The organism is Parahaliea mediterranea (assembly GCF_003402235.1).
GTDB lineage: Bacteria > Pseudomonadota > Gammaproteobacteria > Pseudomonadales > Halieaceae > Parahaliea > Parahaliea mediterranea.
The window spans coordinates 1-57,671 of record NZ_QEWO01000005.1 but is presented as its reverse complement, the minus strand read 5'-3'; the positions used below and the strand labels follow the sequence as shown (position 1 = coordinate 57,671).

Here is a 57,671-nt window from a genome sequence, read left to right as displayed (position 1 = left end):
CCTGGCCGGCACCAATCGCCACACCATCACCCCCACCGGCTGGGTGCAGGAGGAGGACAACCTCAAGCTGGTGCTAGCCAGCCCCGGCGAGCCGGCCGCCCAGCCCTACCTGGCCCGGGAAGCTGGCTTTAACCGCTACGAGCGCATTGCTGATCACGACTTCAGCGCCGGCGATGCCTACTGGCAGCGCACCGGCCCCTTCTGGGCCGATGTGCGCCAGGCCTGGGACAGGCTGCTTGCTGACAACGCCCGCCTCACACTGCGCAAGGACGTGGACGGCGAGCCACTGTTCAGCGTGATGTTTGCCTATGCCGACGGCATTACTGCCGAGGCGCCCTACGACAGCACCGCCGGGCGCGCCTTTATAGCCTCTACACTGGCGCGCTTTACGGGCGGCTAACTCACTTCGGGGCTGGGGCCGGGGCTGAAGGTCATTGCTTTGAACCCGCCCCCCGGCCGGCAGCGGTAACAACACACACTCGCCGGCCTTTCACCCTGCCCCGGGCTGTGGTATTGAATACCGACAACTGGGCCCCATATCGGCTCCTTATCAATCCCCTGCCGGGCCCATCGCCGCCCCGTTACCGCAACAGGCACACCCCTTGCCAGCGCCCGCCCTGTCACTACTGAACCTGAACCGCCAGCTCGCACTGGCGGTGCTGCTGTTGCAGTGCGTGGTGGTGTGGTCATCCCCCGCGGCCTGGCAGGCCGAGGGCGGCAACTCGGTGGCTGTGGCGGATCACAGCCCGCCCTTCCTTCTGGGTGGCCAGGACGGCCAACCCGCCACGGCGCCCCCGCCGCGGCCGGCAACCGATGGCCGGGCCATGTATGCCCCGGCGCTCGTTCAGCCTGGCTACGCAGGGCCCAGCCTTACGCGCCAAAGCGTCACCCGCTACCCCGCCTGCCCCCAGGCGCCCCCCGTCCCGGTCTAACGCAACCACCGGCGCCCTTTGGTCCAGAACGCCCCTGCCCCGCCTGTGCGGAGCAGGGTTGTACCTGTCGATCTGGGCAAAGCCGGTCGACCTGTCATTGACCAGAACGGGACAAACCGTCTATGAAAACCTTCGATTTTATGGGCCACCGCAAGGTGGCCCTGGCAATCTCCTGCGTGATGCTGGTGGTCGCCATAACCAGCCTGACGCTGAAGCAACTCAACTGGGGGCTGGATTTTACCGGCGGCACGCTGCTGGAACTGCATTTCAGCGAACCAGTGGATATCGGCGGACTGCGCCAGAGCATTGCGGACGCCGGCCAGCCCGGTGCGGTGGTGGTGTCCTATGGCACCGACCGCGACGCCCTGATACGCCTGCCCCAGAGTGTGCCGGAGGCCGCCAGCAGCGCCCTGATAAGCGCGATCAAACAGCAGGTCGACCCGGCGCTGGAGCTCAAGCGCCAGGAATTTGTGGGCCCCCAGGTGGGCGAGGAGCTGCGCGAACAGGGGGGCCTTGCCATGTTGCTGGCCTGTGGCTGCATCATGCTCTACATCTCCTTTCGCTTTCAGGCGCGTTTTGCAGTGGCCGCCGTCGCCGCGCTGACCCACGATGTCATCATTACGCTCGGCTTTTTCTCGCTGACGGGCATGGAGTTCAACCTGACCGTGCTGGCCGCCATCCTCGCGGTGATCGGCTATTCCATCAACGACACCATCGTGGTCTTCGATCGCATCCGCGAGAACTTCCGCAAACTGCGCAACACCAGCGTGCCGGACACCATCAACACCTCCCTCAGCGAAACCATGGACAGGACCCTGGCGACCTCCTTCACCACCATCCTGGTGCTGCTGGCGCTGGCCCTGCTGGGGGGCGACATGATTCTGGGCTTTGCCACCGCCCTGCTGGTCGGCATTGGCGTCGGCACGTATTCATCCATCTTCGTCGCCTCCAGCCTGCTGCAAACCCTGGGCGTCAGCCGCCAGGACCTGCTACCCCCGCAGCCAGAGGAAAATGACGCCCAGCCGTAAGTGGCGACGCAAGCGAGCGATACTTGGCCGATGAGGGAACAGGTGGGTCAGATGTTTATTCGGTGAGCTGGCCGTAAAACCGTTGATGCAGTTCAAGACAGCGCTGCAGGTGGGTGCGGTCGGTTTGCGCGGCTGGCTCTTGCATCGTCGACATGGGTGGCAGTTCCCTGATTTGGTCCCGGCCTATTCCACCGTCACCGACTTGGCCAGGTTGCGCGGCTTGTCCACATCGGTGCCCTTCTGCACCGCCACGTGGTAGGCCAGCAGCTGCAGGGCCACGGTATACACCACCGGCTGGATGACTGCCGGGCAGCGCGGCATTCTGAGTACGTGCACGCGGCTGTCATCTTTTAGCCCCGCCCGCTCGTCGGCAAACACAAACAGCTCGCCGCCGCGCGAGCGTACTTCCTCGAGGTTGGATTTCAGCTTCTCCAGTAGCTCATCTCCCGGGGCCACGGCCACCACAGGCATGTCGGCATCCACCAGGGCCAGCGGGCCATGCTTGAGCTCGCCGGCGGGGTAGGCCTCGGCGTGGATGTAGGAGATCTCCTTCAGCTTCAGCGCCCCCTCCAGGGCCACCGGGTACTGGATGCCACGGCCCAGGAACAGGGCGTGGTTTTTGAGGATGAAGGCCTCGGACAGGCGCTTGATATCGGCGTCCAGTTGCAGGGTGCGGGAGACGCAGTCCGGCAGCTGTTGCAGGGCGTCGATCAGGTCCCGCGAGGCCGCCTCGCTCAGCTGGTGGCGGCGCCCCAGGGCCACGGCCAGCATCAGGAAGGCCAGCAGCTGGGTGGTAAATGCCTTGGTGGAGGCCACCCCGATTTCCGCCCCCGCCCGGGTGAGGAACACCAGGTTGGATTCGCGCACCAGGGCGCTGTGGTCGACATTGGCAATCACCAGGGAGGCGATGAACTCCCCCGCGCCCTGGTCGCGCAGTGCGGCCAGGGTGTCGGCGGTTTCCCCGGACTGCGACACGGTCACCAGCAGGCAGCCCTCACGGCGGGCGCGGGCGCGATAGCGAAACTCCGACGCCACCTCCACGTTACAGGGAATGCCGCACAGTTCCTCCAGCCAGTAGCGCGCCACTAGGCCGGCGTGATAACTGGTGCCGCAGGCGACAATCTGCACCGCCTTGACTTGGTCGAAGATGGCGCCAGCACCGGCGCCAAAGCGGGCGTCTTCCACCTGGTGACTGGCGGCCAGGCCCAGGGTTTCTGCCAGGGCGCGGGGCTGCTCGTGGATTTCCTTAAGCATGTAGTGCTCGTAACCGCCGAGGTCATTCGATTCCACCGCCGCCGACACCCGCTGCATGGCACGCTCCACCACCTGGCCGCTGGCGTCTTCCACCTGCAGGCGGGTGGCGCTCATGTCCACCCTGTCGCCCTCTTCCAGGAAGATGAAACGGTCGGTGACCTGGCGCAGGGCCAGCTGGTCCGAGGCCAGGAAGTTCTCGCCGATTCCCACGCCAATAACCAGCGGGCTGCCCGCCCTGGCCGCCACAACCCGCCCGGGGTTCTCGGCATCGATGGCGGCAATGGCGTAGGCGCCCTCAAGGCGGGCGACGGTGTTTTTCAGGGCCTGGAAAAGATCCACCTGCTGCGCCAATTGCTGGTGCAGCAGGTGCACAATCACTTCGGTGTCGGTCTGGGACTGGAAGTCATAGCCCTGGCTTTGCAGCTCTTCACGCAGGCTCTCGTGATTCTCGATGATGCCGTTGTGAACCAGCGCCACCCGGTTGCCGGACAGGTGCGGGTGCGCATTGGCCGCCGACGGCTCGCCGTGGGTCGCCCAGCGGGTGTGGGCAATTCCGCTACAGCCGTGGTGCGGCGTCATGGCCTGGGCCTGTTCCAGTTCCGCCACCTTGCCCAGGCGCTTGTGCAACAGCAGGTTGCCCTCGGCGTCCACCAGGGCCATGCCCGCTGAGTCGTAGCCGCGGTATTCCAGGCGGCGCAGGCCTTCCAGCAGGATTTCAGACACTTCACGCCGCGCCGCGGCGGCAACGATTCCACACATAATCAACCCTCTCCCTGGGTGCTGGCGCCGGGGCGCTGCCAATTGCCAATGTTCCGCTGGCGCCCGCGGCCCACCGCCAGTTCATTCGCCTCCACCGGCTTGGTAATGGTGGAGCCGGCGGCCACAAAACCACCGTCTGCGATGGCCACCGGCGCAACCAGGGTACTGTTGGAGCCGACAAAGGCGCCTTCGCCAATCGCGGTGCGGTGTTTGTTCACGCCATCGTAATTGCAGGTAATGGTGCCGGCGCCGATGTTCACCTCGCCGCCCATGTCACAATCACCAATGTAGGACAGGTGATTCACCTTGCTGCCGGGGCCAATAGCGGCTTTTTTGGTTTCCACAAAATTGCCGATGCGGGCGCCGCCTGCCATTTCCGTGCCGGTGCGCAGGCGCGCGTAGGGCCCCACATTGCATTTGGCCGCCACCGTGCTGCCCACAATGTGACTCATGGCGTAGACCGTGGTGCCATTGCCAATGCGGCTGTTTTTCACCAGGCAATTGGGGCCGATGGTGACCCCGTCTTCCAGCACTACGTCGCCCTCGAATACAGCGTTCACATCGATAAACACATCGCGCCCGCACCGCAGGGAGCCGCGAATATCGATACGCGCCGGGTCCGCCAGCTGCACGCCATCCAGCAACAACTGCCGGGCCAGCCCCTGCTGGTAGGCGCGCTCCACCGCCGCCAGTTGCAGGCGGTCGTTAACCCCGAGAATCTCCAGCTCGGAGGCCGCCTGGTGGGTGGCCACACGATGGCCGGCAGCCACATGCAGGGCCAGCGCCTCGGGCAGGTAGTATTCGCCCTGGCTGTTGTCATTGCCGACCCGGGGCAGGTAGTCGTTCAGCAGTGCTGCCGGCGCCGCCAGCACGCCGCTGTTGATTTCGCCGATGGCGCGCTGGGCGCTGTCGCAGTCCCGATCCTCAACCACCGCGCAAAACTCGCCGGTTGCATCGCGCGCGATGCGGCCATAGCCCGCCGGGTCGTCCACCCGGGCGGTGAGCAGGGCCATGTCGCTGGTGGCGGCGGCCACCAGCGGTTTGAGTGTGTCCACGCCCAACAGGGGCACATCGCCATAGAGCACCAGTACCGTCGCTGCCGGGTCCACCTGGGGCAGGGCCTGCAGCACCGCGTGGCCCGTGCCCAGCTGCTGTTGCTGGGTCACCCAATTGACGGTGCGCGCGCTGAGCGCGTCGCGTACCTGTTCGGCGCCATGGCCCACCACCACGTGCAGGCGATCGGCGCCCAGCTGTTCGGCGGTTGCCAGCACATGGTCCAGCAGGGGGCGGCCCGCCAAACGGTGCAGGACCTTCGGTTTGTCGGAACGCATCCGCGTTCCCTTGCCGGCGGCAAGGACGATGACTTCTAGCTTCATAATGTTCCCCGGTGTTCTGTCCATTTGCCCTGCTGAACCTCCATGTCATTATTTTTTTGACACATTGCGCGCAGAAGGCACATAGTAATATTGCATTTTTTCAATACAACGCTATTTGTCAAAAAATCTATGACAACGATAAAGCTCGACGCGCTGCACCATCTGGACCTCGACGAACGGCAGGTGAAGATTTATCGCGCCCTGCTCAAGCTGGGCCCAGCCTCCATCCGCGACGTGGCCGCCGAGGCCGGCATCAATCGCGGCACAGCCTACGAAACCCTGAAGCAGCTCGCCACCAAGGGCGTGGTGAGCTACTTCCCCAAGGGCCGGCGCCGGGTGTTCCAGGCGGAAGACCCGGAACGCCTGATGAACCTGGCCGAAAGCAAGCAGCAGGCACTCAACCAGGCGGTGGAGCAGCTGCGCAATGACATTATTCCCGCCCTGAAGCAGACCCAGACCCCCTTCAGCCCCGGCAATGTCCGCTTTTATGAAGGGGATGACGGTGTGGAGCTGGTGTTGCGCGATCTGCTGGAGTGCGCCGGGCGCGACCCCAAGCGCGGCTATTCGGTGATCTCCACCCGCTCCCTGCGCGAACACCTGTACCGCCCCTTCCCCAATTTCACCCGCCAGCGGGTTGAGCGCGGCATCCGGGTGCGGGTGCTGGCGGTGGGCGCCGGTGGCGACGACGCTGAACTCGCCGAGCGCAAGTGGCTGCCGGCAGGGGAAGGCACCGACGCCTCGTACATCGCGATCTACCCACCGAAAGTGGCAATGATCACCCTAGCGGCCCAGAACTACCCGGTGGTGGTGATCATCGACTCACCGGCCATCGCCCATACGCAGCAACTGCTGTTCGATACCCTGTGGGGGCTGGTCTGAAGCGCGCTTTGCACAGGGCAAAAAAAACCCCGGACAATGCCGGGGTTGCTTGAAGACCTGTCGCTGCGATCAGCCGCGACCGGCGCGGTTTTTCATCTTGCGCAGTGTGGCAAGCTGGGCGGCGGCCTCGGCCAGCTGGGCGGAGGCGCGGCCGTAGTCGAACTCGCCGGTCTGGTTGGCCAGGGCGTGCTCGGCTTCCTTGCGGGCTTCCTCGGCGGCGGCTTCGTCCACGTCGTCGGCGCGCAGGGCGGTGTCGGCAAGGATGGTAACCACGCCGGGCTGCACTTCCAGGAAGCCGCCGGACACGTAGTACACCTCTTCGTCACCACCCTGGGTCACGATGCGCACCGGACCGGGCTTGAGGCCGGTCAGCAGGGGGGCGTGCCCGTAGTTGACGCCGAGCTCACCCATTTCACCGGTGGCTACCAGCAGCTCCACCAGGCCGGAGAAGATTTCCTCCTCCGCACTGACGATGTCGCAGTGAATTGTCATAGCCATAGGGGGCCCTCTACTACCCGTGCCTTAGAGCTTGTTGGCTTTCTCGACGGCTTCGTCGATGCTGCCGACCATGTAGAACGCCTGCTCCGGCAGGTGGTCGTATTCGCCAGCCAGGATGCCCTTGAAGCCGGCAATGGTGTCCTTCAGGGACACGTACTTGCCCGGCGAGCCGGTGAACACTTCCGCCACGTGGAAAGGCTGGGACAGGAAACGCTCGATCTTACGGGCGCGGTCCACAGTCTGCTTGTCTTCCTCGGACAGCTCGTCCATACCCAGGATGGCGATGATGTCCTTCAGCTCTTTGTAGCGCTGCAGTACGGACTGCACGCCGCGGGCCACGTCGTAGTGCTCGCTGCCGATGATCAGCGGGTCGAGCTGACGAGAGGTGGAATCCAGCGGGTCAACCGCCGGGTAGATACCCTTGGCGGCGATGTCACGGGACAGTACCACGGTGGAGTCCAGGTGAGCGAAGGTGGTCGCCGGTGACGGGTCGGTCAAATCGTCCGCCGGTACGTATACCGCCTGGATGGAAGTAATGGAGCCCACCTTGGTGGAGGTAATACGCTCCTGCAGTACGCCCATTTCCTCGGCCAGGGTCGGCTGGTAGCCCACCGCGGAGGGCATGCGGCCCAGCAGTGCGGACACCTCGGTACCGGCCAGGGTGTAACGGTAGATGTTGTCGACGAACAGCAGTACGTCGCGGCCTTCGTCACGGAACTTCTCGGCCATGGTCAGGCCGGTGAGGGCCACGCGCAGGCGGTTGCCGGGCGGCTCGTTCATCTGGCCGTAGACCATCGCCACTTTCGAGTTGCTCAGGGTCTCCACGTCAACCACCTTGGATTCCTGCATCTCGTAGTAGAAGTCGTTACCTTCACGAGTCCGCTCACCCACACCGGCAAACACGGACAGGCCGCTGTGCTCGGTGGCGATGTTGTTGATCAGCTCCATCATGTTCACGGTCTTGCCCACGCCGGCACCGCCGAACAGGCCGACCTTGCCGCCCTTGGCGAAGGGGCACACCAGGTCGATCACCTTGATGCCGGTTTCCAGCAGCTCTTCGGAAGCGGCCAGTTCTTCGTAGGTGGGTGCCTTGCGATGGATGGAGGCGCGCTCTTTCTCGCCGATCGGGCCGCGCTCGTCGATGGGGTTACCCAGCACATCCATGATCCGGCCCAGGGTTTCGACACCCACGGGAACGGAAATCGGCGCGCCGGTGTTTTCCACCGCCAGGCCGCGGGACAGGCCTTCGGATGAGCCCATGGCAATTGCGCGGACAACACCGTCGCCCAGCTGCTGCTGCACTTCCAGGGTCAGGCCCTTTTCGGTTACGGTCAGTGCATCGTATACCTGCGGCACGCTATCGCGCGGGAATTCCACGTCGATGACCGCGCCGATAATTTGTACGACTCGTCCGCTGCTCATGTTCGGATCCTCACTTTCAAATCAAATTCCGGATGGCCCGGGCACCTGCCCGTTGCCCAAATTCTTTCCAGGCCCTAGCTGATGGCCGCCGCGCCGCTCACGATCTCGGACAGCTCCTGGGTAATCGCCGCCTGGCGCGCCTTGTTGTAGATCAGCTGCAGGTCGTCGATCAGCTCGCCGGCGTTGTCGGTGGCGTTCTTCATCGCCAGCATCCGCGCAGCCTGCTCGCAGGCACCGTTCTCTACCACGGCCTGGTACACCTGGGACTCAATGTAGCGGGTCAGCAGGCCTTCCAGTAGTTCCTTGGCATCCGGCTCGTAGATGTAATCCCAGTGGTGGGCCATCTCGTCCGACTCCTCGGCCACCAGGGGCAGCAACTGCTCCACGCTGGGGCTCTGGGTCATGGTGTTGACGAACTCGTTGCTGACCAAAAACAGGCGATCAATCTTGCCGTCGGCGTAGGCGTCCAGCATGGTCTTGACCGAGCCGATCAGGTCGGACAGGGACGGCTCTTCGCCAATGTCGCGCACCGCCGCAGTGACGTTGCCACCGTAGCTGTTGAAGAACGCGGCCGCCTTGGCGCCGATCAGGCCGAGGTCGATCTCAACGCCCTGGTCCGCCCACTGCTTCATGGCCCTGACGGTGGCCTTGAACAGGTTGATGTTCAGGCCGCCACACAGGCCGCGATCGGTGGACACCACGATAAAGCCCACACGCTTGACCTCGCGTTCCACCATGTACATGTGGCGGTACTCGGGGGCGGCGTTGGCGATGTGGCCCACCACGGCGCGCATGCGCCGCGCGTAAGGCTTGCCGAGCTCCATGCGATCCTGGGCCTTGCGCATTTTGCTCGCCGCCACCATTTCCATGGCGGAGGTGATCTTCTGCGTGCTCTGGATGCTGGAGATCTTGGTCCGTATTTCTTTTCCGACTGCCATTTAAGCTGCCTCGGCCTTACCAGGTCTGGGTGGCTTTGAACTTCTCAAGCGCCGCCTTGAAGGTAGCTTCGACGCTGTCGTCGTACTTGCCGGTGGCCACGATGTCCTTCATCAGCTCGCCGTGCTCGGCGTGCATGTAGGACAGCAGGGCACCTTCGAAGTCGCCGATCTTGGCCACTTCCACATCGTTCATGTAGCCCTCATTGGCGGCGTACAGGAGCAAGCCCATTTCCGCCACGCTCTGGGGCGAGTACTGCTTCTGCTTCATCAGCTCGGTCACGCGCTCACCATGATCCAGCTGGGCCTTGGTGGCATCGTCAAGGTCAGAAGCAAACTGGGAGAAGGCCGCCAGTTCGCGGTACTGGGCCAGCGCAGTACGAATACCGCCGGACAGCTTCTTCATGATCTTGGTCTGGGCCGCACCACCCACGCGGGATACGGAGATACCGGCGTTCATTGCCGGGCGGATGCCCGCGTTGAACATGTCCGCTTCCAGGAAGATCTGGCCGTCGGTGATGGAGATCACGTTGGTCGGTACGAAGGCGGATACGTCGCCGGCCTGGGTCTCGATCACCGGCAGGGCGGTGAGGGAGCCGGTCTGGCCTTTCACTTCGCCGTTGGTGAACTTCTCAACGTAGTCGGCGTTGACCCGCGCGGCGCGCTCAAGCAGACGGGAGTGCAGGTAGAACACGTCACCGGGGTAGGCTTCACGACCCGGGGGGCGTTTCAGCAGCAGGGAGATCTGGCGGTAGGCCCAGGCCTGCTTGGTCAGGTCATCGTAGATGATCAGGGCGTCTTCGCCGCGGTCGCGGTAGTACTCGCCCATGGAGCAGCCGGCGAAGGGCGCCAGGTACTGCATGGCCGCCGGGTCGGACGCGGTGGCGGCAACCACGATGGTGTGCTCCATCGCGCCGTGCTCTTCCAGCTTGCGTACCACGGAGGCAACCGAGGAGGCTTTCTGGCCAACGGCAACGTACACACACTTAATGCCGGTGCCTTTCTGGTTGATGATGGCATCCACCGCGATGGCGGTCTTGCCCACCTGGCGGTCGCCGATGATCAGCTCGCGCTGGCCGCGGCCGATCGGCACCATGGCGTCGATGGCCTTGAGGCCGATCTGCACCGGCTGGTCAACCGACTGGCGCTCAATCACCCCCGGGGCGACTTTTTCCAGTGCGTCGGTTTGCTTGGCGTTGATGGGGCCCTTGCCGTCGATCGGGTTGCCCAGGGCGTCTACCACGCGGCCCTGCAGTTCGGGGCCCACCGGCACTTCCAGGATGCGGCCGGTGCAACGGCAGCTCTGGCCTTCGGCCAGACCTTTGTAGTCGCCCAGAATCACGGCGCCCACGGAGTCGCGCTCGAGGTTCAGCGCCATGCCGTAGATACCGCCGTCGAATTCGATCATCTCGCCGTACATCACGTCGTTCAGACCGTGGATGCGGATAATACCGTCGGTAACGGAAACCACCGTACCTTCGTTGCGAGCCTCCGAGGACACGTCGAGCTGGTCGATGCGCTGCTTGATGATCTCGCTAATTTCTGATGGATTCAGTTGCTGCATGCTCTGTTCCTCAATCCTACAAATTCATTGCTTCGGCGAGCTTGTTCAGCCTGCCGCGCACAGACCCGTCGATCACCAGATCACCGGCCCGGATTAATACGCCGCCGAGAAGGCTCTCGTCGGTGGAGGTGCTGACTTTCACCTCGCGCTCCAGTTTTTTGCCCAGCGCAGCCGCGATTTTGTCGCGGGCGGCGTCGTCCAGGTCGAAGGCGGAAATCACTTCCACATCCACCGACTTTTCCTGGTTGGCCTTGTACAGGGCGAACTGGGAATAGATTTCCGGCAACAGAGCCAGGCGCTTGTTGTCCGCCAGAATGCTGACAAAGTTGCGCGCCGGCGCAGCCAGCGCATCGCCGCACACATCGGTCAGGGTACGCGCCTGCTGCTCGTTGGTCAGCGCCGGGTTGCCCAGCACCGCCGCCATCGCAGGGTCGGCAACAACCGCTGCCGCGGTGGCCAGTTGCCCCTCCCACGCGGCCAGTTCACCCGCATCGCGGGCGTACTCGAAAGCCGCCTTGGCGTAGGGTCGCGCCAGTGTGCTCAGTTCAGCCATCGGTTCCTCGCTTTAAAGCTCTGAAGCCAGCTGGTCTACCAACTCGGCATGGACGCTTTTGTCGATGGACTTGCCCAGCACCTTCTCGGCACCGGCCAGTGACAGCGCCGCCACCTGCGCGCGCAATTGCTCGCGGGCGCGGTTGGTTTCCTGCTCGATCTCGGCCTGTGCGGACGCCTTGACCCGATCCGCTTCCACGGTGGCGGCCTGTTTGGCCTCCTCGACAATCTGGCTGGCGCGCTTGTTGGCGGAATCAATGATGCCCGCCGCTTCGCCCTTGGCTTCCTTCAGGCGTTCTACCGCCTTCTCTTTGGCCAGTTCCAGATCGTGGTTGGCGCGATCGGCAGCAGCCAGACCGTCAGCAATTTTCTTTTCGCGTTCCTGCATGGCGGCCAACAGCGGGGGCCACACGTACTTCATGCAGAACACCACAAAACAGACAAACGCGACCATCTGCCCGATAAGCGTAAGATTAATATTCACGCCGTGCTCCTCACAGATTACTCAAGGGCCGCAAAAAGCGGCCCCGTTCTCAGCCGTTGCTCGTACAGCCGTGGCTTAGCCGGCAACTACGAAGATCAGGTACATCGCGATACCCACACCGATAATCGGGATCGCGTCTACCAGGCCAGCGCCCAGGAAGAAGGTCACCTGCAGTTTGGGTGCCAGTTCGGGCTGACGGGCAGAGCCCTCGATCAGCTTACCGCCCAGCAGGCCAACACCGATGGCGGCGCCCAGACCGCCCAGACCCATCATGATCGCGGCAGCAACGTAGATTAATTCCATGGTTTTCTCCTAACGTTAATAACCAAGAGGTTGAGTTGATGTGTGAATCAGTGATCTTCGTGGGCCATGCTGAGATACACGATCGTCAGCACCATGAAGATAAATGCCTGCAGGGTGATCACCAGAATGTGGAAGATCGCCCAGCCGATTTGCAGCAGGCCAGCGGGAACCGCCCAGGCCAGGCCGGCGCTGAACAGAGCTGCAATCAGGATAAAAATCATCTCGCCCGCGTACATGTTGCCGAACAGTCGCAGGCCGAGGGAGAAGGGCTTGGCCAGCAGGCCAACCACTTCCATGAACAGGTTCACCGGAATAAACACCCAGTGATTGAAGGGGTTCAGGGTCAGCTCCTTCACAAAGCCGAAGCCCTTGACCTTGATGGAGTAGTAAAGCATCAGGATGAACACACCCACCGCCATACCCATGGTGATGTTCGGGTCGGTGGAAGGCACGATTTTGTGGTAATCGACACCCAGCAACATCATGGTGTGGGGAATCAGGTCGACCGGAATCAGGTCCATCAGGTTCATCAAAAACACCCAGACGAAGATGGTCAGGGCGAGGGGAGCAACCAGTTTGTTGCGCCCGTGGAAGGTGTCGCGCACGGTGCCATCGACAAAGTCGACAATCATCTCCACCGCGTTCAGCATGCCGCTGGGCACGCCGCTGGTAGCCTTCACCGCCATGCGGCGGAACAGCCAGCAGAACAAGATGCCAAGGCCGATGGACCAGGCCATGGAGTCAACGTGGATGGCATTGAAGCCCATGGCCGCGGCTTCTTCGCCGCCGTGGGCCATGACCCAGGCACCGCCTTCACCGACCACGGAACCGTCGTAGCGCTCGTAACCGGCAGGCAATTTGCCATAGGTGAGATTCGTCAGGTGGTGAACGATGTACTCGGATACGGTCTGGGTTTCGCCTGCCATCTAATCCAACTCTTGCGTCTGTACTCTTGTGCCGCCTACTGCCGCAGCAGCATCCAGCTTCCAGTAATCTGTATGACCAGCATTGCGATGTAGGTGCCAAACACCACCACCGGAAACACTGGCCGCAACAGGATGAATACCGCTGCGAATCCCGTCGCGCCAAGGAGAAACTTCACCACCTCTCCGGCATAGCCGGCGTTGGCTATCTCCCTGGCGGCACGCGCGCCGCGGTGGGCAAAGGCCTTCGCGGCAAACCACGCCTGCGGCACGATCGCCACCAGGCCGCCGCACACGGCGGACAGCACCCATTCCCGTTCCACAAACGCCAGCAACAAACACACCACGACCAGCACCATCAGTTGTGCCAGGCTGATGCGGTAAACAGGTGGTTTCGCGATTCGAGCGCCACCAACCGGTGGCATGGGTCTGCTATCGCGCCTGCTGCGCTGCTCCACGGGAAAACTTCATCCTTTTGGGCGCGCGCATTATAGGTGCAATGAGGGGTGGGTTCAACCGAGCCGAAGGGGAGTGGACAGCGAAAGTTCGCCGCAAGTTCCCCACAGATAGGAACAAATTTCTTGATGTTAACTTTTTGTTATCAGCAACCACACTATCTGGTGGCTGCCCTATTTTGATACACCACATGCTGTGGCATGACCGCGGCCGTGGCTATTTTATGTGGCTAAGAATACCGTCCAGCTCATCCAGGCTGCTGTAGGAAAGCACCAGCTTTCCACGGCCTTTGGCGCTGTGCTGGATCAGCACTTTGGCGCCCAGGCGCTGGGACAGGTCGTCCTGCAGCTGGCGGATGTTGGGGTCGATACGCTGGTCGGCCGTGGCACTGGCGGGCCGGTTTTTGGCGGCCAGCACACTGCGCACCAGCGCTTCGGTCTGGCGTACCGACATACCCTTGCCCACCACGGTGCGCGCCGCCTGGCTTTGGTCAGCGCCCGCCAGGCCCAGCAGTGCCCGGGCGTGGCCCATTTCCAAATCGCCGCGCTCCAGCAGCACCCGCACATCGTCCTCCAGGCTCATCAGGCGCAGCAGGTTGGTGATGGTGGTGCGGGATTTGCCCACCGCCGTCGCCACTTCCTGTTGGGTCAGCTCAAATTCCTGCTGCAGGCGCTGCAGGGCAATGGCTTCTTCCATCGGATTCAGGTCTTCACGCTGGATGTTCTCGATCAGCGCCATGGCAATGGCGGCCTCATCGGGCACATCGCGAATCACCGCCGGGATACTGTCCAGCCCGGCCAGCTGCGTGGCGCGCCAGCGCCTCTCGCCGGCGATGATCTCGTATTTTTTGTCGGAGATTTTGCGCACCACAATGGGCTGCATCACGCCCTGGGCCTTGATGCTGTCCGCCAGCTCCTGCAGTGACTCCGGGTCGATATCCCGGCGCGGCTGGTATTTGCCGCGCTGGATCAAATCCACCGGCAGGGTGCGCAGGCTTTTGTCGGCATCGGCCCCGCCCTGGTCAACGGCGGCTTCCGCCGAGGCCACGGCCTGCTGGGCGGTAGCAGAGGCACCGAGCAGGGCATCCAGCCCACGCCCGAGGCCGCGTTTTCTCGCTGTCATTGGCTGTCTCCGTCGGTTGCCATGATCAGGGTCGGGGTGACGATGGCGGCGCTGTCCTGGCTGTCATCAACCGCCGGCGCGGCGCCCTCATTGCGGCGAATAATCTCGCCGGCCAGCGCCATGTAGGCCTTGGAACCGCGCGAGTAGCGATCGTAGTACATCACCGGCACGCCATGGCTGGGGGCTTCCGCCAGGCGCACATTACGCGGTATCACCGTGCGGTAAACCTTGCCGGCGAAATGGCTGTGCAACTGGGCGGAGACATCGTTGGTCAGGCTGTTGCGCGGGTCGTACATGGTGCGCAGGATACCCTCCACGGTGAGTTGGGGGTTCACCGCCGCGGCCACCTGGGTGATGGTATCCATCAGGGCCGACAAACCTTCCAGGGCGTAGTATTCGCACTGCATGGCGATGATGACCCCCTCGGCCGCCACCAGGGCGTTGAGGGTCAGAAGGTTCAGGGAGGGCGGGCAGTCGATGAGGATATAGTCGAACAGCACGTCGACTTCTTCCAGGGCGTCCCGCAGGCGGCGTTCACGCCCGGCCACCCCCACCAGCTCCACCTCGGCGGCGGTAAGGTCGCCATTGGCCGGCAGCACCGAATAGCCGCCGCCTGAGTCCGTCACCACGATATTCAGCACCGGCACGGCGTGCACCAGCAGGTCGTAGATGCTGTGCTCCACCGCGTGTTTGTCGACACCGCTGCCCATGGTGGCGTTGCCCTGGGGATCCAGGTCCACCAGCAGAACCCGCTTTTTGGCGGCGGCGAGGGAAGCCGCCAGGTTGACACAGGTGGTGGTCTTGCCGACCCCGCCTTTCTGGTTCGCTACTGCGAGTATTCTGGCCACGCTGAATTTATGTTCCTATGTCCCTGTATCGATGGACCGATGGCCAACCGCCCGGCGCTCGCGGCCGGTCGCTGGGTCGACACCAAGCGGCAGGCTCAGCCACGCAGGGTCATGGCCACCAGATGTCGCTGCTGCGCAAGGCCCGGTACCGACACCTGCGTTACCGCCCGGATGTCGCACACGCTGGCCACGGCCTCCAGTTCCGCCCCGGGATACTGGCCTTTCATGGCCAGGAACTGGCCGCCCGGGGCCAGCAGGTGCCGGCAGCCGGCCACCATGTCCTGTAGCGAGGCAAAGGCCCGGGATAGCACGGCTTCAAAGGGCGCCGCGGGCTGGTGTGATTCGACCCGCGCATGATGCACGGCCATGTTATCCAAGCCCAATGCAGTTTTCACCTGAAAAAGAAAGCGGGTCTTTTTGGAGTTGCTGTCCAGCAGGTGAATCTCGCGCTCGGGATACACAATGGACAGGGGCACACCCGGCAGGCCGCCGCCGGTGCCGACATCGATCAGGCGCTGCCCGTCAACCAGCGGCGCAATGGCCAGACTGTCCAGCAGGTGCTTGCGCACCATGTCCGCCGGATCGCGCACGGCGGTGAGGTTATAGGCCCGGTTCCATTTGGCCAGCAGGGTGAGGTAATCCCACAGCTGCTGCTGCTGGCGATCGGCAAGGGCCAGGCCCAGTTGCCGACAGCCGTCTTCCAGCGCGCTGCGCAGGGCAGGGTCGATTCCCGCTTTGCCGTCTCCGGCCACAGCTTCTGCCACGCCAACCCCCTCAGGCGGACTGGCGCTGGCCGGCGCGCTCCAGCGCACCGCGTTTTTTCAGGTAGATCAGCAGCAGGGACACTGCCGCCGGCGTCACGCCGGGAATGCGGCTGGCCCGGGCCAGGGTTTGCGGTCGGGCATCGCCCAGCTTCTGCTTGACCTCGTTGGACAAGCCGTCCACCAAGCTGTAGTCAAAATCCTCGGGCAGCAGGGTGTGCTCGTAGCGGCGCAGGCGGTCAATCTCCTCCTGCTGGCGGTCGATGTAACCGGCGTACTTGGCCTGGATCTGCACCTGTTCCGCCGCCTGGGTATCGGCCAGGGGCTGTCCCTTGAGGCCGGCGATATCGGCGTAGGTCAGCTCCGGGCGTTTCAGCAGGTCGGCCAGGGAGTACTCGCGGGTCAGAGGCTTGTCCAGTTTGCCCGCCAGCTGCGCCGCCTCGTCCGTGGACGGGTGCACGAAAGTGGCCGCCAGGCGGGCGGTCTCGGCGGCGATGGCTTCGCGCTTGGCCTCGAAACGGGCCCAGCGGGCATCGTCCACCAGGCCGAGTTGGCGGCCCTTTTCGGTAAGGCGCAGGTCGGCGTTGTCCTCGCGCAGCAACAGGCGGTACTCGGCGCGGGAGGTGAACATGCGGTAGGGCTCGTGGGTGCCCATGGTGATCAAATCGTCCACCAGCACACCGATGTAGGCCTCGTCCCGGCGCGGGCACCAGGGGCTTTCGCCCTTCACCGCCAGGCCGGCGTTCAGGCCCGCCAGCAGCCCCTGGGCCGCGGCCTCTTCGTAGCCGGTGGTGCCGTTGATCTGGCCGGCAAAGTACAGGCCGGGCACGGCGCGGGTCTCCAGCGAGTAGTGCAAGTCCCGCGGGTCGAAAAAGTCGTATTCGATGGCGTAGCCGGGGCGGGTGATGTGGGCGTTTTCGAAGCCGGCGATGGAGCGCACCATGGCGTACTGCACATCAAAGGGCAGGCTGGTGGAGATGCCGTTGGGGTAGAGCTCGGTGGAGGTGAGCCCCTCGGGCTCGATGAAAACCTGGTGCGAGGTCTTGTCGGCAAAACGGTGGATTTTGTCCTCTACGCTCGGGCAGTAGCGCGGCCCCACGCCCTCGATCACGCCGGAGTACATGGGCGAGCGATCGAGACCGCCGCGGATGATGTCGTGGGTGTGCTCGTTGGTGTAGGTAATCCAGCAGCAGCGCTGCTCGGGGTGCTCTTGCACACTGCCCAGGTAGGACATGACCGGCAGGGGCGTGTCGCCCCACTGCTGTTCGAGATGGGTGAAATCCACCGAGCGCGCGTCAATGCGCGGCGGTGTGCCGGTTTTCAGGCGCTCCACTCGAAACGGCAGTTCCCGCAGGCGCTGGGCCAGGGCGATGGCCGGCGCGTCGCCGGCGCGCCCGCCGGCACTGTTTTGCAGGCCGATATGAATCTTGCCGCCGAGGAAGGTACCGGTGGTCAGCACCACCGCCGGCGCCCGGAAGGTCAGGCCCATCTGGGTCACCGCCCCGGCCACCCGGCCGTTTTCGATCAGCAGGTCGTCCACCGCCTGCTGGAAAATGCTGAGGTTTTCCTGTTGCTCCAGCATCTCGCGAATGGCGTTGCGATACAGCACCCGGTCGGCCTGGGCGCGGGTAGCGCGCACCGCTGGGCCCTTGCGGGCGTTGAGGATGCGAAACTGGATGCCGGCACGGTCGGTGGCCCGGGCCATGGCGCCGCCCAGGGCATCCACCTCTTTCACCAGGTGGCTCTTGCCAATGCCGCCGATGGCGGGGTTGCAGGACATCTGCCCGAGGGTATCCACACTGTGGGTCAGCAGCAGGGTGCGACAGCCCATGCGCGCGGCGGCTAGGCAGGCCTCGGTGCCGGCATGGCCGCCACCGATCACGATCACGTCAAACGATTGTGGGTAGTCCACGTTTGCTGTCCTCGCCCGCAGGCATTGGGATTTTGGGGCGGGCGATTATACGGCGCGGGCCGCCCTTGTACAAAAAATGTTCTGTTGTGCTTTGCGCTACCGTGTCCCCCCTCCGCTGCCCTGGCCGCTGTCATTACCCACCGGTGTTAGCGCTGGCGGTAGGGAATCTGGCAGTAGCTGATGCCCCGGGCCGGGCTTTGCCCGCGCTGGGCGAGGAACAGTTTCAGGGAGTTCATCGACAGGTCGATGTTGTTGGTGGGGCCGAGGTAGACATGATCGAGCCCCATGTCATTGCCGCCGGACGCTGCGCGCAGCTCAAAAGCGTACCAGGGCACCAGCATGGACGCCCCCTCGCGAAAGTGAATGGGGGCGGCGCTGCCATCCTCGATCACCGGCGACACAATGCGCCACTCCTGCTCTTCCTCGAAGGTAGGATGCTTGAGCAGGGCCGCCAGGCGCAACAGGCGGCCCTCGATGCGCTCGAAGATCTTCTGATTGGCACTCTCGTCACCGTCGGCGTAGTCCCCGGCGGCAGCGTAGGCCTCCACTCCGTCCACCACTTCCTCAATCAGGCTGCCCTGGCGCTGCGGGTCGTAAATGCAACGCCCCACCTGAAACTGCTGATGCCGGGCACAGGACAGGATGTGCTGCGGCGCAAAGCCGAGGCTGACGCCCTTGCCGTGCACGCTGTAGCCCCGCCACTGGCTGAGCAGGTTGCCGTTGGCGCGAAAGGACGCCCCGAACAGCATGGGGCCATCGACAATGCGATGACTCAGCCAGTCCGACAGCTGGTTGAGCAGGATGGGCCGGTCGGTGCCGGCCAGCACCCGCCGGTGAATGTGCTCGCCCATCAGCTCCAGGGTGTGGCGGATCTCGGTGGAGTCATTCATGTAGCGCACATCCGAGGCCCTGAGATGGCCCGAGTGAATGATGCCGAGCAGGCCGCTCAGGGAGGTGTAGTGATACAGGGTGTCACTGGGCGTTTCGGCGTAGAGCCGCTGGATGATGTTGTCGATCATGCTGATGCTTTTTTAGTCACTTCGCTCTGTTAAGTAGTATTGAATAAATACACTGTTATCTAGGTATATAGAGTTTAGTTTGTTGTTGTTGTTTTTATATGACCCGTCCTGTTCTGTGGATAGGCGCGATTTCCTATTAAAAATCAGTATCTTGCCCTTCGCATAACTGCCGCCGGAACACCTGCTTGCACAGGGTCAAAAGCCCTGCCCCGGCTGGGGAGGGATTGGGCACAGTTTGGCGCCCCTGCGCTCACTGGCGATTTATCCAGATTTCACCCCGCGCCGGTTCAGGGGCTGTCCCGTTATTACCCACATTTTCTGCGGATGGCCGCTGGGCGCGGTAACAGCTGCTGGAGCAACCCTGGAATTACCTGTGCATAGTGTGTGTAAATAATTCGGCCTGTGGGTAAATTGTGGGTGCCTTGTGCATGACCTGCGGTTAAGCTGTGCCCCGCCTGTGCATGGCTGGCGCCGCGAGGTTGCCGCGCGTTACGGGCTGTCTTGATTCGATACAGATACCCGTTCGGGTGCTGGGTTTTCCTCATGCAACATTCTTCAATCAGCCCCGCCTGGCTGGCAGTGCTGGGTGCCGTCGGCATGGCCACCATGGGCGTGATGGCGCGCTATTCCGGCGTCGATGCGGCGGTCATTACCTTTTACCGCCTGGGGCTTGGCGCCCTGTTCGTGGCCGGCCTGCTGCTGGCCTTGCCCGCCACCCGCTGGCAGCGGCCCCGGCTTGCCACCCTGCTGGCCGGTGCCTTGCTGGCCGGGTTTATCGTGTTCTATGTGCGGGCGATGGATTACACCACCATGGCCAATGCGGTGCTGACGGTGTATCTGGCGCCGCCGCTGGCGGCCCTGGCGGGGCACTTTATCTGGCATGAGCGGCTCAACCGCTGGCAGGCGCTGTGCATTGGCCTGGCTTTGCTGGGTTTTGCCATGATGATGGAGTTTCGCCTGACCCTGTCGGCGGGGGATCTTTTGGGGCTCGGCTTTGCCGGCCTCGCCCTGCTCTGCTACGCCGTCTTCATGCTGCTGAACCGCCACAGTCCGGCGCGAATTCCGCCGCTGCAGGCAGTGTTCTGGCAATTGCTGGTGGGAGCGCTGGTGATGCTGTGCGTGGCAGGGCCTCATGCCCTGCAGGTGCCGGCCCAGGCCCTGCCCTGGATGCTGGCGACCGGCCTGCTGCCGGGCTTTGCGGCACTGACGCTGACAGTGCTCGCCATGCAGCGCCTGCCCACCGCCCAGTTCGGGACACTGGCCTATAGCGAGCCGGTGGCGGTGATTGTGTTTGGCTGGCTGCTGTTTGCCGAGACCCTGTCGCCACTGCAGGCGGCGGGTTGTGTGCTGATTATTGCCGCGGGCATGGCGCAGGCAAGGGGGTCTGCGCAGCAGGCGCCGGTGGTGCCGCTACTTGCCGATGCAGAAGCTGGAGAAAATCTCGCCCAGTAGGTCGTCGCTGCTGATGGCGCCGGTAATGGTGCCGAGGGCGTTGTGGCAGTGGCGCAGGTCTTCGGCCAGCAGTTCCCCGGCGCCGGCCTGTTGCAGCTGGCGTTGGCCGGCGTCGAGGTAGCCGGCCGCTGTTTCCAGCGCTTCGAGGTGGCGCCGCCGGGCGCTGAAGCTGGCGCCGCCGGCGTCGCTGTAGCCCATGCACTGTTTTAGGTGATCGCGCAGCAATCCCATGCCGGCGCCGGTGAGCGCGGACAATTCAATGATGGTATCGCCGCCCTGCTGGATCAGCGCCGGGGGGCGGCCGCTGAGGTCGGCCTTGTTGTGCACCACGGTGACCGGTAGCTCGCCTCCCAGGCGCTGGTTTTTTTCGGGCCACAGGGCGGCGCTGGCGATATCCGCGTCGGCGGAGCTGCCATCCACCACCAGCAGGATGCGATCGGCGGTGGCCATTTCCTCCCAGGCCCGGCGAATACCCTCCTGCTCGACGATATCGGCGGATTCGCGCAAACCGGCGGTATCGACAATGTGCAGGGGCATGCCGTCAATCTGGATATGCTCGCGCAGCACATCGCGGGTGGTGCCCTCAATGGGGGTCACGATGGCGGTGTCCTGCCCGGCGAGGGCGTTCAGCAGGCTCGACTTGCCCGCGTTGGGGCGCCCGGCAATCACCAGTTTCATGCCCTCCTGCAGCAGGCTGCCCTGGCGGGCGGACTGCATGACCTCCCGCAGCTGCTGCTGCAGGGTGCGGACCTGCTCGGCCACCTTCCCGTCGGCAAGAAAGTCGATTTCCTCCTCCGGGAAGTCAATGGCGGCTTCCACGTAGACCCGCAGCCGGGTTACCGCCTCCACCAGATGGTCGATGGCCCGCGAAAAAGCCCCCTGCAGGGAGCGCGTGGCCGACAGTGCGGCCTGCTCGGTGGTGCTGTTGATGAGGTCGGCAATGGCCTCGGCCTGGGCCAGGTCCAGTTTGTCGTTGAGGAAGGCGCGCTCGGAAAACTCCCCTGGCCGCGCCAGGCGAGCGCCGGCGGCGCAGCAGGCTTTCAGCAGCAAATCGAGAATCACCGGGCCGCCGTGGCCCTGCAGCTCCACCACGTCCTCGCCGGTAAAGGAGTTCGGGGCGGGAAAATAAAGCGCAATGCCGCTATCCAACGGCGCGTTGTCGCCATTGCTAAAGGAGCGGAAGTGGGCGTGGCGCGGGGTGAGTGCGCCGCCGCACAGGCGCTCGCCAATAGCGCGAGCGGCGGGGCCGGACAGGCGCACTATGCCCACCCCGCCGCGACCGGGGGCGGTGGCGATGGCGGCGATGGTATCGCCGTCAAGGGAAGACAGTGCGCTCATGGCTGCAGTATACGGAGGCGGCGGCGGGGAAAGAATGCCGCCGCCGTGTGAATCAGGCGGCGGCGCCCTGCTTCTCAATCTGGCGGGTAATCACCCACTGCTGGGCCATGGACAGCAGGTTGTTCACCACCCAGTACAGCACCAGGCCGGCGGGGAACCACAGAAAGAAGAAGGTGAATACGATCGGCATCCACTGCATGATCTTGGCCTGCATTGGGTCCGGTGGCGGCGGGTTCAGCTTCTGCATGAACCACATGCTGGCGCCCATCAGCAACGGCAGCACAAAGTAGGGATCCATGACCGACAGGTCCTTGATCCACAGCATGAAGGGCGCGTGGCGCAGTTCCACGGACTCCATCAGCACCCAGTACAGGGCGATGAACACCGGCATCTGTACCAGGATGGGCAGGCAGCCGCCCATCGGGTTGATCTTCTCCTTGCGGTACAGCTCCATCATGGCCTGCGACTGCTTCTGTTTGTCGTCGCCGTACTGCTCGCGGATGTCCTGCATTTTCGGGGCAACCCGGCGCATGTTGGCCATGGAGCGGTAGCTGGTGGCGGAGAGTTTGAAGAAGGCGGCCTTGATCAGCACCGTGAGCACTATAATGGCCACGCCCCAGTTGCCCACCAGGGAGTGAATCTTGGTCAGCAGCCAGAACAGTGGTTGGGCAATCCACCACAGCCAGCCGTAATCCACCGACAGGTCCAGGTAGGGCGAGATGGCTTCCAGCCGGTACTGGTCTTTCGGGCCGGCGTAGAACTCGGCGCCGGTCTTGCCGCTTTCACCGGGCAGCACAACCAGCGCCGGGCTGGTGAAGCCGGCGATGTTAAAGCCGTTGCTGGTGACCCGGGTGCTGTAGGTGTGGGTCTGCCCGGGGGCGGGGATCCACGCGCTCAGGAAGTAGTGCTGGATCATGGCGATCCAGCCATCCGGCAGCTGTGCCTTGAAGGGCTCTTCACGCATGTCATCAAAGCTGAACTTGGTGAAGCGCTCGTCGGGCTGGGTAATTGCCGCGCCGAGGAAGGGTTTGATACCCATGCCGCCAGTGTCGGCATTGGGGGGCGGGCTGCTGTCGCGCTTGAGCTGGCCGAACAGGTTGGCCTGGAAGCGCTGCGCGCTGTTGTTCTGTACCAGGTATTCCATCTGCACGAGATAGTGCTCGCGGCGGAAGGTATAGCGTTTGGTGACCTTTACACCCTTATCATTGGCCCACAGCAGGTCCACCTGCAGGCTGTCTTGGCCCGGGGCGAGATGGTATTCGCTTTGCGCGCTGCTAAAGCGCGCCCGGCCCCCGGCGTCGATGCCATCGGGCCCGATCAGCCCGGATTGGGCAATGTAGGTGCGCCCGGTATTCTGCTCCAGCAGGACAAAGGGCTTGCCCTCCAGGGATTCCAGGTGCTCCACCAGAGCCAGCTCGACAATGTCGCCGCCGCGCAAATCGATGGCCACCTGCAACTCATCGGTGAATACCCGCACGATGGCATCACTGGCGTTTTGCTGGGCAGCCGGCTTCTGCTCCGGTGCCGTCGCTGTCGCGTCGGCGGGTGGCGCGGGCAGGTCATCCAGGCCCGGCGCCGGACCGTCGGCGGGGGCCGGCATTGCGGGCAGGTCCACGTCGCTGCCCACCACGGCGGCGTTCGCGCTTTCGGTGAGGCGGGTGGTGAGCGGCGCACCAGCCTGGGTTTTGGCCTCCTTGAAAGCCACCCACTCGGTCAGCAGCATGAAGGAGAGCACGGCAATGGCGCCGATCAGCAGTGAGCGTTGCAAATCCATAGTCGGTCGTGTCAGTGAGTCTGTGTGCGGGGGGGCACCGGATCAACGCCGCCCTCGTGCCAGGGGTGGCAGCGGGACAGGCGCCGGGCGGCGAGGGAGCTTCCTTTTATTACACCGTGTTCTTCGATGGCTTCCCGGGCGTAGGCGGAACAGCTCGGGTAGAACCGACAGCGATTACCAAGGAACGGACTCAGGCAGGCCTGGTAGACCGATATAAGGAAGACCAACATGCGGCGCATCAGCGTCCCCGGCTTTCGCTAGTGTCAGCTTCGGAAACCCGTCGGGCCAGTTTCCGCCATTGCCCGCGCAATATAGAGGATAGCTCGGCATTATCCAACTGATCGATGCCGCGGCGGGCGAGCAGAACCACGTCCATAAAGGGCGGCTCGGCATCGGCCTGGCGAAACATTTCCCGGGCCAGTCGCTTGACCCGGTTGCGCTGCACCGCCAGGCGAACATTTTTTTTGGCAACGACCAAACCCAGGCGATGCCCGGGTTGATCGTTTTGTTTTGCCAGCAGCAAAACGTGCTTGTGGGAGGCCCTGGCCTCTGCGCCGTCAAATACCCGGCTGTAGTCCCTGGCGGTGAGCAGGCGGCTGGCCTTGCCGAAGCTGTATTGCGAGCTCCGCGGCTGCGCCGTGCCACTCATCGCGCAGGCGCCTGAATCAGGCGGCGAGGCGCTTGCGGCCCTTGGCGCGACGACGGTTCAGAACCTGGCGGCCGTTTTTGGTGGCCATGCGGGCACGGAAACCGTGGGTGCGCTTGCGCTTGAGTACGCTGGGCTGAAACGTTCTTTTCATGACACTGATTCCAATAGGTATATAAAAGTCATAAGACCCCGGCAGCTACCGGGGCCGGAAAAAAGGGTGGGTATTCTAGTGAAACGCCCGGGCCAATACAATCCGAAAGCCGGCTTTTTTCGCCGTCTGGGGCGCTTTTTATTGGCGTGACAGCCGATTTTGCCAAAGGCAGCGGCGGCGCGGCCTGCGCCATTCGGTGCACAGTTTCCCACAAAGAAATGCACAAGATATTCACAGGTGGATTGATTGCGGTATAAGGTTTGCCGGGCTCTGGATCTTGCCAGAAAGCGGTATATAAGGTACTGATTTCTAATAATAAAAAAACTGGAGGCCGGATCGGATTTTTTGTGGATAAGTGATTTCACGGGGCGTATGATGCCCCTTCCTGGCGGCGCTTATGCCAGCGAAATAAGAACTTACTCACAGTAAGATTCAGCGACCAAACGCACGACGACCGACCGTAAAAAAGACCCAATCTAGGCCAGCCGCCGTGAGGTGGCGATCAGGGGGATAGTTTGCCTGGCATCACCTGGCAGCGCTGTGTAGATCGACTGCAGAGCGAACTGCCATCGCAACAGTTCAATACCTGGATTCGGCCCCTGCAGGCCGCCCAGGAAGGGCAAATGCTGACGCTGTTTGCCCCGAATCGCTTCATCAAGGACTTTGTCGCCAACAAGTTTTCCGGCCGCATTCACGAGCTGGTGCGGGAGATTGAAGGCGATCACGCGCCGGATGTGGTGCTGGAGATCGGCAGCCGCCCGCAGCCACCCGCGGATGCCACAGGCGCAGGCGACGATGTCCCCGGTATGGCCCCGGGTATGGCACCGCGCATGGCACCGCAGGCGGCGGTGAACCTGGCCCAGAGTCCCTCCCGCGCTGGCGGCGGCTTTGCGCCGCAGCCTGTCCAGCGGGCCACCGGCCCTGCCCTGTCGGAACCTGCGGCGAACCCTGGCCACCTACAACGGCGCGCCCCGGCGGCGGTGGATCGCACCCGGGTGGAGCCCGCCGTGGCCCACCAGCCCGGGCTGTCTGGCTCCTTCACCTTTGAGAGTTTTGTCGAGGGCAAGTCCAACCAGCTTGCCCTGGCGGCGGCCCGCCAGGTGGCGGAAAATCCCGGTGCCGCCTATAACCCGCTGTTCCTCTATGGCGGCGTGGGCCTGGGCAAAACCCACCTCATGCACGCGGTGGGCAATGCCCTGCGGGCGCAGAAGCCGGATGCCAAGGTGGTGTACCTGCACTCCGAGCGCTTTGTGGCGGATATGGTCAAGGCCCTGCAGCTCAATGCAATCAACGAGTTCAAGCGCTACTACCGTTCGGTGGATGCCCTGCTGATTGACGACATCCAGTTTTTCGCCAAGAAGGACCGCTCCCAGGAGGAGTTCTTCCACACCTTCAACGCCCTGCTTGAAGGCGGCCAGCAAATGATCCTCACCTGCGACCGCTACCCCAAGGAGCTGGACGGGTTGGAGGAGCGGCTGAAGTCGCGCTTTGGCTGGGGCCTGACCGTGGCGGTGGAGCCGCCGGAGCTGGAAACCCGGGTGGCCATTCTGATGAACAAGGCCAACCAGGCGGGCATAGAGTTGCCGCCGGACGCGGCCTTCTTTATTGCCCAGCGGATTCGCTCCAACGTGCGTGAGCTTGAAGGTGCGCTGAAGCGGGTGATAGCAAGCGCTCACTTCACCGGCAAGCCCGTCGATATCGACCTGATCAAGGAAAGCCTCAAGGACCTGTTGGCCCTGCAGGACAAGCAGGTGAGCCTGGATAACATCCAGCGCACGGTGGCGGAGTACTACAAGATCAAAGTGGCGGACCTGATGTCGCGCCGGCGCAGCCGTTCGGTGGCGCGACCACGGCAGGTGGCGATGACCCTGGCCAAGGAACTGACCAATCACAGCCTGCCGGAAATTGGCGATAGCTTTGGTGGGCGCGATCACACGACAGTGCTGCACGCATGTCGTAAAATCAAGGAGCTTCGCGAAACCAGCTCGGACATTCGCGAGGACTATAAGAATTTGCTGCGCTCCCTGACCACCTGAGTGTGGGCAGGGCGGCGGCGGTAGGTAGCACCTGGTGGGCCGGCGCTTGTGGCGCCGGCTGGGGAATGGCGGAATTACCACCGCGCGGGCGGTGCGTTAAGGAATACACCTCGTTATGAAATTTGTGATCTCTCGGGACGCTCTGCTCAAGCCACTGAACCTGGTTGCCGGTGTGGTGGAGCGGCGCCAGACCCTGCCGATTCTGTCCAACGTATTGCTGGTGCTGGAGGGGGAGAAACTTTCACTGACCGGTACTGATCTGGAAGTGGAACTGGTGGGACGGGTGCAACTGCCGGCGCCCGGCGTTGACGGTGAGTTGACGGTGCCCGCCCGCAAGTTGGTGGATATCTGCAAATCCCTGCCGGAAGGCAATGACATTGAATTCAGCGCTGAAGACGGCAAGCTGACCGTCAAGTCCGGCCGCAGCCGCTTCACCCTGTCCACCCTGCCCGCCCGGGAATTCCCCAGTGTCGATGACAGCATTGGCACCCATCAGTTTGCCCTCAAGCAGGGCCAGCTGCGGCGCCTGATTGACCGCACCGGCTTTGCCATGGCCCAGCAGGATGTTCGCTACTACCTGAACGGCATGCTGTGGGAGCTCAAGCAGGGCCGCATGCGGGTGGTCGCCACCGACGGGCACCGCCTGGCCATGTGTACCCTGCCCAGCGATGTCGATATTCCGGAGGATATGCAGGTGATTCTGCCCCGCAAGGGGGTGCTGGAGCTGGCTCGCCTGCTGATGGAAGACGAGGCGGAGATTGGCATTGTGCTGGGCAGCAACCACCTGCGCGCCACCACCGCGGATTTCACCTTTACCTCCAAACTGGTGGATGGCAAGTTTCCGGACTATGAGCGGGTGTTGCCCCGCGCCGCCGACAAGTGTGTCATCGGGTCCCGCATGGAGCTGCGTCAGGCTTTTACCCGCACCGCCATCCTGTCCAACGAGAAGTACCGTGGCGTGCGCCTGAAGCTGGTGGACAACGCCATGGAGATCGTGGCCAACAACCCGGAGCAAGAGCAGGCCGAGGAATCTGTGCCAGTGGATTACCAGGGCGATAGCCTGGAGATTGGCTTTAATGTCAGCTACCTGCTGGATGTACTGGGTGTGCTCAGCGGCGAACAGGTGCGGCTGTCGCTCTCGGATCCCAATAGCAGCGCCTTGCTTGAAGAAACCGATACCGACGACTCTGTCTATGTTGTCATGCCCATGCGGCTCTGATTCACGGGGCTGCCCGCCACCGCTTGGTGGGCAGCCCGCTCTTGCACCCGGCATCCAGCCGCCCTCGCCCTCCTCCCTGAGCCGCCTACTGTCTCCCTGTCGTGGCACTGCAGCACCTTAATATCCACCGCGTGCGTAACATCCAGTCAGCCAGCCTGACCGGCTTCGGCCGGCTCAATGTTTTTTTCGGGGAGAACGGCAGCGGCAAAACCAGTGTCCTGGAGGCCATCCATTTGCTGGGTATGGCCCGCTCCTTTCGTGGAACCAGCGCGCGAACACTGATCAGCCATGGCCTGGCCGATTGCGTGGTGCAGGGCACCGTGGCCCGCTCAGGCAGTGGGCGCACCACGCTCGGGGTGCAGCGCGCGTTAAGCGGTGAGCTGTCGCTGCGGGTGCAGGGGGCGCCGGCGAAAGCTGTGTCTGAGCTGGTGGAACACCTTCCTCTGCAGGTGATCAATGCGGACAGTTTTGCGCTGTTGACGGGCAGTCCACCCGCCCGCCGGCAGTACCTCAATTGGGGAGTGTTCCACGTGGAACATCGCTTTTTCCCCGAGTGGCAACGCTTCCAGCGCTGCATTAAACAGCGGAATAGCGGGCTTCGGCGTGATAAACTGGCTGATCGTGAGCTGTCCGTCTGGACGCGGGAACTGGCGGACTCCGGTCAGCGACTCAACGATTTTCGCCAGGATTACTTTGCTGATCTCGCACCACGCTTTCGCGCGCTGATGGAGCGCTTGCTGCCACAGCTGGGTGATGTTGAACTTCGCCTGCGCCAGGGCTGGGACAAACGACTCAGCTATGTGGAGGCACTGGCGGCCACCCTGCACTCCGACCGGGAGAAGGGCTTTACCCAGGTTGGCCCACAGCGGGCAGACCTCAAGGTCACTATCGAGGGCCGGGCCGCGGAGGATGTGCTCTCCCGGGGGCAGCAGAAGCTGGTGATTTGCGGCCTCAAGCTGGCCCAGGGCCAGCTGATGCAGGAGAAAATGGGTCGCCAGTGCTGCTATCTGGTGGACGATCTGCCCTCAGAGCTGGATGCGCGGCACTGCCTGCGGGTGTGTGAGGAGCTCGATCAGCTGGGCGCACAGGTCTTTATTACCTGTGTTGAGGCGGCCGACCTGGCGGATCAGTGGTCAGAGCCCGCCGAAGTGGCCATGTTCCACGTGGAACATGGGCAGGTGACGGCGCTGGTGCAGCACGAGCAGGTGTAGGCGTTGTTATGTTGGCTACAGCGCCGGCCGGAACAAGCCCCAGGGCCCGGCGTTGGGCAACAAGGGAAATGTGTTGGAAAGCGTCCGCCGCAACAAGCAGTACGGACACAGTCATTCGGAAAGAGTTATTCGGAATATGAGCGATCAGGAAAATAACTACGATTCTTCAAGTATCAAGGTACTCAAGGGCCTGGACGCCGTCCGCAAGCGGCCGGGCATGTACATTGGCGACACCGATGACGGCACCGGCCTGCACCACATGGTCTTTGAGCTGGTGGACAACTCCATCGACGAGGCCCTGGCGGGCCACTGTTCACGCATTGATGTGGTGATCCACCCCGACGAATCGGTGACCGTAGGTGACGATGGCCGCGGTATTCCGACCGAAATGCACGAGGAGGGGGTATCCGCCGCGGAAGTGATCATGACCGTGCTGCACGCTGGCGGCAAGTTCGACGACAACACCTACAAGGTATCCGGCGGCCTTCACGGTGTGGGCGTGTCGGTGGTGAACGCGCTGTCCGAAGAACTGACCCTGACGATTCGCCGCGAAGGCAAGATGTACGAGCAGATCTACCGTCATGGCGTACCCCAGGCGCCCCTGGCGGTTATCGGCGAGACTGATAGCTCCGGCACCAGTGTGCGCTTCAAACCCTCTGCCCAGACCTTCACCAATATTGAATTCCATTTTGACCACCTGGCCAAGCGCCTGCGGGAGCTGGCCTTCCTCAACTCCGGCGTGCGCATCGTGCTGAAGGACGAGCGCAGCGGCAAAGAGGAAACCTACGCCTACGAAGGAGGCCTGAACGCCTTTGTGAACTACCTGAACCAGAACAAAACGCTGATCAACAAGCCCTTCCACTTCCAGGTGGACACCGACGAGGGCATTGGTGTCGAAGTGGCGCTGCAATGGAACGACTCCTTCCAGGAGAACATTTACTGCTACACCAACAACATTCCCCAGCGCGATGGCGGCACCCACCTGGCGGGCTTCCGGGCCGCCCTCACCCGCAGCCTGAACAACTACATCGAGCGCGAGGGCCTGGCCAAGAAGGCCAAGGTCAACACCACCGGGGACGACGCCCGGGAGGGCCTGACAGCCATCATCTCGGTGAAGGTGCCTGACCCAAAATTCTCCTCCCAGACCAAGGACAAACTGGTTTCCTCCGAGGTGAAAACCGCGGTGGAACAGGCCATGAACGCCGAATTCAACGACTACCTGCTGGAAAATCCCCAGGAGGCCAAGTCTGTGGTGGGCAAAATGCTGGACGCCGCCCGTGCGCGGGAGGCAGCCCGCAAGGCGCGTGAAATGACCCGCCGCAAAGGGGCGCTGGACATTGCCGGCCTGCCCGGCAAGCTGGCGGATTGCCAGGAGAAAGACCCGGCCCTGTCCGAGCTCTACCTGGTGGAGGGCGACTCCGCCGGTGGCTCCGCCAAACAGGGCCGCAACCGCCGCTTTCAGGCCATCCTGCCCCTAAAGGGCAAAATTCTGAACGTAGAGAAGGCTCGCTTCGACAAAATGCTGGGCTCCGCCGAGGTGGGCACCATTGTCACCGCCCTCGGCTGCGGCATTGGCAAGGACGAGTTCGACCCGGACAAATTGCGCTACCACAGCATCATCATCATGACCGATGCGGATGTAGATGGGTCCCATATTAGAACCCTTCTGCTGACCTTCTTCTTCCGGCAGATGCCGGAGCTGATCTCCCGCGGCCACGTGTACATCGCCCAGCCGCCCCTGTACAAGGTGGCCAAGGGCAAGCAGCACACCTACCTAAAAGACGACGAGGGCCTGCGCCAGTACCTCACCCAGTCGGCCCTGGATGGCGCCGCCATCGTGGTCAATCCCGATGCGCCGGCCATCACCGGCGAAGGGCTGGAGCAGCTGGTGAGTGAGTTCCGCAAGGTGGCCGCCACCATCGACCGCCTGAGCCGCCTCTATGCCCCGGTGGTGCTGTGGCAAATGGTCTACGGCGCCCATCTGGGCTTGGACGAGCTGAAGGACGAGGCCCGTGTCAGCGCATTCGCCGATCAGTTGAGTGAGCGCTTACTACCAGTAACACCCAAGGGTAGCAGCTACAACGTGGTGGTGCGCAAGGACCAGGAGCGGCAGATCTTCTTCCCGGTGGTGAAATTGATGGCCCACGGCATCGAATCGGAAACGGAGTACCATCACGAGTTCTTCGCCTCCGGGGAATACCGCAGCATCGTGGCCCTGGGCAACACCATCAATAACCTGATCGAGGAAGGCGGCTACTTCCAGCGCGGCGACAAAGTGCTGAACACCCGCGACTTTGAAACCGGTCTGTCCTGGCTGATGGCAGAGGCGCGCAAGGGTTACAACATCCAGCGCTATAAGGGTCTCGGTGAAATGAACCCCGACCAGCTGTGGGAAACCACCATGGACCCGGAAGTGCGCCGCATGCTCAAGGTGACCATTGAGGATGCCATCGCCGCCGACCAGATTTTCACCACCCTGATGGGCGACCATGTGGAACCGCGCCGGGACTTTATCGAGGAAAACGCACTGTCCGTCGCCAACCTGGACGTGTAGCAAAAACGCCGTTGTGGGTTCTCATTGAAAATGAACTTTTCGCACAGAGTTGAACCAAGTCGATTTAAAGTAAATCCTTATATTTCAATTAGTTAAGTAGATGCGCATGTAAGGATTTGGTTGTTTTTTGACCTGTAAGGGTTGGTTTTCTGGATAAAACCAACCCTTATTCTGGCTTTCCCGCACTCCCCTATCGGTCAATCACCCCAAAAACGATAGAAAGCCCGTCAAAGTTGCGCGCCTGTCCTTTTGACCATAAAGTTTCCGCAATGGACACTTTATTGGGCTTGCTCCAATACTTACACTGAACTCGAGTCGCTCGCGCTCAGCCCTATCAATTGTCCCGTAAAGACCATGTGGAGCACCCATTGACTCGCCGGGAGTTACTGTATATAAAGACAGTAGACAACTTGTTTGCCAGGTGTGCGGGCCGATATCAGTCGGTGCCGTATCATACTGCGCAAGCCCCGAGGATCACGTGTGTGATTTAGGGTGGGTTTGGAATGATTTCATTCCTCCCAGAGAATGTCTTACCGGCTCAGTCGCCCTGCAAATAACCGGAGCTCGATCCATAGAGGGTTCTTACCAGACGGTTGCGGGACTAAATTTCTGCGTCGGGATGGATGTGGCTGGTTCCGCCTTGCAATCCGGCGTTAAAAACGTATATACGGGTTCGTAAGGGGAGAATTTGCCATGAAAGTGGTTTCATGCAAAAACATGCCAACGCTCGCGCCCGCTGGGTGCTGCTGTGGGTTCTTGTATTTTGCGGGACACTTGTTTGCCAGGTGTGCGGGCCGATATCAGTCGGTGCCGTATCATACTGCGCAAGCCCCGAGGATCACGTGTGTGATTTAGGGTGGGTTTGGAATGATTTCATTCCTCCCAGAGAATGTCTTAACGCCGTGGCGATTGGGTGTTGCTCGCTGGTAAGGCCCTTACCAACTTTATGTCGACTGAAACCAGTTACTACATTGACCAGGTCAAAAACATTCGCAACTTGAGAGCGGCTTGGAACCATATTCGCTCGAATTGCCGAATCTCTCCGTCCGAAAAAATTCGCCAGGAAGCAGCAGAATTCGATGCTGATTCAGGAAGGCACCTTAGTAGAGTACAGCGTCAGATTCGTGAGAATCGATTTGTTTTTCCTCCGTCTTATGGCTTAGCCAAAGAGAGCAAACCCGGGAAAAAGCGTCCTATCGTTTTACCATCGATCGAAACTAGAATTGTTCAACGAGCCATCCTGCAGGTTCTTCAGAAGAATAACGAAATAAGGCAGCTCATTGAAAACCCCACTAGTTGCGGTGGTATAAAAGAGCGGGGAGTTAGGTATGCAGTAGAAATGGCGCACGATAAAATCGTAGCTGACGGGAAGTATTTTATCCGATCAGATATAAAATCATTCTTCACTCAAATCTCTAAAGCGCATGTCTTAGGTAGAATAAAGAATCATGTGTCCGACCCCCAGTTTGACGACTTAATTGAACGGGCAACGATGGTCGTGCTATCTAACCAGTTCAGCCTTGGTGCTGATTATAAGCTGTTTCCTACTAGCGATTTGGGTGTGGCTCAGGGGTCTTGCCTATCGCCTTTATTCGGAAACATTGTACTGTCGGAGTTTGACGAGAAGCTAAACACCCATGATGTATTGTGTATTCGCTATATCGACGATTTTATTTTAATAGGTCCTACACAGAAGGCAGTGAATGCAACTCTGAAAAAAGGGCTAAAAATTCTCAGTGATCTTGACCTTGAGGCGTACGATCCAAAGATCGATAGAGAGAAAGCGGAGTCTGGAGAGACCTCCAAAGGATTCGAGTTTCTCGGTTGTCATATAAGACCTAACCAAATTACACCGAAAAAGGAATCGAGAAAAAGGCTCATACAAAGCGTTGAGACGAAAATTAAATTTTCAAAGATCCAGCTAAGAACAAAAGAGCCAAAACGTCCTCTGGGAAAAATGAGCTTTGTTGAAACCCTAAATGAGATAAATAAGTCGGTCAAAGCTTGGGGTAATCAGTACCAGTTCTGCAATAACCATCAAATCCTAGAACAAATGGATGGAAAAATTTCTGACCTTATAGAGGATTACCAGTCCCACTTCAGTTCGCAGATGAATTGGATTTCGCCTGAGAAAAACTTAGTGAAAAGAAGATTGCTTGGTGTTCATGCTTTGGTAGATAGCAAAAGTAATCCAGTAGTCAAAGCAAAGATTAGTTCTCAATCCTAAAAGTTCAGAGTCACCGCGTTCGCCCGTAACCACTCCCGAGCCTCCTGGTATTCCGGCATCACCCTGTCTATCTCCCGCCAGAACTCCGGAGAGTGGTCATGGCGTATAAGGTGGCAGAGTTCATGGATGACGACGTAGTCGACCATCCGGTTCGGCGCCATCATGATTCGCCAGTTGAACTCCAGCTTGCCCTTGGCCGTGCAGCTTCCCCAGCGTGACCGGAAGGTTTTGATACCCACCCCGGTTGGCTGCACCCCGACCTGCGGCGCGAAGCGCGTCACTTTTTCGGTTAGCTTGTGCTCGGCCTGGCGCTTGTACCAGCGCACCAGGGCGTTGCGGACAATGTGCTGCTGGCTACCCGAAGGCACGGTGACCACCAGGCGACCGTTTAGCAGCCTTACTGGAGTGAAGTTGCCAGTCTCTACCTTTAGCCGGTAATTCCTACCTAGATAGCTGAAGGCCTCACCTGCGATAAAACGGCGCGTGGCGGGGGGCGCCTGCTCCTGATGCAGGGCAATCTTTTCCTTGATCCAGCGGCGCTTGGCGGTCAGCAGCTGGTCGATTCGCTCGGTGGAAGTGCTGGTTGGCACCACCACGGACACGGCGCCGTCCTCAACCCGGATATCGGCTGACTTGCGGCGGCTGGTACGGATAATCTCGGCAAAGAAGCCATTGCCGTCCCGATACTCCGCTTGTGGCTGTCTTGCCGTCACTGAGTTGATGACCTCACTTGAACCGGTTTTTCGCCAGGTCCATGAAACGGTCCTGCACTACGGTGACCAGGGATTTGTCGGCAAAGGTGGAGTCCAGGATCGCGCGTTTTATTTCCTTCTTCATACGCTTGACTTCGTCCGGCTTGCTGAAGAAGTCCACAATCTGCGTGGCTTCATTGAACATGGCCACTAGATCCCGGCTGGTTGCCTTGATTTCGTTGTGTACTGCCTCGCTGACGGTGTCCTCGCCGGTGAGGCGGGTTACTTCGGCCATCAGGATGTTGTAGAAGGCAAACTCGGTCTCACTCAACCCCAGGCTATCCGCGGCCTGCTTGTGTTCTGTTTCGATGGTACTGACCATCTGCAGCAGCAGTTCGAGCTGCTGGTCCCACTTGCCATTGGTCTTCTCGATGATGTCCCGCAGGCGCAGGCTCAGGGACTTGTAGTACTCGGGGTCGTCATCCAGGTTGACGGTGATGTGGTGCTTGATGGCGCTCTCGATCTCTGAGGCGCGGGATTCCGGGGACTTGATCTGCTCCACGGTCTCCCGGAAGTTGGCCGCCATCAGATCCACCGGGGGAATCTTGGGATCTACCCCGGTGCTGATAATGTGCTCGTCCACCAGCTTGCGGACCTTGGCGCCGGCGTCACTGATGTTCAGGCCGGGATCGCGGTAGCGGTTGCGGGCGGCGTTCTGGATGTTGATTTGCATCCAAAATTGACCCACTAGCCCCCCAGATTTGCATCGAATTTTGACCCACGTATAACCCTTCCCTGTTGAGGTTTCAGCAGGGGTACAAGGAGTGATAGACGTGGCTTTAGTCAGTGTAATTCGCCGTTGGCACCTGCGGGATCAGATGCCGATTCGGGAGATCGCCCGCCGCACCGGGCTGTCCAGAAACACCGTGCGTAAATACCTCGCCAGTGCTTGCCTGGAGCCGGTTTACCCGGCGCGCAAATCGCCCAGCAAGCTGGATGATTACGAGGAGACGCTCACCAACTGGTTGTTCCGGGAGTCGCGCAGGCACCGCAAACAGCGGCGCACCGTGAAACAGCTGTACCGGGACCTACTCACCCTGGGCTACACCGGTTCCTATGACCGGGTGGCTGCCTTTGCTCGCCAGTGGCGACAGGATCAGCAGGAAGCTCGGTTGCTGGCCGCCAAGCGGACCTATGTTCCCCTCGAGTTTGCACCCGGTGAAGCCTTCCAGTTCGACTGGAGTGAGGACTGGGTCAAGATCAATGGCGTCAGCACCAAGTTGCAGATCGCCCACTTCAAGCTCTGCTACAGCCGCGCTTTCTTCCTCCGGGCCTACCTGACGCAATCCCACGAGATGCTCTTCGATGCCCACTACCACGCCTTTATTGCCTTCGACGGGATACCGGAGCGCGGCATCTACGACAACATGAAGACCGCTGTGGACAAGATCGGCCGCGGCAAGCAGCGGCAGATCAACAAGCGCTTCTATGCCATGGTGGGTCACTATCTGTTTGAACCGGAGTTCTGTAACCCGGCCTCTGGCTGGGAGAAGGGGCAAATAGAGAAGGCCGTTCTCGATGCCCGTCACGGTCTGTGGTACGACCCGCCACCGTTCAATACCCTGCAGGATCTGAACAACTGGCTGCAGCAACGGTGCCGCGAGCTCTGGCAGGAGGCTGCACATCCCGTGCTCAAGTCACGTTCCCTCGCCGAATGCCTGGAGGACGAGCGACCAAAGCTGATGTCGGTACCGCCCGCCTTTGATGGCTTCACCGAGTACGCCAAGCGCGTCTCCTCGACCTGCCTGATTACCTTCGAGCACAACCGTTACAGCGTGCCGGCCAGCTTCGCCAATCGCGTGATCAGCCTCCGGGTGTATCCACAGCGGCTGGTAATCGTGGCGGAAACCCTGGTCGTGGCAGAGCACGAGCGCGTATTTAACCGGGACAAGAGCACGCCGGGGCAAACCCTGTTCGATTGGCGCCATTATCTGACGGTAGCCCAGCGCAAGCCGGGGGCATTACGCAATGGCGCCCCCTTCACCGTTGCCAATTCCTGGAGGATGCACAGAACGTGGTGCTGGTTGGCGGCCCGGGCACCGGTAAAACCCACCTGGCGACAGCGATGGGTGTGCAGGCCATCCAGCACCACCGGCAGCGGGTGCGCTTCCTGTCGACGATTGAGCTGGTTAATGCACTGGAACAGGAGCAAGCCGCCAACCAGCAGGGTCGCATTGCCAACCGGCTGGTACATACCGACCTGGTGATCCTGGACGAACTGGGTTATCTGCCCTTCAGTCAGGCGGGTGGTGCCTTGTTGTTCCACCTGATCAGCAAGCTCTATGAGCGTACCAGCATCATCATTACCACCAACCTCAGCTTCGCGGAATGGTCAGTGGTGTTCGGTGACGAGAAGATGACAACGGCCTTGCTGAACCGACTGACGCATCACTGCCATATCCTGGAGACGGGCAATGACAGTTACAGGTTGAAACACTCCACGACTCAGGACCGAGGGGAGAGAGGCAGGAAATTGAAATCTACGCCATAATCTGGCGTTCGGGGTGGGTCAATATTAGATGCAAATCCCGGGTCAGTTTTAAGTGCAAATCAACAGTGTAGAGTCTCATGGGCCATTTGGCCTATACTGGACAATAGATACTATGACCGCTTAGAGGACGCTTACGACCAAGCGGAAGCCGCCAGACGAAATAATGAAAACAGACTCCGGAAGGGCGTGGGAACAATTAGGCTCTGCTGTAGGTTTCGTTCTATTGGCGGCAGCCACTCTCCGGTTGGGCCTGAGGCGTTTATCATCACCCGATTGATTTCCTGCCCATTTGCATGGGTCCGCTGTCGCCGCGATGGCTTTGCCGTTCGAGGCCCGCTGTCATTTGCACGGAAATGCTCAGCGGAGCAACAACATAAACCAGCTTGGCCGTCCAGTAACCGGGGCCTTTTCGTTGTTGGAGGCGCACTGTAACGTCACCGGCTCGGGCAGTTGACCTGAATGAATACTGCGCCTATCGCAAATTCTGATGAAGTCAATTTGTGGGTAGGTGTTAACGGCTTGAGAATTGTGGTTTATCGGTACGATTGACCATGGCTGTCAGGGCCGATCGCCTCTCGGAGAACTATAATGGAAAAATTGGTTTACCTTCTCGATCGGGCCGTGGATGACCCGGAAAATCAGGCATTTCTCGATAGTTTCAAGGCTGGGTTGCTGCCGGTCATTCGCGCCTCTGGAGGCCACCATATCACCCTTAACATTGCAGATATTGACGCACTGGTTGTGGCCGCGAACTCAGCTCGCATTGCGGGTGAGTGGAAGAAGGTCGGCGCAGTCGTGGCATTCTGGCTGGATACGCTTGATAGTCGTGCAGATATCGAGGCAGCTATTGAAACCCTGTCCCCGGGTTACAGTGGCTATCTGGTGACAGAATCGATACCCCAGGCCTTCGAGGTTGAGTGGGGCGAAGGGGAACGTCGTCCTGGCGTCACGCAATTTACCGCTCATAACAAGCCGGATTCGGTTTCCGAAGCGGAGTTCTACCACAATTGGCAAGTTAAACACTCCGCGATATCTTTCGATTTGCACCCCTTGAGATGGTCATACGTGCGTAACGCGGTAGCGCGCCCGCTCACGCAGATCGCACCGGCTTATCGCGCCATTGTGCTGGAACACTTTCGCGAGCTTAGGGATTTCACCGATGACAGTCGCTACTTTGGTGACCCAGAGGTCGTCGAGGAAATGTATGCCGATCTGCCTGGGTTCTGTGATTTCAATAGCATGATTACCGGACCAATGAGCGAGTACTGGTTCGATTGAGCTGCGCGTAACTATCGCTTTGTAAGATCGGAAGCACTAACGGAAACTATCAGCAGCTCAGTGATGAATACGACAACGAATAACAGCCATAAAAATCTGGATCTTACTGACAAGGTCGCCATGGTGACCGGCGCGGGTAGTGGAATCGGTCGGGCCACAGCGCTGCGTTTTGCGTCTCTTGGCGCACGGGTCGCAGTAGTTAATCGCACAGAATCCAAAGGCATGGAAACGGTCAACCTGATCAGGGCTGAGGGCGGGGTAGCAGAGTTTATTCAAGCTGATCTCGGCGATGCGAATACTATTGCGCCGATGATAAAAGCTATAGTGGATCGGCTTGGCGGGTTGCACTGCGCGTTCAATAATGCAGGGATGACGGGTGAAGCAACCCCCTTCCATCGCGTGTCCCTGGACGAATGGAATCAAGTGGTTGCGGTCAACCTCACTTCGGTTTTTCTGTGTATGCAGATGCAAATCGAGCACATGCTAAGTACCGGTGGCGGGGTTATCGTCAACAACGGTTCGGGCGCCTCGATAATGGGTGCGGCGGGACTTCCCCACTATACGGCGACCAAGCATGGGCTGCTGGGTTTGGCCAAGGTGGCGTCAAAGGAGTATGCGTCGCAGAACATCCGTATTAACACCGTTTGCCCTGGTGTAATCGAAACAGAACCAATGCGGGCTTACCTGAATTCGACCCCTGACCAGGGCGGCGAGTTTCTCCAATCATTACCTGGTGGGCGAATGGGGCAGCCCGAAGATGTTGCGCGTGCAGTGGTGTGGCTGTGCTCAAGTGAAGCGGCGTATGTCAGTGGAGCAAATATCGTCGTCGATGGCGGTTTGATGAGCCTCTGACTAGTATTTGATAAGACCCATTCACAAGGTGAATGCCGAGGTAAAAATCATAGTGCTATCCGTGAACCTAACCTGAATGCTTTAGACCACCAACAATGAATGATGTGAGGTCATGCACATACTGCTCACGCTTCTTCCGTGTGTCTGGCTGACCATTGATTGACAAAATTGTGTCCATGTTTGCCAAACCCTGGAAGGTTAATTCAGTGGCAAGCAGCCAACGAAATCGAAGTACTTCCTCCTGAGCTTCCGGCAGTGCCTTGGCTAGCAGGGGTTCGAATTTCTTGAAGCTATGCTCCGTGATCTTTCGGATATGCCCCAAATGATTAAGTTCTATGTACGCTCTGTAGAAAAACTTTACCGTAATCAGGCCTGGTGTTGGGTCGGAGATGATTGCTTTGGCTAATGGCATCACCAGTGCATTGACTAGGGACTCAAGTGATGGCTGCTCCTGATCTTGAAGCGGCTGCAACAGAGTCGATCGCAACTCCATAATTGGCTGACGCCGAACTTCCAATAACGTTTCAAGTAGTGCTTCCCTGCTGCGGAAGTGGTAATGCAGCGCTGCCGCACTGTAACCTGCCTCTGCATTAATTTCTCGCAATGAAACGTTCTGGGTTCCCCTGGCGGCAAATAGGCGCTCAGCTGTATCCAGTATGTCCTCTCGGGCATTACCCTTTGCTCTACTCATTCTTGGTTTAAAAATTCATCCACAAATCGCCAAACCAAAATTATACCAGACAAATAAAACTTGTCATTTGATAAGTCATTGCCTACGATCAATCTTATCGAGTGATAAGACCGAGCCAGGTGAGGCGCAGATATGTGTCCATTTTGGTCATGGAATAACAGGTCTCAAGCCTGAACAAGCTCAGCTAAAAAATAAAATTAGCAATATCCTACAGGGTTCCGTTTGGGTAAGAATTAATATTTGAAAACTGAGTACCAATAAAAAGAAAACATCTATTATCAATAATAATGAGTGGTCTAATAATGCTTATGTTTAATAGAAATATATTCAGCACAGAAATCCGTAATGCAATTCACGGAGCTTCAGATGGACCGACAAGTCTAGCCAGAATTTATAGATCGACATCGCTTCGACTGGTCTTGGCCTGTACTTTTACGATGCCAATAAATGCACTAGCACAGGAAAAAACCGTGCTAGAAGAAGTGTTGGTATTAGCTACCCCTATTAGAGATAGCCAGCAGGCTTCTATTGACGCCAAACGATTGTCAGACAATTCAGTGGAAATTGTCTCGGCGGATACTATCGGACAGTTTCCAGATCAAAATCTGGCTGATTCACTTGGCCGTCTTCCGGGTATTGCTATAGAGCGGGACCAAGGGCAAGCACGCTACATCAACCTACGCGGTGCGCCATTCCGATATACCACAATTGCTTTTGATGGGATTGATGTGCCAGGTGCCGAGAATGGTCGTATACCTCGCTTTGATAGCTTCCCTTCGGTTATTACTCAACGTATTGAGGCCAACAAAGCAATTTTGCCTAGCATGCCGGGTGAATCAGTAGCTGGATTTATTAATATCCATACGTTCAGTCCATTTGCAAAAGATGGACTATCTTTTTCTGCAGATATTGGAGCTGGAAAGCAGAATCTTGGTAACGGTGATATAGATAAGATGGCCTTCCGAGGTTCGTGGTCGAACGAAAATTTTGGCGGAATGATATTTGCGTCAGAAAATAGTCGAAACCAAATTACCGATGGTAGAGGCTATGAATTAGACCGAACTGTGAAAGGTGAGCTAACGGTACAGGAGCTGGACTTTACCAGCTATAAGATTCGACGCGAAGACAAAAGCTACGGTGGTCGCATCGAGTACCGTGGGAATAACGCTCTTCAGCGAGTATTTCTATCAAATTTGTATAGTGAATTTCAAGATCGCGAGAGGCGTAATCAGTTTATATTCTCACCGCTGAGCCCTGCCGTAGGTGCCAATGTGGAGGATGTTAGCATGTTAGTTTCACGGAGGTTGCAAGACGGTATATACGAAAATTCGACTGAGACCTCTACTCTGGGCGCCGACGTCTTAGCTGGGAACTGGATTGTAGAGGGGCGGCTCACCGCTACGGAAACTATCTCCCTTTCGGATATACCAATCCCTTTTAGCGTAGGCGGTGTAACCTTAGCTGACTACAATCTGAATGAAATAGACGATCCGAAAGTATACTTAGCTGGCGACCTTTCCCAAGTTCAGTATGCCAGGGATATTGGCATACATTATGTGGAGCGTTTAAACATTGACGCAACTCAGCTCAAAATAGATGCCAGCCGAGATCTGTCAATCTTTGGATATTCATCCACATTGTCCCTAGGAGTAAAGTGGGATGACCGCGATGCTGACGGATATGTCGGACAGCCGATATACACGTCGATGCCTTCTGGCATCAATATCGATAGCTACAATACTGGAAAACCATGGGATGCCAACAAAACAAACACCATTGGTGGGACATACTATGATAATAGTAGTTTGGTCAAAGATTGGTCTTCCCAAGGCGACCTCTCTATTAGCGGCCAAATTGCCCCAGAAAACAAGATCTTTATAGAAGAAGAAATTCTTTCTGCCTACGCCATGATACGTTCAGAGTTCAGTTGGGGAAGTATTGTGGCAGGACTTCGAATTGAGGAAACAGAATATAGTTCTGAAGGGAATGTCAACGACCTTCCAGTTTCCGCGCAGGAACGATTTATTAACTACCTTCCCAGTGCTCACGTCAACATTGATCTTGCAGAAGATTTGAAGTGGCGAATCTCCGCATCTACAGGCGTCAACCGTCCTAACTATAATGAATGGCGAGCAGCGGTAAGTGTGAATCTTGTCGATGAAGAAGTGACAGGTGGAAATCCCCGCCTGCAAGCGGAGGAAGCCATCGGTTTTGACACATCACTTGAATGGTATTTTGCCCCTGCCAGCCTATTATCTGCTGGGGCCTTTTACAGAGAGATCGACAATGTCATATATACAGACGTGTCAACTATTGACGCCGGCCTGTATTGGCCGCCAGCAGCTGGGCAAACGTGGGAGTACTTCGGTGCAGTAAACGGCAATAATGGCATGATGAAAGGAATAGAATTCAATGCTATTGCTTTGGCAGAAGAAGTTCTTCCCAGCCCTTTTGATGGGCTGGGTATTAGTGCCAATCTAACTTTTCTGGACTCAGAATTCGAGACCTTGGACGGGCGTGTACTCAGTCTTCCAGGAACCTCAGATACAATCTATAACGCCTCCCTATTTTACGAAAAATACGATTTCTCGATACGCTTAAATTATCAGTATCGTGATGACTGGGTGTCTCCTGTTCAAGACCCCAGCGATTACTGGGGCGAGCAAGAGCGCGTTGACCTGTCTATTGTGTATGACTTGCCCATTAATTGGGATCGTATTTCCATGTCGGTCTATGCAAATTTCAATAACCTGACTGATGAAACTGATCGTCGTTATAGCGGCAACGACACTATCAATCAATCAGAGGAATACGGTCGTCGATACCTTTTAGGGTTTAGAGTAAACTATTAAAAATTTCTGTTGTTTATATTTTTACAGAATGTATAAAAACTTTGATAAGTATAAGGTGGATTGCGTGAAAGTATTTAGCTTCGTGCTTGTTGTCTCAGCTTTGTTTTCGTCTACGGCCAATGCTGAATTATTTTCTGCTGAAATTGATCAGAAAGAAAATCGTGTTCTTGATACCTACAAAAAAGTACTTCTCCTAGAGGGGGGGTCGAATTTCCGCGATCTTGGCGGCTATGTGACATCTGATGGAAGAACTGTCCGAAAAGGTCTTCTTTTCCGGTCAGGAGTTATGACCAATCTAACTGAAGAAGACCAAAAGTATTTGTCGGATTTTGATTTTGATACCATTGTTGATCTGAGAAGTATTGAGGAGCGGAATCTTTTCCCAAATCTGTGGGCGAGAAATTCTGGAATTAATTATATCTCAATAGACTATCATTTTACTGAAATGATCCCGCAAGTTTCTGAGGAATCAAATACTCGTGACTCAACAATGGAGCGGCTCTATCGAAAAATTCCTGATAATCTTAAACCCCAGCTTAAGGCATATTTTTCTCAGGCAATTGCAGGTAATACGCCTTTAGTTGTCAACTGCTCTGCTGGGCAAGATCGCACAGGTGTAGCCGCTGCCCTCATGCTTATATCTCTAGGGGTTCCGCGTTCGCAAGTAGTGCAGGATTACGTACTTTCCACTGAATACCGCCAACCAGCTGTAGAGAATGGAAGTATTAACTTGGCTGAAAAGGCGGAGGACAACCCTTTTGCCGAAATACTTCTACGTTACAGCAATAAGGAATCTACCAAGCCGAAGCCGTTGATTAATGAAGAGGGTATTCCATATCTATACTATACTCTGCGCGAGATTGAAGAAAGGTATAGTTCGGTTTTGGCATATTTGGAATTAGAGCTAGATGTAGATTCTGATAGCTTGGAGAAATTGAAGTCTTTGTATTTAATTTAGTTATAGACATATGACTGAAAACAGAGGGCCGGTCATTTTTCTAGATTCTGGCCGTATTGGCCGATACGTTGAGGTATTCGGTCGCTAGATCCTGGGCCAGTGCATCTTGATCTTTATCAGTTAGCGCATATGCTGATATCCGAGAGCCTGCAGCTTGGCTCATGTTTAGGCTTGCCGCCCCCGAGGCCGGTGTTGCTGGTCAGGTTCTTGGCGCGCTCTGCGGTGGCACGGGAGCCAATCCCTTCGTCACCTCAAGAGGTCCTTCGGGCGCTTCAATATCCCGGTAATTCGCCGGCGTCATGCCCGTCAGCTTTTTAAACCGGCTGTAGAAGGTAGACTGACTGCTGAAGCCAACCGACAGCGCGACATCGAGCATTTTTCGAGGCCGCTGCTGAGTCTCCCGTAACAGGACTTTCGCTGCCTCGACCCTGTGCTGGTTGATGAGATCGTAAAAGCTGCCGCCGTATTCGATATTGATGACCTCACTCACTTCTTGTGGCCGGACGGCTAGCTGGCTCGCGAGGCTGGGCAGGTCCAGCTGATTGTCCAGATAGGCGTGCTCGGCGACCAGCAAGTGCTGCAGACGCTCCCAGATATCCCTGCGCCGGCTCTCGTCCAGGCCCGATTTACGATATTTTTCCGCCATACCTTCCCCGCTGCCTTCTGCTTCCGCCATCACCTCCTGCGGGCTGGACTCCCGAGCACTGTTAAGTGCTGCGAGCGCCTCGCGAACCGCGTCGGTGAATATCTGCGGCTGACGCAGACCACCGATCGAGATCATGTAGATAAGCAGCGCGGTCACCACGAGGTTGGTCACCGCCTTAGCCTCGCTGCCGAGTACACCCTGCAGTCGCAGCAGATCCACGCTGAAGTGGATCGCGCAGACACCGATCATGCCTACCAGCAGCCACTCCAGCCAGCGCAGATCAAACCGGTCCACCGCTGACAGGGCCTGTTGAATGCGGGCCCTGTGTCGGTGAACCTGGCGCAGGGCCAGGCTGCTGTAGAACACCAGGATAATACTCTGGGAGCTTGCGCTGATGATCGTGCTCGGCTTGTGCTGCAATTCCTGTGTCGTCATCTGCCACCAGTCAGGCAGCGTCGAGAGGTAGGCAAACCAGACAAACCACAGTGCGACCACGGCAAAATGCTTGAGTTCGTGACGGGTGAGACGAAATTCAGGGTTGGTGAGCGCCTTGACGTACAAGTAGAGCACCGGGCCATCGAGATAACGAAACCCAAACAAAATCCGTAACGGCAACGATGGGACAACCTGCTCCACCGGGTGGCTCAGGTAGAGAAAGAGCAGGTGCAGGGATTCCAGCCCGACATAGGCCACCAGCAGCTGGTTCGCTTGCCGATTGCCGGATGGCACGCTCAGCAACACCGCGCAGAGCAGGAAACCCTGGGCAGCGGCCACCAATAATGCCTCATGCAGAAAACTCATAAACTTAGCAGGCTATCTATACCTTTTTTGTGCCGCCAGCCAACCAACATGGGCTGGAGCGGCTGTTTTGACACCCTCCCGATCGGCTGGGAATCATCGCCGATGCGCCCGGAGGCTGACAACCCACATACAGCGGATGATTGGCCTCTAGCTGTTGTTATCTGCCGACGGTACAAATCGACCCGCGCCCGGGCATGACGAAGTGAACACCAACATTACAATAAGGATACCTATGACTACCATTAAAGCCGGATCAAACTCCCGCAAACGGCTGCCACTGGCCGTATTATCATTGAGCGCACTGGCCAGCCACGGGACGCTGGCCCAATCCCTCGAAGAGGTCGTCGTTACCGCCCAGAAACGCACCGAGAGCCTGCAGGACACCCCCATCTCTCTGGCGGTGCTGGGCACGGACGAGCTGGAGAACCTCTCTATCGGTGATATCGACGACATTGGCATCAATATCCCCAACTTTCTCACCACACCGCACCCCAACAGCGCCACCACTCCGCGGATATTTATCCGCGGCGTCGGTAACTTCGACGACCAGATCACCCAGGACCCCAGCGTGGCCGTTTATATTGATGGCGGTTACGTCGGCCGTAACCAGGGCATGGGAATGGAAGTGGCGGATATCGAACGCATCGAGGTATTGCGTGGCCCGCAGGGGATTCTTTACGGCCGCAACGCCACCGGCGGCGCCGTCAATTTCATTACGGTGACACCGGAACTCGAGGAATGGGGATTCAGCCAGCAATTCACCGTCGGCAAGCGCGACCAGTTTCGTTCCAGAACCATGGTGAATGTCCCCGTCACCGACAACCTGTCGGTACGTGGCTATTATCTGCACAGCCAACAGGACGGTTTTGTCGAAAACCTTGGCCTGGGAGCCGACAACTACGGTGATGAGGACCGCAGTGCCCAACGCCTCGACGTGCTGTGGCGCGCGAGTTCAGCGGTAGATGTCCGCTACAGCTACGACCGCTCGCACATCGAGGACTCACCGGATTTCCTGGCGCCAACCACGCTCGGGGTCCCCTCGGATCGGCCGGACCAGAGCCAAGCCGGGGTTCAGTTCATCAAAAACAACGACGCCACTACCTCAGGTCACCAGGTCACCGTCAGCTGGGCCCTGGCGGATACCCTGACACTGCGGTCGATCACCAGCTACCGGGATCTCGACAGCGAGGTTTTCCAGGATTACCTGTCCGGGACCGGCAGGCCCAATACTCCCTTCAACGTTGATGCCACTGTCGACCAGGACCAATTTAGCCAGGAATTCCACCTGCTCGGCGAGGCCCTGGGCAACCGCTTGTCCTACACCCTGGGCGCGTACTACTTCACCGAGGACGGCGAGGGCGAGACCTTCAACAACCTGCCGGGGTTTGGTGTTGCACAGTACTCGAAAGCCGACATCGACAACAAGGCGACCGCCGCCTTCGGCCAGGCCACCTTTACCCCGCAGTCACTCGATCAGCGCCTGCATATCACCGCGGGTATCCGCTGGTCGAAGGACCAGCGAGAGGCTGACCTGATTCGCAATACCCAACTGCTGGCGACCGGCACCGTACTGCCGCCCTCTGAGGAAGCCGGCCACGGAGACGAGGATTTCAGCAACGTGAGTCCCACCCTGACCGTGGCCTACGACCTGGGCGACGACACCAGTGTGTACGCCAAAATCGCGGAGGGTTATAAGACCGGTGGCTTCAACATGCGCGCCTCAACCGTCCGGTTTTTCGAAGACGGGTTTGATGAGGAGGTCCTGGTGTCCTATGAGCTAGGCTTGAAAGCCCAGTGGTGGAACAACAGGGTGCGTACCAACCTCGCCGTATTCCAGGCGGATTACGATGATATCCAGATCAATACCCAGACCGACCTCAACGACCCCAGCAAATCCGACATCCTTAACGCCGGTGAGGCCGAGATCCAGGGGCTTGAACTCGACGTGACGGCGGCGCTGACCAGCGATATCACACTGGGCGTGAATTACGGTTACCTGAACGCGCGCTACAACAGCATCGAAGATGGGGTCGGTCGCGATGTCACCCACGATTTCGAGTTCATCAATGCCCCGCAACACAGCTTTCGCGCCAATGTGACCTACGATATTGCGCAGACGGCCATCGGCACACTGATCGCCTACCTCAACTATTCCTGGGTGGATGACCACTTCATCACCAGCAGCACAGTGAACGGCGATTACATCATCGAAGCCTATGGCCTGACCGATGCCCGCCTGACGCTCGCCGATATTCCCGGCCTGCCGGCCGGCAACCTGCGCGTGGCACTGTGGGGGAAAAACCTCGCAGATGAGGAATATGCCTACATCAATGGTCCGCTGTTTGGCGGCGCTACGGCCTGGGGGGAGCCCCGTACCTATGGAATCGACCTGACCTACGAGTTTTGATCGTGGCTGTGCTCAAGCTAACAGGGGCGCTCCACCGCCCCCTGAGAGTTCTGCCGGCTTTGCTGCTGGGTATGGCAACCGCGTTTGCGTCACCGGCGGCTCCGGCAGGTGGCGCTATCACCCCAGAGGCAGGCACGGCCAACTCGGAGACGCAACTGGCGCAGGCGCTAGACAGGTTCGTGCAGGCACTAGAGCGCTCCGCGCGGACCCTGAAGGCCGATCCGGCCTTCAGCGGCGATCGCGACAGCGCCGCAGGGGTGGCTTACTGGGCCCAGATGCTGATCCGGACCCTGGAGGAGGACATCGTCCAGGACGCGGACTTCCCCTTCTTCCGCGAGGTCGACTTCCGCATTCGCGAGGGGGGCGACAACCCGGACCAACGCTATCTCTTTTCACCTTTACGCGGGGGCGCGCCATACCGCATCTGGGGCCACAAGGCGGGCGAACGCCGGCTTGAGATCCAAATCTACGCGGGCACGCCCTGGACGGCACAGGGCGGTCGAGTCGTTGCCGTCCTGCCCGAAGAGGCCCTCCACGTCGCGCCGGATGGCAGCTTTGAGGTCCTGCTGGGGGGCGAGCCGCGGGCGCACAACTGGCTCGCCAATCCGCCAGACAGCAGTTTCGTGATGGTCCGCCAGATCTACGCCGAGTGGCCGGATACACACGGAGACGTACATATCGACCGGGTCGGTTACGAGGGTCGCTTGAAACCCGGCGTCGGCGCGCAGGACATGGTCCGCCGTATCCAGCGTGCCGCCGCCAATTTCGAGGAACTGGTCCCCCTGTGGCCCACGATTGGCCGGGAACGCTTCGCTCAGCAACAGCCCAATACACTGTCGCCCCTGTTCGATCCCACGGCAGCGGGCGGTGTCGAGGGGCGCTGGATGTCACTCGGTGCTTTCGAGCTGGGTCAGGACGAGGCGTTGATACTCACCATGTGGCCTCTCGGTGGCAACTACCAGGGCGTACAGTTGACCGATGTCTGGACCTCCTCACTGGAATACGCCAACCGTCAGACCAGCCTCACCGCCGAGCAATGCTACCGCAGTGCCGATGGAGCCTACCGCTATATCATCGCCCACGAAGACCCTGGCGTTCAAAACTGGCTAGACACCACCGGCCTTGAAAACGGTTACCTGCTGCTGCGTTACGACGGCGCCGACCGCCCCGAGGTCCCGACATCACTGTGGCCCGGGCTGACTCTCACATCCTTTTCCCAAGCCAGGGCGGCGCTGCCGCCAGAGACACCTGACTATTCCGCTGCGGCGCGCCAAGTGGCTATCGCCCAACGCCGCCGCCACGTGCAACTGCGTTTCAATCGTTAACACTTTGAGGATTCACCATGAGTAGCTACGCCTTGCGCAGGATTTGCCGCGCCCTTTTGTTGTCGGTACTGGCATTATTGCCACACTTGGTTTGTGCCGCGAGCGCGCCGACGCGACCCAATATCCTGCTGATCATGGCGGACGATATGGGGTTTTCCGATGTCGGTGCTTTTGGTGGCGAAATTGCGACCCCTCACCTTGATCAACTCGCCACCGATGGCCTGCGCATGACCAATTTTCACGTGGCTGCCACCTGCTCTCCCACCCGGGCCATGCTCCTGACCGGGGTGGACCATCACCGCGCCGGCATCGCCAACATGAAAGAGCTGATCACGCCGAGTCAGCGCGGCCAGCCCGGTTACCTGGGGCATCTCGATCCCGGCGTGCCAACCATCGCCGAACGGCTGCGCAAGGCGGGCTATCACACCATTATGAGCGGCAAGTGGCACCTAGGCGTCGACGCCGAATTTGATCCGGCCAATCGGGGTTTCGAGGAGGTATTCACACTGCTCGATGGCGGCCACAACCATTTCGGCAAACCCAATCTGCCGCCACCCGAACTCGGCGGTGTACACTACACCGAAAACGGCGAGCCGGTTTCGATTCCTGACGACTTCTACTCCTCGGACTATTTCACTGACAAACTGCTTGGCTACCTGGCCCGACCTACGGACAAACCTTTCTTTGCCTACCTGCCCTTCAGCGCCCCGCACTGGCCCCTGCATGCCCCCAAAGAAAACATAGCGCACTATAAAGGCCGTTACGATGCCGGCTGGGACGCGCTGCGGCGCGAGCGGCTGCAACGACAGCAAAGCCTCGGCATCCTGGGCGACGACATCGATATGGCGCCGCCAGCAACCCTGCGCCAGTGGGAGAGCTTCAGCAAGAAGGAACAGCAGGAGTTTGCGCGCAAGATGGAAATCTACGCGGCCATGGTCGAGCGCATGGACTGGAATATCGGTCGCGTGATTGACGAGCTGCGCAGCACCGGTCAACTCGACAATACCGTGGTGATTTTTTTGTCCGACAACGGGGCAGCTCCCGACACCCTGTCCAGCTTTGCCAACAAAGTGCCCCATTTTCCGTCCATCAACGCGGGTCAACCCGAGGACTGGGGCGGGGCCGATTCCATGCTCTCGTACGGTACCAACTGGGCCCAGGCAAGCACAGCGCCGTACCGTCTGTATAAATCTGTGGTCACCGAGGGCGGCCTGGTGAGTCCGCTCATCGTTCGCTACCCCGGGTTCGCCCGCCAGGCCAGCATCGACAAGCGCTTTGCCACCGTGCTGGATATGGTCCCCACCCTGCTGTCCATTGCAGGCGTCAGGCAGCCCGAAACACCGGAGGCTTTTAGTGGCCGCTCCATGCTGCCGTTCCTGATGCGCGAAACCGAGACCATTCACCAGCCCGATGAGCTGTTCGGCTGGGAGCTATTCGGCCAACGCGCCATGCGCCAGGGCGACTGGAAACTGGTGTATGTCAGCAAGCCTAACGGTACCGGGGATTGGGCGCTGTATGACCTGGCCAGCGACCCTTACGAGACAGAGGATGTCTCCGCTGCACACCCGGGTGTGTTCGAGGTGCTGCAACAGGGCTGGCAGGAATACCAACGCACGATGGGTATTATCCTGGAGGAACAGGTCGTCAGCCCCTGGACCGCGCTGTAAAGGGTGCGGATGTACCCACTTTCATTAATGCGGTACATCACGTCAATACCTGGCCTCGCGGACGACCCGGTCAGTGGCTTTTTCCTGGGTGGTTTGACGATGTCCATCCAGACCCAATTCTTCTTGAGGAGGTGCTGGTAGAAGAAGTGCAGGCCGTTGCAGTCCACCTTGATGGTCGACCACGAGTGCGTCTCTACCAGCGACCAAAAGCAGCCTTGGAGCTGTTCCAAACTCAGGGTGGCGGGCAGGTGTCCCAGAACTGGGCGACACGCCGAACGGCACGGGCATAGGAATCAATGGTGCGTTCTGCCTTGCCCTGCCGGCACAACGCGCTAACATGTTTGCGGTACAGTGATTGAAATTTCTGTTGCTGTCCTGTGTTCAGGATAACTCCTCCTGTGGTCGTGTTCGGGAGAAGCACGTGGAGGAATTATTTGCCCATGGGAGGGGTTGTGCTGATGGTTAGCCGCGTAGCGGATTCGTTCAACAAGCACATCAAAAGCTGCTCCACTTCGTTGAGCTGGTCGTCGCTGATGCGCTGCCTTTTAAGTGGGCGTGAATGTCAGCTATGGACGAATGCGTCAAACTGAATCTGGACTCACGGAAGCGCATCACTGCCAAAAGCCATATGGTACGCCTCTGGTCTATCAACAGGTTTTATGAATTTTCTCATGCTGCCCACGACCAAGATCTACCGCCCGGTTCCCAGAAACAAATCCGGTTTTTGGGAGACCGTAGGCTTACCGGCTCGCGGCGCTAAATTGCATCAGGTTGTGCGAGAGGGTGTACCTTACGAAGTCTTTTTGAGCCTAGCCGCAGTAGCTGGCCTAGAGCCAAAAGCGCTAGCCCGGTATGTCGCGAATTCGCCTGCGACCTTGCATCGGCGTGCAAAGGCCGGTCGCTTCAATACCGATGAGAGCGACCGCCTGTATCGCTTTGCCAGGGTGTTGAAGGCAGCCACAGATTTGTTCGAAGGTGATAGCAAGCGGGCCGGCCTATGGATGAACAGACCGGTTCGCGGTCTCGGCGGGCGCCAGCCCGTTGAGATGGCCGCCACTTCTGCTGAAACCGAAGCAGTTCTGGACCTGATTGGCAGGATGGAGAGCGGTGTACTTGCGTGAGTACCATCTGAGCTTGCGCAACTTTATTTGACGATCCGAATTTAACCCGGAATTTAAGCGTCGAATCGTCCCTCATCTTCCAATACATCAGGTCGTTCCTGCAGAAAGCGGTACTGGCAAAGGCGCACCACACCAGCTCCAAAAGCGTAGTCACCCAGCTAGGTTCCATAGGTGTCGAACCTGTGATCGGGCCAACGATAGATGGTTCAAGGCAGTATCTGTACAAAGTGGCAGACTTGGTCGGCCGAGCAGGACGTGAATTTACGAAGACGTAAAGGTTTAAGTACTATGCATATTGATGTAAAGGTAGACGAGAAACTTGTGAAGCAGGCGTTGCAGGTTGCAGACTCTGGTATGAGCGTGGCAGATGTAGTCAATGAAGCATTGCGACTTTTCGTAAGAGCGGAAGCTGCCAAGCGCTTAACTTCGGTAGGAGGTGGATCTCCGACTATGAAAGATATTCCCCGAAGGCGAGAACCTGGAGATCAGTGAATGGTGTCCATTGGTACTCGTGGATTGGCAGCAACCGCCACATAGCGGACAGAATTACAGTCAACTCTGAAATGTTTTGTTCACTTTCTTTGTAAAAACGAAAACACTACTGATTCAAATCCCGAGCTAAACTCATGCATGGTCCAATGTCCACAATTGGGAAAAATGTGGAACTCACAATTTGGAATTAGTCGCATTGCTATCAAGCCGACATCTAGTGAGCTAACACGATCTTCTCGCCCCCATGTGATCAGTGTTGGTGCTTGGATGTCTGGAAGATGGGCGATAGTTTCAATGGCGCCCTTAGCCTTACGAAACTGCGCAAGTCCCTGAATACTTTCTCGTGCGTATATAGATCGGGTTGTATAAAACGTTTTGGGTTCAAGGGATTGCTGAAAGCGCTCATCGATTAGTTCATCAGTTATAACGCTTTGATCGTATACCATTGAGCGCAACCACTGCTCTAGACGTGACCGTGTTGGATCTTCGACAAACTCAGTCAGGAGATTTAATCCCTCCCCTGGAAACGCAGTAAACAGGTTGATTCCTATACCGCCGATGCTGACCAGTTTTCCAACCCGCTGTGGGTGGCGGGCGGCAATATAACCGCCGACTATCCCGCCCAGGGAGTTGCCGACAATATGCGCTTGTTTGATGCCTAACCCGTCTAGCAGGGCGATTGCAGCTTCAATGCATCCATGCAGCGCGTCGCCCTGCCAAGAGTCACTGGCACCGTAGCCGGGAAAATCCATGACGATGCATCGGAAGTGCCCGGCGAATGCGTGAATATTGCCGGCGTAATTCGCTCGCCCCGTCACTCCTGGCCCTGAACCATGCAGAAACAGAACCGTATCGCCGCAGCCCACGTCGAAGTAATGCACACGGCCGTGCTTGAGCTTGAGAAATTTTCCACACTTGGGTAGTGCCATGCCTGCTCCCTTAGTAAAGCGCCACTTTCTCGTTAACCTGACCTGTCCCGCGGCTTACAATCCGGCCGGCACTGCCCCGGCTGAGGACTTACGGCCGAGATAAATCAGGACCACTGCGGGCAGGAACATAGCCACAGAGTAGAACACCGTGGGAATGGCATACAGGGTATTGTTCATCAGTACAGCGGTGACCGTAAACGCCAGTGCGCTATTCTGGATGCTGGTTTCAATGATCAGAGTGGCCCGATCCTGCGAGTCGATTCGCAGAATTCTGCAAACCACGTACACAAGCACCGAAACCAGCAGAACTAGCACCACAACAGCGGCCCCGACCTCCTGAGCAGCGGCGAGTATTGCCTCACGTTGGCTCAACCACAAGTAAAGGATATAGGCTACCAGCGCCAGGGAGCAGAAACGCCCTAGCAGTTGGCTGAGTTTCAAGCTAACTGTCGGAAAGTGTTGGCGCAATAGCATACCAGCGGCGATGGGCAGTACGGTGATACGACCCACCGACAGCATGGTATCGACCAGGGGTAGCGCTATCGCGGTGCGATCGAGGCCGATCATGCCCTGTGCGATGTTCAAGATAAGCGGTATGGTAAAGACAGTAACCAAGCTGCTAATCAGGGTCAGACTGACCGACAGCGCCACGGTCCCCCGCGCCTTGAACGCGATATAGTTGGACAGCACCCCGCCGGGGCAGGCGCAAATCGCGATAAAGCCCATCTGCAGCGCCGGGGACATCGCAAACATCTGCGCGATGGCAAAGCCGAGCAGAGGTAGTAGCAAGAGCTGGCAACTGAGACCTAGCAATATCGGTAGGGGAGTCACGAGGATGCGCCGTAGGTCGTTCGGAGTCACCGTCAGCCCCATCGTGAACATCATCAGCCCCAGCAGGAGCGGCAGTAGCACGGACATTCCCATTCCTCTCGCGGGTCATCGGGGAAATTGCAGGGCCAGGCAACGAGTCAGAATTCTACCGCCAGGCCCGGTTTAGTCGTTAAAATTCATAAACCAAACTAACGCCGTAACTGCGCGGTTCGCCATAGATCACCGAGCCAAAGGCGTGGTAAACCTCGTATTCCTCGTCGGCGAGATTTCTCCCCCAAACTGCGAGATTGAGATTCCCCGCTGGCACCGGCACATTCGCCAGGCCCAGCCGGGCACCCCAGAGCCCATAATCGGGCTTTAGGTCGGTGGGGTCGGAACTGCCTGCGGCAAGCTCCTCGTCACGATAGTCATAGCTGACAATGGCGGACAAGGTGCCTATCGGCACGGGCCGGAACGTATACTCGGCATTAAAGTTGTACTTCCATTTCGGCGTATTGAAGAGCAGCCGGTCCTCGGTCAACCCGGTAAAGGGATTGGTAACCGTTGTGCTGGAGTCGAGATAAGCCACTCCCCCGCTGAGCACCAGCCCCTCAACCGGAATGTACTTCACCTCAAGTTCCGCGCCTTCGGTGCTCGCCTCGGCCGCATTGACAGTGACTTTTGCCGGTGGCTGGCTGGCGTCGAGCCCCGGGTCGAAGAACTGCACCTGGATATCGGTGTATTCCTGGGTAAACAGCGCGATATTCAGTAGCAGACGGTTGTTTAGAAGTTGCGACTTGAAGCCAACCTCATAAGATTCGAGTTCCTCGGGGTCGAAGGCTTGTAGCCTTTCGGAGCCGCTATCAAAGCCCCCGGATCGGTAGGCCTGGGCGTAGCGGAAGTAGGTGCTGATAGCGTCCGTCCAGTCGTATTTAACGGTGAAGGCTGGATCGACACTGTTGGAGCTAACACTATCTATGGCGTCGACCGGGAATGCGCCGCCTTCATTGAACGGTTTGTGCCACGCTAGTGAGCGATCGTCTTCAGTGTAGCGAGCACCAATTTCCAGCGTGAGACGGCTCTCCAGAACTGATGGGTTCCAGGTAATTTGACCGTACACCGCTTTGGAATCGTTTTCGATTTCGTAGGAACTCCAGGGTCTCAAGTCAGCAAGCCCAGGCGGTATGATCGCGTCACCGCTGGCCAGTGCCGCGTCGATCTCCGCTGCAATACCGTAATTATCCACGAGTTCGGTATCACCTTGGGACGCGTTCTCGTCGAAATAGTACAGGCCGACATGGTAGTTGATGCTCCCGTCGCTGCTGGAGCCAGACAGAAGGAATTCCTGCGAGAATTGGCTCTGCTCAGCCTCGGACGCAATCAGTGTGGACACGTTGTAGGACTCGACTCCGTCGTGCAGCGCTTCCGACTCAAACTCCCGGTACCCTGTGATGGCTTTGAGTGAGAGGGTGTCACTGATATCCCATTCTACTGTGAGCGCGTGACCCGAGGACTCGAAGTCGTCCTTGATATCAAGGTCAACATCGCGCCAAGATCTATTCTGCCGATTTGGAAAGATCCCCAGATTGGTTAAGTTCGGTGCGAACTGCACATAACCATGTTGCTGGTAGTTGCTGACGGAAGCCTGATCCATGGTGTCGTAGGAGTAATCCACCAGCCAGTTATATGCCGGCGTCCATCGCAAGGCTATTCGGTAGCCGTCCGAATCGCGCTCGCCGAAATCGCCAGCTGAGCCAGTATTTTTTACCCAGCCGCCGCGATCGGATTTCAGTACAGTGAACTGGCTGCTGATATTTGCGAATTTGTTCAGGTTGAGTGTTGAAACGCTCCTGAAGAGATCGTAATTCCCGACATCCAAAGTTTGTTTGAAGCCTAGGTTGCCGGAAGGCTTGCGAGAGATAAATTTGATCGCGCCACCAATGGTGTTGCGGCCGTAAAGAATCCCCTGCGGTCCGGACAGGACTTCGATTCGTTCGACTTCCATGAGCTCGGTTGCGAGTCCGTTTCCGTGCCCAACGTAAACGTCATCGAGATATATACCCACACCGTTGTCCCGCTCAAAGTTCGCCGGCTTTTCCTGGCCTACGCCACGGATATAGACTTTCAGTGCAGACGCTTTCTCGAAGTCTGGTTGAATACTCAGCGATGGCACCTTATCAGCGATATCATTTACGCTGTGAAACCCCATTTTTTCTAGTGCTTCCATATTGAGAGCGATAACTGACATAGGCACTTCTTGACTACTTTCTTCGCGACGCTGGGCAGTAACAACCACGTGCTCAAGTACCGTCGTTCGCGCTGAGTCCCCGAGGTTATCTGGCTGCCCTGATGCGCCGACACTAGAAAAAGAGGCAACTAGCCCAGAAAACAACTTGGTAAGTATTGAACTGGATGTATTATTCATTTCTTCGACTCCGCTTGAGGCTGGCGCCTCAACCAATACTACGGAAAGACCACCGTGCTCCCTGAACTGGGGCATTAACCGTGTGCCATCTAACAGCCGGGCTATTCCCTGCTGAGATGTATAACGCCCGACGAGTCCATTTGCCGTTATTTTCCTGGCTTCGTCGAAAGGAAATATAAACGTTATATTTGCCTGTTCAGCAAACTCGATAAGCGCCTTATCCGCCTGCACGCGTGGAATATGGAAGTCGATCAACCTGGTGCTTTCTTCGCCCACTCCCGCCATTGATAATTCCTGTAGAAGAATCAATGACATGAATAAAACAGGTGAAAACGTATGGTGCGTCCAACTTCTCATCCACGTCAGCGCGCACCGTGCGCGCTTAGAGAGAGAAGACGAACGGAGTGTAAATTTCCGCCACTGTGGCCAGGAATTCACAATGATAAATTCTACTTATATGATGTTATTTCGTGGTCAGCACTGTGTAGCAGCACTTTCTCGTCACCAATACGCTGGTACGAAGCATTGAAATTTTCTTTTAGAGTGGTTAACAATCCTTCAACATCGCCGGCTTTGAACAGGCCGGCAACACGGATCAGCTTCAGTTCCTCATCCAGGATTACAAATTCTACAGTAGTGTAACGCTCTATTTCCCGAATAGCAGTCTCCAGAGATTCCCCCCGAAACACCAGGTTCCCTTCACGCCAAGATAGCTTCACTTCCAATTCTTCTGGTTCAATTCTTTCAGCCTTTCCATTGTGCTGACCCAGCAGAATCTGCTCACCAGCCTTTATCATCATGTCGCCTTCTCTGTTAGCTTCTCTAACAAATGATTGCTGGCTGGCTGAAGCCTGTCTTATATCGGGCTGGACAGCATTCACTAATACCTTCCCTTCGGTAACGACAAGTTCTACTTCCTGGTGCTCGGTTAACTCAAGATTGAATGCGGTACCTACAGCTCTCACAACTCTGTTGCCAGCATGGGCATCAAAGGGACGCTCAGCATCATGAGCAACTTTTACGTGTACCTCCCCTCGCAATAGGGTTATGGCGCGACGCCTCGGAGAGAATTCAGTTCGTACGGCGCTGTTGGTATTCAAAGTCAATTGAGAGCCGTCAGGCAGAGTGATGGTCGATTGTTCACCGGTGCCGGTCTGGAAATCATGCTCCGTACTTTTCAGATTTTCAGCCACGAGATCATTTGGCCGTTCGATTTTCAGTGAAGCCCAATAGCTAAGTCCTATTATGGCAATCGCGAGGACAGCAGAAACTGCGTAAGCAGGGGCAACCAACCATCTGTTTTTGCGGGGCTCAGCAGGCTGAGGGAACAGATCTGATAGACGCGAAAGAGCGTCCATTTTGTCCCACAACTCAGCCACCTCAATTAATGTTTCCGCGTGAATAGCGTCTGTTGTCTCGCTCAATAATCCGTGACGCCTTTCCCAAGTAAATTCGGGCCGGGCAATACAATACTTCCCTGATTATTCCGCAGCCGCAGCCGCAGCCGCAGCCGTGCCGGGGATCGGGGTCGGGATA

General features: G+C 58.7%; 47 protein-coding genes and 2 pseudogenes (1 of these 49 running past the window's edge). 20 read left to right on the top strand and 29 right to left on the bottom strand.

The window, feature by feature from the left end; genetic code table 11:
* From DDZ17_RS15100 to secF, 3 genes are all read left to right on the top strand, one after another.
* On the top strand, positions 1-400 hold the final stretch of the coding sequence (locus tag DDZ17_RS15100; RefSeq protein ID WP_116367807.1) for a DUF6607 family protein. It extends 803 nt beyond the left edge of the window; only the last 400 of its 1,203 coding nucleotides appear in the window; its start codon lies beyond the left edge, outside the window; its stop codon occupies positions 398-400.
* Between the two features lie 202 nt (positions 401-602).
* The gene (locus tag DDZ17_RS15095) at positions 603-932 is read left to right on the top strand and encodes a hypothetical protein (RefSeq protein ID WP_116367806.1); all 330 of its coding nucleotides are present in this window, start codon (positions 603-605) and stop codon (positions 930-932) included.
* A 122-nt stretch (positions 933-1,054) separates the two neighbouring features.
* Positions 1,055-1,960 carry a protein translocase subunit SecF gene (gene secF / locus DDZ17_RS15090; RefSeq protein WP_116367805.1) on the top strand — a complete coding sequence of 302 codons (906 nt, stop codon included), beginning with the start codon at positions 1,055-1,057 and terminating at the stop codon, positions 1,958-1,960.
* 183 nt (positions 1,961-2,143) lie between these two features.
* Here the strand turns inward: secF and glmS are convergent, their stop codons facing one another.
* The gene (glmS, locus tag DDZ17_RS15085; RefSeq protein WP_116367804.1) at positions 2,144-3,973 is read right to left on the bottom strand and encodes a glutamine--fructose-6-phosphate transaminase (isomerizing); all 1,830 of its coding nucleotides are present in this window, start codon (positions 3,971-3,973) and stop codon (positions 2,144-2,146) included.
* A gap of 2 nt (positions 3,974-3,975) precedes the next feature.
* Positions 3,976-5,349 (bottom strand): bifunctional UDP-N-acetylglucosamine diphosphorylase/glucosamine-1-phosphate N-acetyltransferase GlmU, encoded by a 1,374-nt coding sequence (gene glmU, locus DDZ17_RS15080; RefSeq protein WP_116367803.1) that lies wholly within the window; start codon positions 5,347-5,349, stop codon positions 3,976-3,978.
* A gap of 129 nt (positions 5,350-5,478) precedes the next feature.
* Here glmU and DDZ17_RS15075 point away from each other — a divergent pair, with 129 nt between their 5' ends.
* On the top strand, positions 5,479-6,228 hold the full coding sequence (locus DDZ17_RS15075; protein WP_170150223.1) for a TrmB family transcriptional regulator: 750 nt from the start codon (positions 5,479-5,481) through the stop codon (positions 6,226-6,228).
* A gap of 69 nt (positions 6,229-6,297) precedes the next feature.
* Here the strand turns inward: DDZ17_RS15075 and DDZ17_RS15070 are convergent, their stop codons facing one another.
* The 14 genes from DDZ17_RS15070 to DDZ17_RS15005 form a co-directional block, all read right to left on the bottom strand.
* Positions 6,298-6,726, bottom strand: a complete 429-nt coding sequence (locus DDZ17_RS15070) for a F0F1 ATP synthase subunit epsilon (protein ID WP_116367802.1) — start codon at positions 6,724-6,726, stop codon at positions 6,298-6,300.
* Positions 6,727-6,750: 24 nt separating this feature from the next.
* A complete protein-coding gene (gene atpD, locus DDZ17_RS15065) occupies positions 6,751-8,148 on the bottom strand; it encodes a F0F1 ATP synthase subunit beta (RefSeq protein ID WP_116367801.1) in 1,398 nt (465 codons plus the stop codon).
* A 74-nt stretch (positions 8,149-8,222) separates the two neighbouring features.
* Complete coding sequence (gene atpG, locus DDZ17_RS15060) at positions 8,223-9,086, bottom strand: F0F1 ATP synthase subunit gamma (RefSeq protein ID WP_116367800.1); 864 nt, start codon at positions 9,084-9,086, stop codon at positions 8,223-8,225.
* A gap of 16 nt (positions 9,087-9,102) precedes the next feature.
* Complete coding sequence (gene atpA / locus DDZ17_RS15055; protein WP_116367799.1) at positions 9,103-10,647, bottom strand: F0F1 ATP synthase subunit alpha; 1,545 nt, start codon at positions 10,645-10,647, stop codon at positions 9,103-9,105.
* A gap of 16 nt (positions 10,648-10,663) precedes the next feature.
* The gene (locus DDZ17_RS15050; RefSeq protein ID WP_116367798.1) at positions 10,664-11,200 is read right to left on the bottom strand and encodes a F0F1 ATP synthase subunit delta; all 537 of its coding nucleotides are present in this window, start codon (positions 11,198-11,200) and stop codon (positions 10,664-10,666) included.
* Positions 11,201-11,212: 12 nt separating this feature from the next.
* Entirely contained in the window at positions 11,213-11,683 is a 471-nt protein-coding gene (locus tag DDZ17_RS15045) for a F0F1 ATP synthase subunit B (RefSeq protein WP_116367797.1), read from the bottom strand.
* Between the two features lie 75 nt (positions 11,684-11,758).
* On the bottom strand, positions 11,759-11,986 hold the full coding sequence (atpE, locus tag DDZ17_RS15040) for a F0F1 ATP synthase subunit C (RefSeq protein ID WP_009020576.1): 228 nt from the start codon (positions 11,984-11,986) through the stop codon (positions 11,759-11,761).
* Positions 11,987-12,033: 47 nt separating this feature from the next.
* Positions 12,034-12,912, bottom strand: a complete 879-nt coding sequence (gene atpB / locus DDZ17_RS15035; RefSeq protein ID WP_116367796.1) for a F0F1 ATP synthase subunit A — start codon at positions 12,910-12,912, stop codon at positions 12,034-12,036.
* 35 nt (positions 12,913-12,947) lie between these two features.
* Entirely contained in the window at positions 12,948-13,367 is a 420-nt protein-coding gene (locus tag DDZ17_RS15030; protein ID WP_157976673.1) for an ATP synthase subunit I, read from the bottom strand.
* Between the two features lie 214 nt (positions 13,368-13,581).
* On the bottom strand, positions 13,582-14,487 hold the full coding sequence (locus tag DDZ17_RS15025; protein ID WP_116367794.1) for a ParB/RepB/Spo0J family partition protein: 906 nt from the start codon (positions 14,485-14,487) through the stop codon (positions 13,582-13,584).
* On the bottom strand, positions 14,484-15,335 hold the full coding sequence (locus tag DDZ17_RS15020) for a ParA family protein (protein WP_116367793.1): 852 nt from the start codon (positions 15,333-15,335) through the stop codon (positions 14,484-14,486). The genes DDZ17_RS15025 and DDZ17_RS15020 overlap by 4 nt, the downstream gene beginning before the upstream one ends.
* A 95-nt stretch (positions 15,336-15,430) precedes the next feature.
* A complete protein-coding gene (rsmG, locus tag DDZ17_RS15015; RefSeq protein WP_421910270.1) occupies positions 15,431-16,099 on the bottom strand; it encodes a 16S rRNA (guanine(527)-N(7))-methyltransferase RsmG in 669 nt (222 codons plus the stop codon).
* A gap of 10 nt (positions 16,100-16,109) precedes the next feature.
* Entirely contained in the window at positions 16,110-18,008 is a 1,899-nt protein-coding gene (gene mnmG, locus DDZ17_RS15010; protein ID WP_116367792.1) for a tRNA uridine-5-carboxymethylaminomethyl(34) synthesis enzyme MnmG, read from the bottom strand.
* A 146-nt stretch (positions 18,009-18,154) separates the two neighbouring features.
* The gene (locus tag DDZ17_RS15005) at positions 18,155-19,027 is read right to left on the bottom strand and encodes a DUF2971 domain-containing protein (protein WP_116367791.1); all 873 of its coding nucleotides are present in this window, start codon (positions 19,025-19,027) and stop codon (positions 18,155-18,157) included.
* 543 nt (positions 19,028-19,570) lie between these two features.
* On the opposite strand from DDZ17_RS15005, the gene DDZ17_RS15000 reads away from it, so the two are divergent.
* Positions 19,571-20,479 carry a DMT family transporter gene (locus DDZ17_RS15000; protein WP_116367790.1) on the top strand — a complete coding sequence of 303 codons (909 nt, stop codon included), beginning with the start codon at positions 19,571-19,573 and terminating at the stop codon, positions 20,477-20,479.
* On the opposite strand, the gene mnmE is transcribed toward DDZ17_RS15000, so the two are convergent.
* The 5 genes from mnmE to rpmH are packed head-to-tail and all read right to left on the bottom strand — an operon-like array spanning position 20,438 to position 24,391.
* Positions 20,438-21,817: a tRNA uridine-5-carboxymethylaminomethyl(34) synthesis GTPase MnmE gene (mnmE, locus tag DDZ17_RS14995; protein WP_116367789.1), complete on the bottom strand. Its 1,380-nt coding sequence runs from the start codon at positions 21,815-21,817 to the stop codon at positions 20,438-20,440. The genes DDZ17_RS15000 and mnmE overlap by 42 nt on opposite strands.
* Before the next feature lie 52 nt (positions 21,818-21,869).
* Positions 21,870-23,591: a membrane protein insertase YidC gene (gene yidC, locus DDZ17_RS14990; RefSeq protein WP_116367788.1), complete on the bottom strand. Its 1,722-nt coding sequence runs from the start codon at positions 23,589-23,591 to the stop codon at positions 21,870-21,872.
* An 11-nt stretch (positions 23,592-23,602) separates the two neighbouring features.
* A complete protein-coding gene (gene yidD, locus DDZ17_RS14985) occupies positions 23,603-23,830 on the bottom strand; it encodes a membrane protein insertion efficiency factor YidD (protein WP_116367787.1) in 228 nt (75 codons plus the stop codon).
* Complete coding sequence (rnpA, locus tag DDZ17_RS14980; protein ID WP_116367786.1) at positions 23,830-24,240, bottom strand: ribonuclease P protein component; 411 nt, start codon at positions 24,238-24,240, stop codon at positions 23,830-23,832. Before rnpA ends, yidD begins: the two co-directional genes overlap by 1 nt.
* A 16-nt stretch (positions 24,241-24,256) precedes the next feature.
* On the bottom strand, positions 24,257-24,391 hold the full coding sequence (gene rpmH / locus DDZ17_RS14975) for a 50S ribosomal protein L34 (RefSeq protein ID WP_116367785.1): 135 nt from the start codon (positions 24,389-24,391) through the stop codon (positions 24,257-24,259).
* A 515-nt stretch (positions 24,392-24,906) separates the two neighbouring features.
* On the opposite strand from rpmH, the gene dnaA reads away from it, so the two are divergent.
* The 5 genes from dnaA (at position 24,907) to DDZ17_RS14950 (ending at position 33,638) form a co-directional block, all read left to right on the top strand.
* Entirely contained in the window at positions 24,907-26,427 is a 1,521-nt protein-coding gene (dnaA, locus tag DDZ17_RS14970) for a chromosomal replication initiator protein DnaA (RefSeq protein ID WP_116367784.1), read from the top strand.
* 115 nt (positions 26,428-26,542) lie between these two features.
* Positions 26,543-27,646 (top strand): DNA polymerase III subunit beta, encoded by a 1,104-nt coding sequence (dnaN, locus tag DDZ17_RS14965; protein WP_116367783.1) that lies wholly within the window; start codon positions 26,543-26,545, stop codon positions 27,644-27,646.
* Between the two features lie 101 nt (positions 27,647-27,747).
* Complete coding sequence (recF, locus tag DDZ17_RS14960; protein ID WP_116367782.1) at positions 27,748-28,857, top strand: DNA replication/repair protein RecF; 1,110 nt, start codon at positions 27,748-27,750, stop codon at positions 28,855-28,857.
* Positions 28,858-28,993: 136 nt separating this feature from the next.
* Complete coding sequence (gene gyrB / locus DDZ17_RS14955) at positions 28,994-31,411, top strand: DNA topoisomerase (ATP-hydrolyzing) subunit B (RefSeq protein ID WP_116367781.1); 2,418 nt, start codon at positions 28,994-28,996, stop codon at positions 31,409-31,411.
* A gap of 946 nt (positions 31,412-32,357) precedes the next feature.
* Complete coding sequence (locus DDZ17_RS14950; protein ID WP_157976672.1) at positions 32,358-33,638, top strand: reverse transcriptase domain-containing protein; 1,281 nt, start codon at positions 32,358-32,360, stop codon at positions 33,636-33,638.
* Here DDZ17_RS14950 and DDZ17_RS14945 read toward each other — a convergent pair.
* Complete coding sequence (locus DDZ17_RS14945; protein WP_116367779.1) at positions 33,635-34,351, bottom strand: M48 family metallopeptidase; 717 nt, start codon at positions 34,349-34,351, stop codon at positions 33,635-33,637. The two genes, DDZ17_RS14950 and DDZ17_RS14945, sit on opposite strands and share 4 nt — an antisense overlap.
* Positions 34,352-34,364: 13 nt before the next feature.
* Entirely contained in the window at positions 34,365-35,063 is a 699-nt protein-coding gene (locus DDZ17_RS14940) for a type I restriction enzyme endonuclease domain-containing protein (RefSeq protein WP_206613565.1), read from the bottom strand.
* A gap of 91 nt (positions 35,064-35,154) precedes the next feature.
* On the opposite strand from DDZ17_RS14940, the pseudogene istA reads away from it, so the two are divergent.
* The 4 genes and pseudogenes from istA to DDZ17_RS14920 form a co-directional block, all read left to right on the top strand.
* Positions 35,155-36,372, top strand: a pseudogene (gene istA, locus DDZ17_RS22835) (IS21 family transposase); the annotation flags it as partial.
* Positions 36,363-36,881, top strand: a pseudogene (gene istB / locus DDZ17_RS23045) (IS21-like element helper ATPase IstB); the annotation flags it as partial. The pseudogenes istA and istB, both read left to right, overlap by 10 nt.
* Before the next feature lie 588 nt (positions 36,882-37,469).
* On the top strand, positions 37,470-38,159 hold the full coding sequence (locus tag DDZ17_RS14925) for an EthD domain-containing protein (RefSeq protein ID WP_116367777.1): 690 nt from the start codon (positions 37,470-37,472) through the stop codon (positions 38,157-38,159).
* A 63-nt stretch (positions 38,160-38,222) separates the two neighbouring features.
* A complete protein-coding gene (locus DDZ17_RS14920; RefSeq protein WP_116367776.1) occupies positions 38,223-39,011 on the top strand; it encodes an SDR family NAD(P)-dependent oxidoreductase in 789 nt (262 codons plus the stop codon).
* A gap of 67 nt (positions 39,012-39,078) precedes the next feature.
* Here DDZ17_RS14920 and DDZ17_RS14915 read toward each other — a convergent pair whose 3' ends face one another.
* Complete coding sequence (locus tag DDZ17_RS14915; protein ID WP_116367775.1) at positions 39,079-39,702, bottom strand: TetR/AcrR family transcriptional regulator; 624 nt, start codon at positions 39,700-39,702, stop codon at positions 39,079-39,081.
* Positions 39,703-40,172: 470 nt separating this feature from the next.
* On the opposite strand from DDZ17_RS14915, the gene DDZ17_RS14910 reads away from it, so the two are divergent.
* Both DDZ17_RS14910 and DDZ17_RS14905 read left to right on the top strand, forming a co-directional pair.
* Positions 40,173-42,554: a TonB-dependent receptor gene (locus DDZ17_RS14910; protein WP_157976670.1), complete on the top strand. Its 2,382-nt coding sequence runs from the start codon at positions 40,173-40,175 to the stop codon at positions 42,552-42,554.
* Positions 42,555-42,618: 64 nt separating this feature from the next.
* A complete protein-coding gene (locus tag DDZ17_RS14905) occupies positions 42,619-43,512 on the top strand; it encodes a tyrosine-protein phosphatase (protein WP_157976669.1) in 894 nt (297 codons plus the stop codon).
* Positions 43,513-43,711: 199 nt separating this feature from the next.
* Here DDZ17_RS14905 and DDZ17_RS14900 read toward each other — a convergent pair whose 3' ends face one another.
* Positions 43,712-44,959 (bottom strand): helix-turn-helix transcriptional regulator, encoded by a 1,248-nt coding sequence (locus tag DDZ17_RS14900; protein ID WP_116367772.1) that lies wholly within the window; start codon positions 44,957-44,959, stop codon positions 43,712-43,714.
* 232 nt (positions 44,960-45,191) lie between these two features.
* Here DDZ17_RS14900 and DDZ17_RS14895 point away from each other — a divergent pair, with 232 nt between their 5' ends.
* The 4 genes from DDZ17_RS14895 (at position 45,192) to parS (ending at position 51,479) form a co-directional block, all read left to right on the top strand.
* Positions 45,192-47,366, top strand: coding sequence for a TonB-dependent receptor (locus DDZ17_RS14895; RefSeq protein ID WP_116367771.1), 2,175 nt, complete (start codon positions 45,192-45,194; stop codon positions 47,364-47,366).
* A 2-nt stretch (positions 47,367-47,368) separates the two neighbouring features.
* Positions 47,369-48,691 carry a DUF1214 domain-containing protein gene (locus DDZ17_RS14890; RefSeq protein ID WP_206613563.1) on the top strand — a complete coding sequence of 441 codons (1,323 nt, stop codon included), beginning with the start codon at positions 47,369-47,371 and terminating at the stop codon, positions 48,689-48,691.
* Between the two features lie 17 nt (positions 48,692-48,708).
* The gene (locus DDZ17_RS14885; RefSeq protein ID WP_116367769.1) at positions 48,709-50,358 is read left to right on the top strand and encodes an arylsulfatase; all 1,650 of its coding nucleotides are present in this window, start codon (positions 48,709-48,711) and stop codon (positions 50,356-50,358) included.
* 659 nt (positions 50,359-51,017) lie between these two features.
* Positions 51,018-51,479 carry a type II RES/Xre toxin-antitoxin system antitoxin gene (gene parS, locus DDZ17_RS14875; protein WP_206613562.1) on the top strand — a complete coding sequence of 154 codons (462 nt, stop codon included), beginning with the start codon at positions 51,018-51,020 and terminating at the stop codon, positions 51,477-51,479.
* A 572-nt stretch (positions 51,480-52,051) separates the two neighbouring features.
* On the opposite strand, the gene DDZ17_RS14865 is transcribed toward parS, so the two are convergent.
* The 4 genes from DDZ17_RS14865 to DDZ17_RS14850 form a co-directional block, all read right to left on the bottom strand.
* The gene (locus tag DDZ17_RS14865; protein ID WP_116367767.1) at positions 52,052-52,900 is read right to left on the bottom strand and encodes an alpha/beta fold hydrolase; all 849 of its coding nucleotides are present in this window, start codon (positions 52,898-52,900) and stop codon (positions 52,052-52,054) included.
* 54 nt (positions 52,901-52,954) lie between these two features.
* The gene (locus DDZ17_RS14860; RefSeq protein ID WP_157976667.1) at positions 52,955-53,818 is read right to left on the bottom strand and encodes a bile acid:sodium symporter family protein; all 864 of its coding nucleotides are present in this window, start codon (positions 53,816-53,818) and stop codon (positions 52,955-52,957) included.
* 82 nt (positions 53,819-53,900) lie between these two features.
* Positions 53,901-56,420 carry a TonB-dependent receptor gene (locus DDZ17_RS14855; protein ID WP_157976666.1) on the bottom strand — a complete coding sequence of 840 codons (2,520 nt, stop codon included), beginning with the start codon at positions 56,418-56,420 and terminating at the stop codon, positions 53,901-53,903.
* Between the two features lie 164 nt (positions 56,421-56,584).
* Positions 56,585-57,559, bottom strand: coding sequence for a FecR family protein (locus tag DDZ17_RS14850; protein ID WP_116367764.1), 975 nt, complete (start codon positions 57,557-57,559; stop codon positions 56,585-56,587).
* Positions 57,560-57,671 lie beyond the last annotated feature (112 nt).

Bases quoted from the DNA above. Each gene is read 5' to 3' on its own strand.
- secF (WP_116367805.1), top strand. From the start codon at position 1,055: ATGAAAACCTTCGATTTTATGGGCCACCGCAAGGTGGCCCTGGCAATC.
- glmS (WP_116367804.1), bottom strand. From the start codon at position 3,973: ATGTGTGGAATCGTTGCCGCCGCGGCGCGGCGTGAAGTGTCTGAAATC.
- glmU (WP_116367803.1), bottom strand. From the start codon at position 5,349: ATGAAGCTAGAAGTCATCGTCCTTGCCGCCGGCAAGGGAACGCGGATG.
- DDZ17_RS15075 (WP_170150223.1), top strand. From the start codon at position 5,479: ATGACAACGATAAAGCTCGACGCGCTGCACCATCTGGACCTCGACGAA.
- DDZ17_RS15070 (WP_116367802.1), bottom strand. From the start codon at position 6,726: ATGGCTATGACAATTCACTGCGACATCGTCAGTGCGGAGGAGGAAATC.
- atpD (WP_116367801.1), bottom strand. From the start codon at position 8,148: ATGAGCAGCGGACGAGTCGTACAAATTATCGGCGCGGTCATCGACGTG.
- atpG (WP_116367800.1), bottom strand. From the start codon at position 9,086: ATGGCAGTCGGAAAAGAAATACGGACCAAGATCTCCAGCATCCAGAGC.
- atpA (WP_116367799.1), bottom strand. From the start codon at position 10,647: ATGCAGCAACTGAATCCATCAGAAATTAGCGAGATCATCAAGCAGCGC.
- DDZ17_RS15050 (WP_116367798.1), bottom strand. From the start codon at position 11,200: ATGGCTGAACTGAGCACACTGGCGCGACCCTACGCCAAGGCGGCTTTC.
- atpE (WP_009020576.1), bottom strand. From the start codon at position 11,986: ATGGAATTAATCTACGTTGCTGCCGCGATCATGATGGGTCTGGGCGGT.
- atpB (WP_116367796.1), bottom strand. From the start codon at position 12,912: ATGGCAGGCGAAACCCAGACCGTATCCGAGTACATCGTTCACCACCTG.
- DDZ17_RS15025 (WP_116367794.1), bottom strand. From the start codon at position 14,487: ATGACAGCGAGAAAACGCGGCCTCGGGCGTGGGCTGGATGCCCTGCTC.
- DDZ17_RS15005 (WP_116367791.1), bottom strand. From the start codon at position 19,027: ATGATCGACAACATCATCCAGCGGCTCTACGCCGAAACGCCCAGTGAC.
- DDZ17_RS15000 (WP_116367790.1), top strand. From the start codon at position 19,571: ATGCAACATTCTTCAATCAGCCCCGCCTGGCTGGCAGTGCTGGGTGCC.
- mnmE (WP_116367789.1), bottom strand. From the start codon at position 21,817: ATGAGCGCACTGTCTTCCCTTGACGGCGATACCATCGCCGCCATCGCC.
- yidC (WP_116367788.1), bottom strand. From the start codon at position 23,591: ATGGATTTGCAACGCTCACTGCTGATCGGCGCCATTGCCGTGCTCTCC.
- yidD (WP_116367787.1), bottom strand. From the start codon at position 23,830: ATGCGCCGCATGTTGGTCTTCCTTATATCGGTCTACCAGGCCTGCCTG.
- rnpA (WP_116367786.1), bottom strand. From the start codon at position 24,240: ATGAGTGGCACGGCGCAGCCGCGGAGCTCGCAATACAGCTTCGGCAAG.
- rpmH (WP_116367785.1), bottom strand. From the start codon at position 24,391: ATGAAAAGAACGTTTCAGCCCAGCGTACTCAAGCGCAAGCGCACCCAC.
- dnaN (WP_116367783.1), top strand. From the start codon at position 26,543: ATGAAATTTGTGATCTCTCGGGACGCTCTGCTCAAGCCACTGAACCTG.
- gyrB (WP_116367781.1), top strand. From the start codon at position 28,994: ATGAGCGATCAGGAAAATAACTACGATTCTTCAAGTATCAAGGTACTC.
- DDZ17_RS14950 (WP_157976672.1), top strand. From the start codon at position 32,358: ATGTCGACTGAAACCAGTTACTACATTGACCAGGTCAAAAACATTCGC.
- DDZ17_RS14940 (WP_206613565.1), bottom strand. From the start codon at position 35,063: ATGCAAATCAACATCCAGAACGCCGCCCGCAACCGCTACCGCGATCCC.
- DDZ17_RS14925 (WP_116367777.1), top strand. From the start codon at position 37,470: ATGGAAAAATTGGTTTACCTTCTCGATCGGGCCGTGGATGACCCGGAA.
- DDZ17_RS14920 (WP_116367776.1), top strand. From the start codon at position 38,223: ATGAATACGACAACGAATAACAGCCATAAAAATCTGGATCTTACTGAC.
- DDZ17_RS14915 (WP_116367775.1), bottom strand. From the start codon at position 39,702: ATGAGTAGAGCAAAGGGTAATGCCCGAGAGGACATACTGGATACAGCT.
- DDZ17_RS14900 (WP_116367772.1), bottom strand. From the start codon at position 44,959: ATGAGTTTTCTGCATGAGGCATTATTGGTGGCCGCTGCCCAGGGTTTC.
- DDZ17_RS14895 (WP_116367771.1), top strand. From the start codon at position 45,192: ATGACTACCATTAAAGCCGGATCAAACTCCCGCAAACGGCTGCCACTG.
- DDZ17_RS14885 (WP_116367769.1), top strand. From the start codon at position 48,709: ATGAGTAGCTACGCCTTGCGCAGGATTTGCCGCGCCCTTTTGTTGTCG.
- parS (WP_206613562.1), top strand. From the start codon at position 51,018: ATGAATTTTCTCATGCTGCCCACGACCAAGATCTACCGCCCGGTTCCC.
- DDZ17_RS14865 (WP_116367767.1), bottom strand. From the start codon at position 52,900: ATGGCACTACCCAAGTGTGGAAAATTTCTCAAGCTCAAGCACGGCCGT.
- DDZ17_RS14860 (WP_157976667.1), bottom strand. From the start codon at position 53,818: ATGTCCGTGCTACTGCCGCTCCTGCTGGGGCTGATGATGTTCACGATG.
- DDZ17_RS14855 (WP_157976666.1), bottom strand. From the start codon at position 56,420: ATGGCGGGAGTGGGCGAAGAAAGCACCAGGTTGATCGACTTCCATATT.